The 57,671-nt window shown below is 60.4% G+C and carries 40 protein-coding genes (2 of these 40 running past the window's edge); 22 read left to right on the forward strand and 18 right to left on the reverse strand.

Translation table 11 applies throughout. The annotated features are described in order from the left end of the window. A protein-coding gene (rnt, locus tag M5G18_RS04830) for a ribonuclease T (RefSeq protein WP_007953196.1) crosses the window boundary here: on the forward strand, positions 1–640 show its 3' portion. Its footprint begins 35 nt before the window's first position; only the last 640 of its 675 coding nucleotides appear in the window; its start codon lies beyond the left edge, outside the window; the stop codon is at positions 638–640. 73 nt (positions 641–713) lie between these two features. Here rnt and M5G18_RS04835 read toward each other — a convergent pair whose 3' ends face one another. Beyond that, on the reverse strand, positions 714–1,316 hold the full coding sequence (locus M5G18_RS04835; protein WP_007953195.1) for a peroxiredoxin: 603 nt from the start codon (positions 1,314–1,316) through the stop codon (positions 714–716). Between the two features lie 291 nt (positions 1,317–1,607). Here M5G18_RS04835 and M5G18_RS04840 point away from each other — a divergent pair, with 291 nt between their 5' ends. Both M5G18_RS04840 and bfr read left to right on the forward strand, forming a co-directional pair. Next, the gene (locus M5G18_RS04840; protein ID WP_007953193.1) at positions 1,608–1,826 is read left to right on the forward strand and encodes a bacterioferritin-associated ferredoxin; all 219 of its coding nucleotides are present in this window, start codon (positions 1,608–1,610) and stop codon (positions 1,824–1,826) included. A 199-nt stretch (positions 1,827–2,025) separates the two neighbouring features. After that, complete coding sequence (gene bfr, locus M5G18_RS04845; RefSeq protein WP_007953192.1) at positions 2,026–2,502, forward strand: bacterioferritin; 477 nt, start codon at positions 2,026–2,028, stop codon at positions 2,500–2,502. Between the two features lie 106 nt (positions 2,503–2,608). Here the strand turns inward: bfr and grxD are convergent, their stop codons facing one another. The 3 genes from grxD to M5G18_RS04860 form a co-directional block, all read right to left on the reverse strand. Beyond that, positions 2,609–2,950 carry a Grx4 family monothiol glutaredoxin gene (gene grxD, locus M5G18_RS04850; RefSeq protein WP_003227729.1) on the reverse strand — a complete coding sequence of 114 codons (342 nt, stop codon included), beginning with the start codon at positions 2,948–2,950 and terminating at the stop codon, positions 2,609–2,611. Between the two features lie 97 nt (positions 2,951–3,047). Then, positions 3,048–5,153 carry a molybdopterin oxidoreductase family protein gene (locus M5G18_RS04855; RefSeq protein WP_273899180.1) on the reverse strand — a complete coding sequence of 702 codons (2,106 nt, stop codon included), beginning with the start codon at positions 5,151–5,153 and terminating at the stop codon, positions 3,048–3,050. A 129-nt stretch (positions 5,154–5,282) separates the two neighbouring features. Beyond that, positions 5,283–5,573 carry a hypothetical protein gene (locus tag M5G18_RS04860; RefSeq protein ID WP_007953190.1) on the reverse strand — a complete coding sequence of 97 codons (291 nt, stop codon included), beginning with the start codon at positions 5,571–5,573 and terminating at the stop codon, positions 5,283–5,285. 406 nt (positions 5,574–5,979) lie between these two features. Here M5G18_RS04860 and argF point away from each other — a divergent pair, with 406 nt between their 5' ends. Continuing rightward, complete coding sequence (gene argF, locus M5G18_RS04865; RefSeq protein WP_115079058.1) at positions 5,980–6,900, forward strand: ornithine carbamoyltransferase; 921 nt, start codon at positions 5,980–5,982, stop codon at positions 6,898–6,900. Further along, a complete protein-coding gene (locus M5G18_RS04870) occupies positions 6,897–8,006 on the forward strand; it encodes an ABC transporter ATP-binding protein (protein WP_179693896.1) in 1,110 nt (369 codons plus the stop codon). The genes argF and M5G18_RS04870 overlap by 4 nt, the downstream gene beginning before the upstream one ends. Before the next feature lie 47 nt (positions 8,007–8,053). On the opposite strand, the gene M5G18_RS04875 is transcribed toward M5G18_RS04870, so the two are convergent. Beyond that, on the reverse strand, positions 8,054–8,836 hold the full coding sequence (locus M5G18_RS04875) for a PhzF family phenazine biosynthesis protein (RefSeq protein WP_273899179.1): 783 nt from the start codon (positions 8,834–8,836) through the stop codon (positions 8,054–8,056). An 89-nt stretch (positions 8,837–8,925) separates the two neighbouring features. After that, positions 8,926–9,396, reverse strand: a complete 471-nt coding sequence (gene ybaK / locus M5G18_RS04880; RefSeq protein ID WP_007953184.1) for a Cys-tRNA(Pro) deacylase — start codon at positions 9,394–9,396, stop codon at positions 8,926–8,928. A 360-nt stretch (positions 9,397–9,756) separates the two neighbouring features. On the opposite strand from ybaK, the gene M5G18_RS04885 reads away from it, so the two are divergent. From M5G18_RS04885 to M5G18_RS04935, 11 genes are all read left to right on the forward strand, one after another. Then, positions 9,757–10,608 carry an MIP/aquaporin family protein gene (locus M5G18_RS04885; RefSeq protein ID WP_007953183.1) on the forward strand — a complete coding sequence of 284 codons (852 nt, stop codon included), beginning with the start codon at positions 9,757–9,759 and terminating at the stop codon, positions 10,606–10,608. Between the two features lie 77 nt (positions 10,609–10,685). Continuing rightward, positions 10,686–12,188, forward strand: coding sequence for a glycerol kinase GlpK (glpK, locus tag M5G18_RS04890; RefSeq protein WP_007953181.1), 1,503 nt, complete (start codon positions 10,686–10,688; stop codon positions 12,186–12,188). A gap of 95 nt (positions 12,189–12,283) precedes the next feature. Further along, positions 12,284–13,039 (forward strand): DeoR/GlpR family transcriptional regulator, encoded by a 756-nt coding sequence (locus M5G18_RS04895; protein ID WP_007953179.1) that lies wholly within the window; start codon positions 12,284–12,286, stop codon positions 13,037–13,039. A 198-nt stretch (positions 13,040–13,237) separates the two neighbouring features. After that, on the forward strand, positions 13,238–14,776 hold the full coding sequence (gene glpD / locus M5G18_RS04900; protein WP_273899175.1) for a glycerol-3-phosphate dehydrogenase: 1,539 nt from the start codon (positions 13,238–13,240) through the stop codon (positions 14,774–14,776). Between the two features lie 339 nt (positions 14,777–15,115). Further along, entirely contained in the window at positions 15,116–16,030 is a 915-nt protein-coding gene (locus tag M5G18_RS04905; protein ID WP_007953175.1) for a glutamate/aspartate ABC transporter substrate-binding protein, read from the forward strand. Positions 16,031–16,224: 194 nt separating this feature from the next. Beyond that, a complete protein-coding gene (locus M5G18_RS04910; RefSeq protein ID WP_085745278.1) occupies positions 16,225–16,971 on the forward strand; it encodes an amino acid ABC transporter permease in 747 nt (248 codons plus the stop codon). Further along, positions 16,971–17,642 (forward strand): amino acid ABC transporter permease, encoded by a 672-nt coding sequence (locus M5G18_RS04915; RefSeq protein WP_273899170.1) that lies wholly within the window; start codon positions 16,971–16,973, stop codon positions 17,640–17,642. Before M5G18_RS04910 ends, M5G18_RS04915 begins: the two co-directional genes overlap by 1 nt. After that, positions 17,639–18,373, forward strand: coding sequence for an amino acid ABC transporter ATP-binding protein (locus M5G18_RS04920; protein WP_007953170.1), 735 nt, complete (start codon positions 17,639–17,641; stop codon positions 18,371–18,373). The genes M5G18_RS04915 and M5G18_RS04920 overlap by 4 nt, the downstream gene beginning before the upstream one ends. Before the next feature lie 63 nt (positions 18,374–18,436). Then, a complete protein-coding gene (aauS, locus tag M5G18_RS04925; RefSeq protein WP_273899168.1) occupies positions 18,437–20,350 on the forward strand; it encodes a two-component sensor histidine kinase AauS in 1,914 nt (637 codons plus the stop codon). Then, complete coding sequence (aauR, locus tag M5G18_RS04930) at positions 20,347–21,675, forward strand: two-component response regulator AauR (protein WP_085606770.1); 1,329 nt, start codon at positions 20,347–20,349, stop codon at positions 21,673–21,675. The genes aauS and aauR overlap by 4 nt, the downstream gene beginning before the upstream one ends. 20 nt (positions 21,676–21,695) lie before the next feature. Further along, positions 21,696–22,025, forward strand: coding sequence for a GlpM family protein (locus tag M5G18_RS04935; RefSeq protein WP_162831789.1), 330 nt, complete (start codon positions 21,696–21,698; stop codon positions 22,023–22,025). 208 nt (positions 22,026–22,233) lie between these two features. Here the strand turns inward: M5G18_RS04935 and M5G18_RS04940 are convergent, their stop codons facing one another. Next, entirely contained in the window at positions 22,234–23,268 is a 1,035-nt protein-coding gene (locus M5G18_RS04940) for an alpha/beta fold hydrolase (RefSeq protein ID WP_273899166.1), read from the reverse strand. 207 nt (positions 23,269–23,475) lie between these two features. Between M5G18_RS04940 and M5G18_RS04945 the strand changes: the two genes are divergently transcribed. Next, a complete protein-coding gene (locus M5G18_RS04945) occupies positions 23,476–29,004 on the forward strand; it encodes a dermonecrotic toxin domain-containing protein (protein WP_273899164.1) in 5,529 nt (1,842 codons plus the stop codon). Between the two features lie 46 nt (positions 29,005–29,050). Here the strand turns inward: M5G18_RS04945 and metE are convergent, their stop codons facing one another. Continuing rightward, positions 29,051–31,363 carry a 5-methyltetrahydropteroyltriglutamate--homocysteine S-methyltransferase gene (gene metE, locus M5G18_RS04950; protein ID WP_273899162.1) on the reverse strand — a complete coding sequence of 771 codons (2,313 nt, stop codon included), beginning with the start codon at positions 31,361–31,363 and terminating at the stop codon, positions 29,051–29,053. 111 nt (positions 31,364–31,474) lie between these two features. Between metE and metR the strand changes: the two genes are divergently transcribed. Next, positions 31,475–32,392, forward strand: coding sequence for a transcriptional regulator MetR (metR, locus tag M5G18_RS04955; protein WP_273899160.1), 918 nt, complete (start codon positions 31,475–31,477; stop codon positions 32,390–32,392). Here the strand turns inward: metR and M5G18_RS04960 are convergent. From M5G18_RS04960 to M5G18_RS04985, 6 genes are all read right to left on the reverse strand, one after another. Continuing rightward, the gene (locus M5G18_RS04960) at positions 32,376–32,906 is read right to left on the reverse strand and encodes a GNAT family N-acetyltransferase (RefSeq protein ID WP_179693877.1); all 531 of its coding nucleotides are present in this window, start codon (positions 32,904–32,906) and stop codon (positions 32,376–32,378) included. The genes metR and M5G18_RS04960 overlap by 17 nt on opposite strands. A 2-nt stretch (positions 32,907–32,908) precedes the next feature. After that, positions 32,909–33,547, reverse strand: a complete 639-nt coding sequence (locus tag M5G18_RS04965; RefSeq protein ID WP_179693875.1) for a LysE family translocator — start codon at positions 33,545–33,547, stop codon at positions 32,909–32,911. A 23-nt stretch (positions 33,548–33,570) separates the two neighbouring features. Beyond that, on the reverse strand, positions 33,571–34,005 hold the full coding sequence (locus M5G18_RS04970) for an NUDIX hydrolase (RefSeq protein ID WP_273899411.1): 435 nt from the start codon (positions 34,003–34,005) through the stop codon (positions 33,571–33,573). A 70-nt stretch (positions 34,006–34,075) separates the two neighbouring features. Further along, positions 34,076–36,232, reverse strand: a complete 2,157-nt coding sequence (locus tag M5G18_RS04975; RefSeq protein ID WP_273899159.1) for a hypothetical protein — start codon at positions 36,230–36,232, stop codon at positions 34,076–34,078. 152 nt (positions 36,233–36,384) lie between these two features. After that, on the reverse strand, positions 36,385–37,710 hold the full coding sequence (locus M5G18_RS04980; protein WP_273899158.1) for an APC family permease: 1,326 nt from the start codon (positions 37,708–37,710) through the stop codon (positions 36,385–36,387). A 264-nt stretch (positions 37,711–37,974) separates the two neighbouring features. Continuing rightward, the gene (locus M5G18_RS04985) at positions 37,975–38,796 is read right to left on the reverse strand and encodes a carbon-nitrogen hydrolase family protein (RefSeq protein ID WP_273899156.1); all 822 of its coding nucleotides are present in this window, start codon (positions 38,794–38,796) and stop codon (positions 37,975–37,977) included. Positions 38,797–38,921: 125 nt separating this feature from the next. Here M5G18_RS04985 and M5G18_RS04990 point away from each other — a divergent pair, with 125 nt between their 5' ends. Both M5G18_RS04990 and M5G18_RS04995 read left to right on the forward strand, forming a co-directional pair. Beyond that, entirely contained in the window at positions 38,922–39,722 is an 801-nt protein-coding gene (locus M5G18_RS04990) for a helix-turn-helix transcriptional regulator (protein WP_011335770.1), read from the forward strand. A gap of 36 nt (positions 39,723–39,758) precedes the next feature. Then, a complete protein-coding gene (locus M5G18_RS04995) occupies positions 39,759–41,378 on the forward strand; it encodes an FMN-binding glutamate synthase family protein (RefSeq protein WP_273899155.1) in 1,620 nt (539 codons plus the stop codon). An 11-nt stretch (positions 41,379–41,389) separates the two neighbouring features. Here the strand turns inward: M5G18_RS04995 and M5G18_RS05000 are convergent, their stop codons facing one another. The 3 genes from M5G18_RS05000 to M5G18_RS05010 all read right to left on the reverse strand — a co-directional run bounded on the left by M5G18_RS05000 (position 41,390) and on the right by M5G18_RS05010 (position 47,872). After that, entirely contained in the window at positions 41,390–42,895 is a 1,506-nt protein-coding gene (locus M5G18_RS05000; RefSeq protein WP_273899154.1) for a glucosyltransferase domain-containing protein, read from the reverse strand. A gap of 171 nt (positions 42,896–43,066) precedes the next feature. Continuing rightward, positions 43,067–44,488: an amino acid permease gene (locus M5G18_RS05005; RefSeq protein WP_115079077.1), complete on the reverse strand. Its 1,422-nt coding sequence runs from the start codon at positions 44,486–44,488 to the stop codon at positions 43,067–43,069. A 300-nt stretch (positions 44,489–44,788) separates the two neighbouring features. Continuing rightward, positions 44,789–47,872 (reverse strand): dermonecrotic toxin domain-containing protein, encoded by a 3,084-nt coding sequence (locus tag M5G18_RS05010; RefSeq protein ID WP_273899152.1) that lies wholly within the window; start codon positions 47,870–47,872, stop codon positions 44,789–44,791. Between the two features lie 302 nt (positions 47,873–48,174). Between M5G18_RS05010 and M5G18_RS05015 the strand changes: the two genes are divergently transcribed. Then, positions 48,175–51,300, forward strand: a complete 3,126-nt coding sequence (locus M5G18_RS05015; RefSeq protein ID WP_273899150.1) for a transglycosylase domain-containing protein — start codon at positions 48,175–48,177, stop codon at positions 51,298–51,300. 227 nt (positions 51,301–51,527) lie between these two features. Then, the gene (locus M5G18_RS05020) at positions 51,528–56,501 is read left to right on the forward strand and encodes an NEL-type E3 ubiquitin ligase domain-containing protein (protein ID WP_273899148.1); all 4,974 of its coding nucleotides are present in this window, start codon (positions 51,528–51,530) and stop codon (positions 56,499–56,501) included. 44 nt (positions 56,502–56,545) lie between these two features. Here the strand turns inward: M5G18_RS05020 and M5G18_RS05025 are convergent, their stop codons facing one another. After that, on the reverse strand, positions 56,546–57,671 hold the 3' portion of the coding sequence (locus tag M5G18_RS05025; RefSeq protein ID WP_273899146.1) for a hypothetical protein. The gene runs 125 nt beyond the window's last position; only the last 1,126 of its 1,251 coding nucleotides appear in the window; its start codon lies off the right edge, out of view; its stop codon occupies positions 56,546–56,548.

Raw genomic sequence — 57,671 nt, forward strand, 5'->3', positions numbered from 1 at the left:
TCAAGGTGGCGGCGGTTCGCGCCATCCAATGGCAGCACGCTTTCGCGGCTACCTGCCGGTTGTCGTCGACGTAGAAACCGGTGGCTTCAACTCGGCCACCGACGCTCTGCTGGAAATTGCCGCGACCACCATCGCCATGGATGAAAAGGGTTTCGTCTACCCGGATCACACCTACTTCTTCCGCGTCGAGCCGTTCGAAGGCGCCAACGTTGAAGCCGCGGCGCTGGAGTTCACCGGGATCAAGCTCGATCACCCGTTGCGCATGGCCGTCAGCGAAGAAACGGCGCTGACCGACATCTTCCGTGGCGTGCGCAAGGCCTTGAAAGCCAACGGCTGCAAACGGGCGATTCTGGTCGGCCACAACAGCAGCTTCGACCTGGGCTTCCTCAACGCCGCCGTCGCACGGCTGGACATGAAGCGCAATCCGTTCCACCCGTTCTCCAGCTTCGATACCGCGACCCTCGCCGGTCTGGCTTACGGCCAAACCGTATTGGCCAAGGCCTGTCAGGCAGCCGACATCGACTTCGACGGCCGTGAAGCGCATTCGGCGCGTTACGACACCGAGAAGACGGCCGAGCTGTTCTGCGGCATCGTCAACCGCTGGAAACAGATGGGCGGCTGGGAAGACTTCGACGACTGATCCTCGTCGATTTTTTCCGAGCATGAAAAAACCGGCCACGTGGGCCGGTTTTTTTGTACCTCGACGATGCGCCTTACAGGGCAGCAGCGTTCTCGGTCAGGTAAGCCGCGACGCCTTCTGGCGAAGCGTTCATGCCTTTGTCGCCTTTTTTCCAGTTGGCAGGGCAGACTTCGCCGTGCTCTTCGTGGAATTGCAGAGCGTCGACCAGACGGATCAGCTCTTCCATGTTACGGCCCAGCGGCAGGTCGTTGACGATCTGCGAGCGGACAACGCCTTTGTCGTCGATCAGGAACGCGCCACGGAAAGCCACGCCGCCTTCGGACTCAACGTCGTAGGCCTTGGCGATGTCGTGCTTCATGTCGGCAGCCATGGTGTATTTCACCTGACCGATGCCGCCATTGTTGACCGGGGTGTTGCGCCAGGCGTTGTGGGTGAAGTGCGAGTCGATCGACACGGCGATCACTTCTACGTTGCGTGCCTTGAAGTCGGCCATGCGGTTGTCCAGAGCGATCAGCTCGGACGGGCAGACGAAGGTGAAGTCCAGCGGGTAGAAGAACACCAGGCCGTATTTGCCTTTGATGGCCGAGGACAGGGTGAAGCTGTCAACGATCTCGCCATTGCCGAGTACGGCCGGGACGGTGAAGTCAGGGGCTTGTTTGCCTACGAGTACGCTCATTGATATCTCCTGGTGTAAAAACTTGAAGTTCAGGGTTCGGGCCAGCCTGCCACCCTCAGGCGACAGCCCTGTGACACGAACCCCCTTCGCAAGGGCCGACCATCATACACTGCGTTTTTCGACTGTCCTTAAAGGTTTTTCGCGAAATCCCGGCTGGCATTCAGCCATGCACCACCGTTCGTCAGTCACAGGCGTTGGCGATGAAAACCACTGGGAAAGCACTTTGACAATCATTCTCGTTAACATTAAGATCCATCGCAATTGAGTCACAACCAGCGACGGTTCTCACTTATGTATGTTTGCCTCTGCACTGGCGTCACCGACGGACAGATCCGCGAAGCGATCTATGAAGGTTGCTGCAGCTATAAAGAAGTCCGTCAGGCCACCGGCGTAGCCAGCCAATGCGGCAAATGTGCGTGCCTGGCGAAGGAAGTGGTTCGCGAAACCCTGACCAAGCTGCAAACCGCCCAGGCTGCGATCCCCTACCCGGCAGAATTTACCGCCGCGTAATTATCCCGAATTCGAAGAACCGGACTTATGTCCGGTTTTTTTATGCCTGAAAATCAACTGCTTAGCGTCTAGACGCGGAACACAAACATTCTTATTCCGATTAATTTTCATTTATTATTCAATAACTTAGGTTTGACACTTATAAATACCAAGCTCAAACTCTGCCTTATATACCGCTACTTAGGGCAGGACTCCCATCATGAAAGGCGACGTAACAGTCATCCAGCATCTCAACAAGATCCTTGCCAATGAGCTGGTCGCGATCAATCAGTACTTCCTGCATGCACGCATGTATGAAGATTGGGGCCTGAACAAGCTCGGCAAGCACGAGTACAAAGAATCCATTGACGAGATGAAGCACGCGGACAAGCTGATCAAGCGCATCCTGTTCCTCGAAGGCCTGCCGAACGTGCAGGATCTGGGCAAGCTGCACATCGGCGAGCACACCAAGGAAATGCTGGAGTGCGACCTGCGTATCGAGAAGACCGGCCATGCCGACCTGAAAGTCGCCATCGCCCACTGCGAATCCGTCGGTGACTTCGGCAGCCGCGAACTGCTCGAAGACATCCTGGAATCCGAAGAAGAACATATCGACTGGCTGGAAACCCAACTGGGCCTGATCGATAAAGTCGGTCTTGAGAACTATCTGCAATCGCAGATGGGCGAAGACGAGTAATTAGCCAGCGCTAAACTCGAGACACTAAAAAGCCCCGCCCTCTTTCGAGAGGCGGGGCTTTTTATTGCCCGGACTTCAGACTGGCTGAAGTCCGGGCAGAAGCCAATCAGGCTTCGGACTTGGCCGCAGCAGCCTTGGCGGATGCTTCCTTGACCAGAGTCTGCAGCTCACCGTTGGCGAACATTTCAGCCATGATGTCGCTGCCGCCGACCAGTTCACCGCCGACCCACAGTTGCGGGAAAGTCGGCCAGTTGGCGTACTTCGGCAGGTTGGCACGGATTTCCGGGTTCTGCAGGATGTCGACGTAGGCGAACTTCTCGCCACAGCCCATCACGGCCTGCGCAGCTTTCGCGGAGAAGCCACACTGCGGGGCATTCGGCGAGCCTTTCATGTAAAGCAGAATGGTGTTGTTGGCAATCTGCTCTTTAATCGTTTCGATGATATCCATGGAGCACCTCGGCTGAACTTTCCGACTCATGGGTCGGCACGGTGGCGCATTGTAACGGAATCCCGAGCGCCCTGCTCGGTCTCCCCGACAGACTTGCTCAAGCCGCCGCCACCGTCACCGGCACGCCATTGAGCGCCGCATTGCCCGACAGCTCGTCGAGCTGGCATTCATCGGTCAGGTCATTGGCGCTCGAACCCGGCTGACCGCTGGCGATCGCCATCTGCACGCCCGGCCGGGCATGGCCCCATCCGTGCGGCAGGCTGACCACGCCCTTCATCATGTCCGCACTGCCCAGCACTTCGACCTCGATTTGCCCGACCCGTGAACTGACCCGTACAAGCTGGCCATCACTGAGACCACGACTGGCGAGATCGTCCGGGTTCATCAGCAACTGATGACGCGGTTTGCCCTTCACCAGTCGATGGTAATTGTGCATCCACGAATTGTTGCTGCGCACATGACGGCGGCCGATCATCAAGAGCTCATCGGCAGCCGGCGCCTGCAACGCGGCGAAACGCGCCAGGTCAGCGAGGATTTCCGGCGGCGCTGCCTGAACTCGTTGATTGGCGCTCTTCAATCGCGATGTGAGGTTAGGTTTGAGCGCCCCGAGATCGACCCCGTGCGGATGATCGAACAGTGTTGCCAGCGACAACTTGTGCTCGGACGTATCGCCATACAAACCCATGCGCAACCCCATGTCGATCATCTTCGCCGGCGGCATCGTCGGCTTCAGCTCCTTGCCGGTCTTCGCGGCAAAGGCCTTGGCCAGGCCGACAAAGATCTCCCAGTCGTGCAGCGCACCTTCGGGTTTGGCGAGGATCGCCCGGTTGAACCGGGTGACGTTGCGCACCGCGAACAGGTTGAAGGTGGTGTCGTAGTGATCGTTTTCCAGCGCCGAGGTCGACGGCAGGATCAGGTCGGCATAGCGCGTGGTTTCGTTGATGTACAGATCGACGCTGACCATGAACTCCAGCCCGTCCAGCGCCTGCTCCAGTTGCCGGCCGTTGGGCGTGGACAGGACCGGATTGCCAGCCACGGTAATCAGCGCGCGGATCTGGCCCTCGCCTTCAGTGAGCATTTCTTCGGCCAGCGCCGAGACCGGCAGCTCACCGCCGTACTCGGGACGTCCAGACACGCGGCTCTGCCATTTATTGAAGTGCCCGCCCGAAGTCGAGGCCACAAGATCCACCGCAGGCTCGGTGCACAGTGCACCACCGACGCGATCGAGATTGCCGGTCACCAGATTGATCAACTGCACAACCCAATGGCACAGCGTGCCGAAGGCCTGAGTGGAAACGCCCATCCGGCCGTAGCAAACGGCACTTGGTGCAGCGGCGAAGTCCCGGGCCAACTGGCGGATCTGTTCGGCAGGAACCGCGCACAACGGGCTCATGGCTTCGGCAGTGAACCCCGCCACCGCCGCGCGAACCTCATCCAGACCGTCCACCGGCAAATGACTGTCAGACGTCAGCCCTTCGCTGAACAGCGTGTTGAGCACACCAAACAACAACGCCGCATCGCCACCGGGACGCACGAACAAATGCTGGTCGGCCATCGCCGCCGTCTCGCTGCGCCGTGGATCGACCACCACCACTTTGCCCCCTCGGGCCTGGATCGCCTTCAGACGCTTCTCCACATCCGGCACGGTCATGATGCTGCCATTGGACGCCAGCGGATTACCGCCCAGGATCAGCATGAAATCGGTGTGATCGATATCCGGGATCGGCAGCAGCAGGCCGTGGCCGTACATCAGGTAGCTGGTCAGGTGATGGGGCAGTTGATCGACCGACGTCGCCGAATAGCGGTTGCGGGTTTTCAACAGGCCGAGGAAGTAATTGCTGTGGGTCATCAGCCCGTAGTTATGCACGCTGGGGTTGCCCTGATACACGGCGACCGCGTTCTGCCCATGACGCTCCTGAATCGCCGAGAGTTTTTCGGCGACCAGCTCGAACGCCTCGTCCCACCCGATCGGCAGCCATTCGCTGCCGACCCGGCGCATGGGTTGGCGCAGGCGATCCGGATCGTTCTGGATGTCTTGCAGCGCCACGGCCTTGGGGCAGATGTGCCCACGACTGAACGTGTCCAGGGCATCGCCCTTGATCGAGGTGATCTGCACCTGGCCGTCGGTCTCGGTGGTTTCGATGGTCAGGCCGCAGATGGCTTCACACAGGTGGCAGGCACGGTGATGGAGAGTCTTGGTCATGGCCAGTCTCTGTCTTGTTCTGGGCAGGCAATCACGCCTGCGGGAACAAAACTATGGCCCGCGACCCGGTGCAGCGCCAGCGACGTTCGTCTTGTGAATCGGCGGCCATCAGGCCCGCCGATAGACGCGTCAGTTCGCCGGAAGCTGGGGCGGTGCGGCCAGCTGGATTTCCTGGATGGTCTCGATCTGCTCGTGGGCGACGTGGACGCCGGTGAGTTCGCCGATCAGTCGCCAGTGCTCGTCGAGCCCGGCGCTGATGGTCGCCATGCGGTCGATCATCTGCCGGCTGGCGGCCTTGACCACGTCGTCATCGCTGCGCAGCAGTTCGAAGGACATCGAGGTCATCGAGGCGGTGAGGTGGGTCAATGAGCGTGCCGTGTGGCCCAGCAGTTCCATTAACAGTTTTTCTTTCGATTCCATGCGGAGGCTTCCTGCGTCGCTCGTGATTTATTTATAACCCAGCACTTTGCTTTAGCAAATGTTTCAACCTGCGCATCCGACCAAGCGAACCGGTGGCTCACGGGTCGCAAACCGACCAGGGCTGTGCCATCCCCGCCGCGCCGGATTGCCAAGCCCGGTGGGGCCAGTGTACAAATGCCTCGCTGCCCTCTCGAAAACTGACCGGAAATCACAGTGTTCGCACTGTTATCACCCCGGCGCATTTCTGCAAAAACCGTAGCCTATTGGAAAAACGCGACATTTAGTGTCAATATCGCGCCTTCCCCTATTTCGTCGCCCCCGTGCGGCTTACGCCGCAGGTCTCGCCCGTTGTTCCGATAAACAAGGCTTTGAGCATCTGCGGTTTGTAGCAAAAAGGTAGTCAATGATGAGCGCAAGGCACTTTCTCTCCCTGATGGATTGCACGCCCGAAGAGCTGGTCAGCGTGATCCGTCGAGGCGTTGAGCTCAAGGACCTGCGTAACCGCGGCGTACTGTTCGAGCCTCTGAAAAACCGCGTCCTGGGGATGATCTTCGAGAAATCCTCGACCCGTACCCGGATCTCCTTCGAGGCCGGCATGATCCAGCTCGGCGGCCAGGCGATCTTCCTGTCGCCGCGCGACACCCAGCTGGGCCGTGGCGAGCCGATCGGCGACTGCGCCATCGTCATGTCGAGCATGCTCGACGCAGTGATGATCCGTACCTTTGCCCACAGCACCCTGACCGAATTTGCCGCCAACTCCCGCGTGCCAGTGATCAACGGCCTGTCCGATGACCTGCACCCGTGCCAGTTACTGGCCGACATGCAGACCTTCCTCGAACACCGCGGCTCGATCCAGGGCAAGACCGTGGCCTGGATCGGCGACGGCAACAACATGTGCAACAGCTATATAGAAGCGGCGATCCAGTTCGACTTCCAGTTGCGCGTGGCCTGCCCGGAAGGTTACGAGCCAAACCCTGAGTTCGTGGCCAAGGCCGGTGACCGCGTGACCATCGTCCGCGACCCGCAAGATGCAGTGCGCGGCGCGCATCTGGTGAGCACCGACGTCTGGACCTCCATGGGCCAGGAAGAGGAAACCGCCAAGCGCCTCAAGCTGTTCGCGCCGTACCAGGTCACCCGTGCCCTGCTCGACCTGGCGGCCGAGGACGTGTTATTCCTGCACTGTCTGCCCGCCCACCGCGGCGAAGAAATCAGCCTCGACCTGCTTGATGACCCGCGTTCCGTCGCCTGGGATCAGGCAGAAAACCGTCTCCACGCACAGAAGGCCCTGCTCGAGTTCCTCGTCGAACCGGCATATCACCACGCATGAGCCATGAATTACTGCTGAACCTGCGCAACCTCGCTTGCGGTTATCAAGATCAACGTGTGGTGCAGAACCTCAATCTGCACCTCAACGCCGGCGACATCGGTTGCCTGCTCGGCTCCTCGGGCTGCGGCAAGACCACCACCCTGCGTGCGATTGCCGGTTTCGAACCGGTGCACGAAGGGGAAATTTCTCTCGGCGGTGAAGTGATCTCCAGCGCCGGTTTCACCCTCGCCCCGGAAAAACGCCGGATCGGCATGGTGTTCCAGGACTACGCGCTGTTCCCGCACCTGAGTGTCGCGGACAACATCGCCTTCGGCATCCGCAAGCACCCGAACAAGGAGCGCGTCACCGAAGAGTTGCTGGAACTGGTCAACCTGAAGAACCTCGGCAAACGCTTCCCCCACGAGTTGTCCGGCGGCCAGCAACAACGTGTCGCCCTCGCCCGCGCCCTGGCGCCGGAGCCGCAGTTGTTGCTGCTCGACGAGCCGTTCTCCAACCTCGATGGCGAGTTGCGCCGCAAGCTCAGCCACGAAGTGCGCGACATCCTCAAGGCCCGTGGCACCAGCGCGATTCTGGTGACTCACGACCAGGAAGAAGCCTTCGCCGTGAGCGATCACGTCGGCGTGTTCAAGGAAGGCCGGCTGGAGCAGTGGGATACGCCCTACAACCTCTATCACGAACCGGCGACGCCGTTTGTGGCCAGCTTCATCGGTCAGGGTTACTTCATTCGCGGCCAGCTCGGCAGCCCGGAATCGGTGCAGACCGAACTCGGTGAACTGCGCGGCAATCGCGCCTACACCTGGCCGATCGGTGGCGCAGTGGATGTGCTGCTGCGTCCGGACGACATCGTTTATGCGCCGGACAGTGGGTTGAAAGCGCGGATCGTCGGCAAGACCTTCCTCGGCGCCTCGACCCTGTATCGCCTGCAACTGCCGACCGGCGCACAGCTGGAGTCGATCTTCCCGAGCCATGCCGACCATCAAGTGGGTGCGGATGTCGGGATTCGTGTGGCGGCGGAACATCTGGTGCTGTTCCAGGCCTCCGGCAGCACCGCAGCGCAGATTCCGGCGGTGGAAAACGGCGTTCGCCGTTACAGCACCGCGCACTGATCTGCACACAAACAATGAGGGAGCCTGATGGCTCCCTTTTTTTGCTCTCAGCCCAGCATCAATGTGCCGCTGGCCACCAGCGTCGCATTCCCGCCGATCTTCACCCGCTCACCTTCCAGCCGACAGAACAGCTCGCCGCCCCGCGCCGAACGCTGGCATGCAGTGAGGCTGGATTTGCCCAGACGTTTCGACCAGTACGGAATCAGGCTGCAATGGGTCGAGCCGGTCACCGGGTCTTCATTGATGCCGATGGCGGGGGCGAAATAGCGCGAGACGAAGTCATGCTGATTGCCCCGAGCCGTGACGATGGCGCCCAACCACGGCAACTTGGCGAGGGCGACCATGTCCGGCTGGCAATCGAGCACCGCCTGCTCGGACTCCAGCACCACAAACAGCTCGTTGGAACTCAGGACATCCACCGCCTGAACATTCAGCGCCCGTTCGATCTCCAAGGTAACGCCTTTCTCCACCGCTTCGATGGCCGGGAAATCCAGCCACAACCGGCCGCCTTCGCGGCTGACGCTCAACGGCCCGGACTTGCAGGTGAAATCCAGACGCTCGGCGCTTTCCTTATAGATCTCGAACAGTACAAAGGCGCTGGCCAGGGTCGCGTGACCACACAGCGGCACTTCGGTGGTCGGCGTGAACCAGCGGATGTGCCACGCCTGCCCCTCGCGCACCAGAAACGCGGTTTCCGCCAGATTGTGCTCGGCGGCGATCTTCTGCATCAGCTCATCCGCGAGCCACGCGTCGAGCCGATAGACCATTGCCGGATTGCCACTGAACGGCCGATCACTGAACGCGTCGACCTGATGAAACTCGAGCTGCATAACCTTCTCCCTGTGTCAGTCGAACGAGCATGCAGCGCCTGCCGGATCAGCGCCAGTGACAGTGCTGGCCAATTTTCTTCATACAGACGTCATGGGCGACCGATGTCGGCAAATTTCGCCTGGGTGTGCTCTGCCAAAACCGCCGGCGCCAGTTCCACTTCCAGCCCGCGCCGACCGGCGCTGACATAAATGGTCGCAAAAGGCTGGGCCGAGTTATCGATGAAGGTACGCAGGCGTTTTTTCTGCCCCAGCGGGCTGATGCCACCCAGCAGGTAACCGGTGGAACGTTGCGCGGCGGCCGGGTCGGCCATTTCGACTTTTTTCACGCCGGCGGCGTGGGCAAGCCCCTTGAGGTCGAGACTTCCGACGACCGGCACCACCGCCACCAGCAACTCACCCTTCTCACTGGCCGCCAGCAGCGTCTTGAACACCTGCGCCGGATCGAGCCCCAGTTTTTCCGCGGCCTCCAGGCCATACGACGCGGCCTTCGGGTCATGTTCGTAACTGTGCACGCGATGTTCGGCACGAACTTTTTTCAGCAAGTCCAACGCAGGGGTCATGGCAGCTCCGGGCTCGGCAGTGGCAAAAAAACCTGCGGCGGATTTTAGGCCATCGCTGTGCAAAAGGCTCTACCACGCGCCACGTTTCCTGGGGTTTGCAGGCCGATAACAATCGCGCAGGACGGGTGACCCGCAGGATCATTCACATGACTGATAGTTTATTTGTGACTGACGGTTCACTTTCGACCTTTGACAGGTTTGTTTCTTGTCTATATTTTTTCGAATCTGAATAATGTAAGAATTATCGTCATCGCAGCACCCAGCAGTAAACCGGGAACAGGATGGGGATCCTGCCTCGGCGAAAATCGCGCCTTGCCCTGTCGGCAATGCGCCAGACAACAACAAAAACCGAGGTTTTCAATGACAACTGCGTTACAGCAACCTTCGCTCTCGAGCCAGTGCCTGGCCGAGTTTCTGGGTACTGCACTTCTGATCTTTTTTGGTACGGGTTGTGTCGCCGCGCTCAAGGTCGCGGGCGCCAGCTTCGGTCTGTGGGAAATCAGCATCATCTGGGGCGTCGGCGTGAGCATGGCGATCTACCTCACCGCCGGTGTCTCCGGCGCGCACCTGAACCCTGCCGTCAGTATTGCCCTGAGCATTTTCGCCGACTTCGAAAAGCGTAAACTGCCGTTCTACATTCTGGCCCAGGTCGCCGGCGCCTTCTGCGGCGCGCTGTTGGTTTACACGCTGTACAGCAACCTGTTCTTCGATTTCGAACAAACTCACCATATGGTTCGTGGCACTGAAGCCAGCCTCGAACTGGCGTCGGTGTTCTCCACCTTCCCGAACCCTGCGCTGTCGACTGCACAGGCGTTTCTGGTCGAGGTGATCATCACCGCGATCCTGATGGGCGTGATCATGTCCCTGACCGACGACAACAACGGCCTGCCGAAAGGCCCGCTGGCGCCGCTGCTGATCGGTCTGCTGATTGCCGTGATCGGCAGCTCGATGGGCCCGCTGACCGGTTTCGCGATGAACCCGGCCCGGGACTTCGGTCCGAAACTGATGACTTTCTTCGCCGGCTGGGGTGAAATTTCCTTCACCGGCGCACGTGAAATCCCGTACTTCCTGATTCCGATTTTTGCACCGATTGTCGGTGCCTGCCTCGGCGCTGCCGGGTATCGCGGGCTGATTGCCCGTCACCTGACCGGCGCCACACCTGCTACAAAGGATGCAGAACCGGCCATTGACGGCAAACCAAGAACTTCTTGAAACAGTCGGCGCGGGCTCCTGCCCTTTAGAGCCCGCGCCACGGCCCACTCTCCCTTATTTCGTCCAAGGCAATCGACATGACCGACATTCAGAATAAGAACTACATCATTGCCCTCGATCAGGGTACGACCAGCTCCCGCGCGATCATTTTCGACCGCGACGCGAACGTGGTCTGCACCGCACAACGCGAATTCGCTCAGCATTACCCGCAAGCCGGCTGGGTCGAACACGACCCGATGGAAATCTTCGCCACCCAGAGCGCGGTGATGGTCGAAGCGCTGGCCCAGGCCGGTCTGCACCACGATCAGGTCGCCGCCATCGGCATCACCAACCAGCGTGAAACCACCGTGGTCTGGGACAAGACCACCGGCCGCCCGGTGTACAACGCGATCGTCTGGCAATGCCGCCGCAGCACCGAGATCTGCCAGCAGCTCAAGCGCGACGGGCATGAAGACTACATCCGCGACACCACCGGCCTGGTCACCGACCCGTACTTCTCCGGCACCAAACTGAAGTGGATCCTCGACAACGTCGAAGGCAGCCGCGAGCGCGCGCGCAACGGCGAACTGCTGTTCGGCACCGTCGACAGCTGGCTGATCTGGAAATTCACCGGCGGCAAGGTGCACGTCACCGACTACACCAACGCCTCGCGCACCATGCTCTTCAACATCCACACGCTGGAGTGGGACGCGAAGATGCTGGAGATCCTCGACATCCCGCGCGAGATGCTGCCGGAAGTCAAAGCCTCTTCGGAAATCTACGGTCGCACCAAGAGCGGCATCGCCATCGGCGGTATCGCCGGCGACCAGCAGGCTGCACTGTTCGGCCAGATGTGCGTCGAGCCGGGCCAGGCAAAAAACACCTACGGCACCGGCTGCTTCCTGCTGATGAACACCGGCGACAAAGCGGTGAAATCCCAGCACGGCATGCTCACCACCATCGCTTGCGGCCCACGCGGCGAAGTGGCTTACGCACTGGAAGGCGCAGTGTTCAACGGCGGTTCGACCGTGCAGTGGCTGCGCGATGAACTGAAGATCATCAACGACGCCCACGACACCGAATACTTCGCCAATAAAGTGAAGGACAGCAACGGCGTCTATCTGGTGCCGGCCTTCACCGGCCTCGGCGCTCCCTACTGGGACCCGTATGCCCGTGGCGCCCTGTTCGGCCTGACCCGTGGCGTGCGCGTGGATCACATCATCCGCGCCGCACTGGAATCGATCGCCTACCAGACCCGCGACGTCCTCGACGCCATGCAGCAGGACTCCGGCGAACGTCTCAAGGCCCTGCGTGTGGACGGCGGCGCGGTGGCGAACAACTTCCTCATGCAGTTCCAGGCCGACATCCTCGGCACTCAGGTCGAGCGTCCAAAGATGCGCGAAACCACGGCGCTCGGTGCAGCTTATCTGGCAGGCCTGGCGTGCGGTTTCTGGGGCAGCCTGGAAGAACTACGCGGCAAGGCCGTGATCGAACGTGAGTTCGAACCGAGCCTGGACGAAGCGGCAAAAGAAAAGCTCTATAAAGGCTGGAAAAAAGCCGTCAGCCGTACCCGTGACTGGGAACGTGAAGACGCTGAATAAGCCAGTCTGAGGACTGACTAAGGCTGGAAACTGGTCGGGAGCGGATTCCTGCGGCATCATGGGCAAATTTTGCACGGCAGCCCAAAGGAAGCCCCATGAATCTGCCTCCCCGTCAGCAGCAAATCCTCGAGCTGGTCCGCGAACGCGGCTATGTGAGCATCGAGGAAATGGCCACGCTGTTCGTTGTTACCCCGCAAACCATCCGCCGCGATATCAATCAGCTGGCGGAAGCCAATCTGCTGCGTCGCTACCACGGCGGCGCCGCCTATGATTCCAGTGTCGAAAACACCGCCTACGCGATGCGCGCCGATCAGATGCGCGATGAAAAGCAACGCATCGGTGAAGCCATCGCTGCGCAGATTCCCGATCACGCCTCGCTGTTCATCAATATCGGTACCACCACCGAATCGATTGCCCGCGCCCTGCTCAATCACAGCCACCTGAAGATCATCACCAACAACCTGCACGTCGCTTCAATGCTTAGTGCCAAGGATGATTTCGATGTGCTGCTCACCGGCGGCAACGTGCGTCGCGACGGCGGCGTGGTGGGTCAGGCGAGCGTGGACTTCATCAACCAGTTCAAGGTCGACTTTGCACTGGTGGGCATCAGCGGCATCGACGAAGACGGCAGCCTGCTCGACTTCGATTACCAGGAAGTCCGGGTGTCCCAGGCGATCATCGCCAATGCCCGGCAGGTGATCCTGGCGGCGGACTCCAGCAAATTCGGCCGTAACGCGATGATCCGCCTCGGCCCGATCAGTCTGATCGATTGCCTGGTCACCGATCAGCAGCCGGTGCCAGCCCTGGCGCAACTGCTGAGTCAGCACAAGATTCGCCTGGAAGTCGTTTAACCCTCCTCCCGCATAAGGCGCCCGCACCGGCGCCTTATGCGCATCCGATGTTCGAATATTTTCCTTTCTCGGCCCTTCAATGAGTTTTTTCAATCGAAGTCGACTGGCTGCGCGCGTCTTTATGGGCTACCATTTTCGCAAATGAACATTCATGTTCGATTTCCAAGACAGAAAATCAAAAGAGCCCGAGGCCAGCCGATGTCCACATCTACCTTGCGTACGCCCCCTATCTCCGAGATCTACGACATCGCCGTCATCGGCGGCGGGATCAATGGCGTGGGGATCGCAGCGGATGCCGCCGGTCGCGGTCTTTCGGTGTTCCTTTGCGAAAAGGACGATCTGGCCAGCCACACCTCGTCGGCCAGCAGCAAGCTGATCCACGGTGGCCTGCGCTATCTCGAACATTACGAATTCCGTCTAGTACGTGAAGCGCTGGCCGAACGCGAAGTGCTGCTGGCCAAGGCCCCGCACATCGTCAAGCCGATGCGTTTCGTGCTGCCGCACCGCCCGCACCTGCGTCCGGCGTGGATGATCCGCGCGGGTCTGTTCCTTTATGACCACCTCGGCAAGCGCGAAAAACTGGCGGGCTCCCGGAGTCTGAAGTTCGGTGCCGACAGCGCACTGAAAAGCGAAATCAGCAAAGGCTTCGAATACTCCGACTGCTGGGTCGACGACGCCCGCCTCGTGGTACTGAACGCCATGGCCGCCCGTGAAAAAGGCGCGCACATTCACACCCAGACCCGTTGCGTCAGCGCCCGCCGCGCCAAGGGCCTGTGGCACCTGAACCTGGAACGCGCCGACGGCAGCCTGTTTTCGATCACCGCCAAAGCGCTGGTGAACGCCGCTGGCCCGTGGGTCGCCAAGTTCATCCGTGACGACCTGAAGATGGAATCGCCGTACGGCATCCGTCTGATCCAGGGCAGCCACATCATCGTGCCGAAACTGTACGAAGGCGATCACGCGCACATCCTGCAAAACGAAGATCAGCGCATCGTTTTCACCATTCCGTACCTGAACAACCTGACCCTGATCGGTACCACCGACCGCGAGTACACCGGCGATCCGGCCAAAGTGGCGATCACCGACGGCGAAACCGATTACCTGCTGAAAGTGGTCAACGCCCACTTCAAGAAGCAAATCGGCCGTGACGACATCCTGCACACCTACTCGGGCGTGCGTCCGCTGTGCAACGACGAATCCGACAACCCGTCGGCCGTGACCCGCGACTACACCCTGGCGCTGTCCGGCAGCACCGAGGAAGCACCGCTGCTGTCGGTATTCGGCGGCAAGCTGACCACCTACCGCAAGCTCGCCGAGTCGGCGATGGCGCAGCTGATGCCGTACTTCACCCAGATGCGCCCGAGCTGGACGGCCACCGCCACCCTGCCCGGCGGCGAGGACATGACCACGCCACAGGCCCTGAGCGCGCTGATCCGCGACAAGTTCGACTGGGTGCCGACCGAAATCGCCCGCCGCTGGGCCACCACCTACGGCAGCCGCACCTGGCGCATGCTCGAAGGCGTCGACACCCTGGCCGACATGGGCGAACACATCGGCGGCGGGCTCTACACCCGTGAAGTCGATTACCTGTGCAGCGAAGAGTGGGCCACCACGGCACACGACATTCTGTGGCGTCGCAGCAAACTGGGCCTGTTCACCACGCCGGCCGAGCAAGAGCGACTGGCGGCGTACCTGAACAAGGTCGAGCAGAACCGCAGCAAGATCGAAGCGGCCTGATTCGTTCGTCGCCGAACAAAAAGCCCCTGAATCGAAAGATTCAGGGGCTTTTTGCATTCAGGCTGAAACAAGGCGCAATGAGGACGTTCGGTTTTCCGAACGCGACCTGACGGTCAATTCGGTTAACCGGATCAGATTGACGAAAAAACACCATCACAAAACTTTAATAACGTTATAAATCAATGAATTAACCTGTACCGACTGGTCTGGCACGACTCATGCTCTACACTCCTTCGACGAATGCCTGTTGCGCCAACACAACAGGAGCCGTCAGGCATTCGAAGTACAAAGGGCCCGCTCAACCGGCTCCATAAAAAAAACAATGTCGAGGAAAATTTGATGCGCATCGTTCCCCATATCCTGGGCGCAGCCATTGCTGCCGCTCTGATCAGCACACCAGTTTTCGCTGCCGAACTCACCGGCACCCTTAAAAAAATCAAAGAGTCCGGCGTCATCACCCTGGGCCACCGTGACGCTTCCATTCCCTTCTCCTACATCGCTGACGCTTCCGGCAAGCCGGTCGGCTACTCCCACGATATCCAGCTGGCCATCGTCGAAGCGATCAAGAAAGACCTCGACCTGCCAAACCTGCAGGTCAAATACAACCTCGTCACCTCGCAAACCCGTATCCCGCTGGTGCAGAACGGCACCGTGGACGTCGAGTGCGGCTCCACCACCAACAACGTCGAGCGTCAGCAACAGGTCGACTTCTCCGTCGGCATCTTCGAAATCGGTACCCGTCTGCTGTCCAAGGCTGACTCCAAGTACAAGGATTTCGACGATCTGAAAGGCAAGAACGTCGTGACCACCGCCGGCACCACTTCCGAGCGCATCCTCAAGGCGATGAACGCCGACAAGCAGATGGGCATGAACGTGATCTCCGCCAAGGACCACGGTGAATCCTTCCAGATGCTGGAATCGGGTCGTGCCGTGGCGTTCATGATGGACGACGCCCTGCTGGCCGGCGAAGCCGCCAAAGCCAAGAAAGCCTCCGACTGGGCCGTGACCGGCACTCCGCAGTCGTACGAAATCTATGGCTGCATGATGCGCAAAGGCGACGAGCCGTTCAAAAAGGCTGTCGACGACGCCATCAAGGCGACCTACGCCTCGGGCGCGATCAACAAGATCTACGACAAGTGGTTCATGCAGCCGATTCCGCCAAAAGGCCTGAACCTGAACTTCCCGATGAGCGACGAACTCAAGGCCCTGATCGCCAATCCGACCGACAAAGCGGCTGACGACAAGAAATCCTGATTTCTGACTAACCTTATCCCCTGAGGAGGCGCCTGCCTTTTCAGGGGATGGTCACTCCCTGCTGGCATTTTCTGGAAACACTCGAACCGGTGGCTGTCGAGCCGATCGCGTGTGCCTGATTTTCACAATCAGGGCGGGAACGGAGCTTCCCCAGGCGGGCACTTGTACATCGATCGAATCGAGGGGAGACCCTAATGAATTACAACTGGGACTGGGGCGTGTTCTTCAAGTCCACCGGCGTGGGCAGCGAGACCTATCTCGACTGGTTCATCTCCGGTCTGGGCTGGACCATCGCCATCGCCATCGTGGCCTGGATCATCGCCCTGATACTCGGCTCGCTGCTGGGCATCATGCGCACCGTGCCGAACCGCATCGTGTCGGGCATCGCGACCTGCTACGTCGAACTGTTCCGTAACGTGCCGCTGCTGGTTCAGCTGTTCATCTGGTACTTCCTGGTGCCCGATCTGCTGCCGCCGGATCTGCAGGAGTGGTACAAGCAGGACCTGAACCCGACCACCTCGGCCTACCTGAGCGTTGTCGTCTGCCTGGGCCTGTTCACCGCCGCCCGTGTCTGCGAACAGGTTCGCACCGGTATCCAGGCGCTGCCACGTGGTCAGGAATCCGCCGCCCGCGCCATGGGTTTCAAGCTGCCGCAGATCTACTGGAACGTGCTGCTGCCCCAGGCCTACCGGATCATCATTCCGCCGCTCACCTCGGAATTTTTGAACGTGTTCAAGAACTCCTCCGTGGCGTCCTTGATCGGTTTGATGGAACTGCTGGCGCAAACCAAACAGACCGCCGAATTCTCGGCCAACCTGTTTGAAGCCTTCACCCTGGCGACCCTGATCTACTTCACCCTCAACATGAGCCTGATGCTGCTGATGCGCATGGTCGAGAAGAAAGTCGCCGTGCCCGGCCTGATCTCCGTGGGGGGTAAATAATGGAATTCGATTTCAGTGGCATCGTTCCGGCCATTCCCGGCCTGTGGAACGGCATGCTGATGACCCTCAAGCTGATGGCGCTGGGCGTGGTCGGCGGGATCATCCTCGGCACCATCCTCGCACTGATGCGCCTGTCCCACAGCAAACTGCTGTCGAGGGTTGCAGGCGCGTACGTCAACTACTTCCGCTCGATCCCGCTGCTGCTGGTGATCACCTGGTTCTACCTGGCAGTGCCGTTCGTGCTGCGCTGGATCACCGGCGAAGACACCCCGATCGGCGCGTTCACCTCGTGCATCGTGGCGTTCATGATGTTCGAAGCCGCGTACTTCTGCGAAATCGTCCGGGCCGGCGTGCAGTCGATTCCGAAGGGCCAGATGGGCGCGGCGCAGGCACTGGGCATGACCTACGGCCAGATGATGCGCCTGATCATCCTGCCTCAGGCGTTCCGCAAGATGACCCCGCTGCTGCTGCAGCAGAGCATCATCCTGTTCCAGGACACCTCGCTGGTCTACACCGTGGGCCTGGTGGACTTCCTCAACGCCTCGCGCGCCAGTGGCGACATCATTGGCCGCTCGAATGAGTTCCTGATCTTCGCAGGTCTCGTGTACTTCACCATCAGCTTTGCCGCCTCGGTGCTGGTCAAGCGTCTGCAAAAAAGGTTCGCCGTATGATCTCTATCAAGAACATCAACAAGTGGTATGGGGACTTCCAGGTGCTGACCGATTGCAGCACCGAGGTCAAAAAAGGTGAAGTGATCGTGGTCTGCGGTCCGTCCGGTTCGGGCAAGTCGACCCTGATCAAGTGCGTCAACGCACTGGAGCCGTTCCAGAAAGGCGACATCGTGGTCGACGGCACATCGATTGCCGATCCGAAGACCAACCTGCCGAAACTGCGCTCGCGCGTCGGCATGGTGTTCCAGCATTTCGAACTGTTCCCGCACCTGACCATCACCGAAAACCTGACCATCGCGCAGATCAAGGTGCTGGGCCGCAGCAAGGAAGAAGCGACCAAGAAGGGCCTGCAACTGCTCGAGCGCGTCGGCCTGTCGGCTCACGCCCACAAACATCCGGGCCAGTTGTCCGGTGGTCAGCAACAGCGTGTGGCGATCGCCCGTGCGCTGGCGATGGACCCGATCGTCATGCTGTTCGACGAACCGACCTCGGCGCTGGACCCGGAAATGGTCAACGAAGTGCTCGACGTGATGGTGCAACTGGCCCACGAAGGCATGACCATGATGTGCGTGACCCACGAAATGGGCTTCGCCCGTAAAGTGGCCGACCGCGTAATCTTCATGGACGCCGGCAAGATCATCGAAGACTGCAAGAAAGAAGAGTTCTTTGGCGACATCAGCCAACGCTCCGAACGCGCGCAGCATTTCCTCGAGAAAATCCTGCAGCACTAAAACTGCTGCATTCCCCGACATCCTCTGTCGGGGAATGCAGGTGGTTGACCCAAGGCATCTGTGATGAAATGCGACCCCACTCTCTATCGCGCCACGCCGCCATCACTTGCCGTGAAACCCCGTCTGATCCGCCACCTGTTCCTGCCGCCGCTGGTCATCGCCCTGATGATCGGACTGGGTTACATCGGCTTCTGGACCAGTGAACATTTCGGCATCCGCAGCCTCGGCGAAAACGGCCAGCGTCAGCTGGAACTGCACGCCCGCGCGGTCGAAAGCGAGATCAGCAAATACACCTACCTGCCCAGCCTGCTGGAGCTCGAATCGAGCGTTTCGCAGTTGCTGGACGACCCGACCCCGGAACACCGGCAAACGGTCAACGATTACCTTGAAGGCCTGAACCGGCGCAGCCGCAGTCGGGCCATCTACGTCATGGACACCACCGGCCGCGTCATGGCCACCAGCAACTGGCGCGACGTCGACAGTTATCTCGGTGAAGACCTGTCGTTCCGCGCCTACTTCCAGAATGCCATTCGCGGCCAGCCCGGACGTTTCTACGGGATCGGCAGCACCAACGGCGAACCCGGTTATTACCTGGCCCACGGCCTCGAAGAACACGGCAAGATCATCGGCGTCGCAGTGGTCAAGGTACGCCTGGAAGCCATGGAAGAACGCTGGCAACGGGCGCGTCTCGAAGCCTTCGTCAGCGATGAAAACGGCATCATCATTCTCTCCAGCGATCCAGCCCGGCGCCTGAAATCGGTGATACCGCTGAGCGACGAGACCAAGGAAAAACTCGCCCGCAGCCTGCAGTACTACTGGTTCCCGCTGAACGAACTGCAACCGCTGGCCCGGGAAACCCTGTCCGAAGGCGTGGAGAAACTCACCTTCCCGGCAAACAGCGAAGTGCCGAGCCAGCAGGATGGCGATGAGGAAAACATCAGCTACCTGGCACAAACCCGACCGCTGAGCGATACCCCGTGGAATTTCACCCTGCTCACGCCGTTGCAGGATCTGCGGCGCGAGGCGATCAATCAAGGGATTCTGGTGGCCGTGGCGTTTGCCTTGGTCGCGTTCCTGCTGATTGCCTGGAACGAACGGCGCAAGGTCATCGCCACCCGCCTCGCTGCCCGCGAAGCCTTGCAGGAAGCCAACAATCAGCTTGAGCGTCGGATTACCGAACGCACCGCCGACCTGCGCGCCAGCAACGACCGGCTCAAGAGCCAGATCCGCGAACGGCGTCAGGCCGAAGAGACTTTGCGCCGCGCCCAGGACGAACTGGTGCAGGCCGGCAAACTCGCGGCCATCGGCCAGATGTCCACCAGCATCGCCCACGAACTGAACCAGCCGCTGGCAGCGATGCGCACCTTGTCCGGCAATACGATTCGCTTTCTGGAACGTGGTCAGCTCGACGTCGCCAGCACCAACCTCAAGACCATCAACGACCTGATCGACCGCATGGGCCGGATCACCGCCAGCCTGCGTTCCTTCGCCCGGCGCGGTGACGACAAGGGCCGCGCCAGCCTCGGCAAAGCGGTGGATGCCGCGCTGCAAGTGCTCGGTGCTCGTGTCGAAAGTGCGTCCCTGCAACTGCATCGCCAGTTCGACGATGTGCAGGTGCAGATCGACCAGACGCGTCTGGAGCAGATTCTGGTCAACCTGATCGGCAACGCCCTCGACGCCATGCAGGCGCAACCGCTGCCGGAGCTGTGGCTGGAAGGCGAAGAATTCAACGGCAAATATCGCCTGCGGGTGCGCGACAACGGTCACGGCATCGACGCGGAAGCACGCAAGCACCTGTTCGAACCGTTCTTCACCACCAAGCCCGGCGAACAGGGCCTGGGCCTCGGCCTGACCCTCTCGGCCAGCCTCGCCGCCGCCACCGGCGGCCATTTGGGTGTCGAGCACCCGGCCAGCGGTGGTACCACCTTCGTCCTCAGTTTACCGTTGGTAAGCCCTATTCCTGCCGAGCCAATATGAACAACGACCTTAGTGTGCTGATCGTCGAAGACGATCCCCATGTGCTGCTCGGCTGCCAGCAGGCGCTGACGCTGGAAGACATCCCGTGCATCGGCGTGGGCAGTGCCGAAGAGGCGCTGGAGCAGGTCGGCGACAACTTCGCCGGGATCGTCATCAGCGACATTCGCCTGCCCGGCATCGACGGCCTGGAACTGTTGACCCGGCTCAAGCAACGCGACCGCAGCCTGCCGGTGGTGCTGATCACCGGCCACGGCGACATTTCCATGGCGGTCGGCGCGATGCAGAAAGGCGCCTACGATTTCATGGAAAAACCGTTCTCCCCTGAGCGTTTGGTCGATGTGGCCCGCCGCGCGCTGGAGCAACGCAGCCTGAATCGCGAAGTCTCCTCCCTGCGCCGGCAACTGGCCGAACGCGATTCCCTTGAAGGACGGATCATCGGCCGCTCGCCGGCCATGCAGAATCTGCGCGAACTGATCGCCAACGTCGCCGACACCTCGGCCAACGTGCTGATCGAAGGCGAAACCGGCACCGGCAAGGAACTGGTCGCCCGTTGTCTGCACGATTTCAGCCGGCGTCACACCAAACAATTCGTCGCGCTGAACTGCGGCGGGCTGCCGGAAAACCTGTTTGAAAGCGAAATCTTCGGCCACGAAGCCAACGCCTTCACCGGCGCCGGCAAGCGGCGGATCGGCAAGATCGAACACGCCGACGGCGGCACGCTGTTCCTCGACGAAGTGGAAAGCATGCCGCTGCCATTGCAGATCAAACTGCTGCGGGTATTGCAAGAACGCACCCTCGAACGTCTCGGTTCGAACCAGAGCGTGGCGGTGGATTGCCGGGTGATTGCGGCGACCAAATCCGACCTCGACGAATCGAGCAAGGCCGGGGAGTTCCGCAGCGACTTGTACTACCGCCTCAACGTGGTGACGCTGGAACTGCCGCCCCTGCGCGAGCGCCGCGAAGACATCCTGCAACTGTTCGAACACTTCACCCAGCAGTCGGCCCTGCGTTTCGACCGCGCGCTGCCGGAGCTGGACAACCAGACGCTGTCGAGCCTGATGAGCCACGACTGGCCGGGCAACGTGCGCGAACTGCGCAACGTCGCCGAGCGTTTTGCCCTCGGTTTGCCGGCGTTCAAGAAAACCGGCGCGGGTAGCGCAGGCCAGGGCCTGGCGTTCGCCGAAGCGGTGGAGGCGTTCGAACGCAACCTGCTCAGCGACGCCCTGCAACGCAGCGGCGGCAACCTGACCCAGGCCAGCCTGGAACTGGGGATGGCCAAGACCACGCTGTTCGACAAAGTGAAAAAGTACGGCCTGAGCCATTAAGCGAGAACGACGTGGATCTGATTTTCAAGGCAATGCTCGGCGCGGCCGTGGTGGTGATCCTCGCCATGCTGGCCAAGACCAAAAACTACTACATCGCAGGGCTAGTGCCGCTGTTCCCGACCTTCGCCCTGATCGCCCATTACATCGTCGGCAAGGGCCGCTCGATCGACGACCTGAAGACCACCATCGTCTTCGGCATGTGGTCGATCATTCCGTACTTCGTCTATCTGGCAACGCTGTACGTGATGGTCGACCGCATGCGCCTCGAAGCTTCGCTGGCGGTCGCGGCGGTGGCGTGGCTGATGGCAGCGACGGTGCTGGTGTCGGTGTGGGTGCGGCTTCACGCCTGAGCCCGATGTAGATCAAAAGCCACCCTCACCCCAGCCCTCTCCCATAGGGAGAGGGGGCCGATTGGGGCAGATTGGAGAAACACGCCGACCTGAAAGTGCTTTACCGAATCCACAATCGACTTGGTATTTCAGGTCAATGTCGAACGCGAGACGCCTCGGTCGGCTCCCTCTCCCTTGGGAGAGGGCTGGGGTGAGGGGCTCTTCCGGCTCACAACAAATTACGCTCAGCCACCGGCTCAATCTGCGCCCAGTGCGACGTGTCTTCGCGATGCTCGCGCAGATACGGCAACACCGCCGCCAGCAACGGCTCCTTGAACGCTTCCTGAAAGCGGTGCGCCAGTCCCGGAATCAGCCGCAGCTGACTGCCGCGAATATGCGCCGCCAGATGAACGCCGTGCATCACCGGCAGCAACGGATCCGCCGTACCGTGCACCACCAGCGTCGGGACGCGCAATTGATTGAGCAACGCCACCCGGCTCGGTTCGGCGAGGATCGCCATGATCTGGCGCTTCACGCCTTCGGGATTGAACGCCCGGTCATAGGACAGCGCCGCCTGATGCAGCAATGCCTGGCGATCATCGCTGACTGAAGGGCTGCCCAGCGCGGCCAGCAGATCGGCCTGTTGCTCAAGCGCGATCTGGCGATTGGGTGCGCCACGTCGAGCCAGCAACTGCACCAGCGCCGCGCTCGGCGCCGGCAACCCTTCGGCGCCGGAGCTGGTCATGATCAGCGTCAGGCTCTCGACCCGTTGCGGCGCCATCGCCGCCATGTGCTGGGCGATCATCCCGCCCATGCTCGCGCCGAGCACGTGGAACTGCTCGACGTGCAACGCGTCCATCAGGCCCAGTGCATCGTCGGCCATATCGGTCAGGCTGTAAGGCGCCGCCACCGGCAGGCCGAGCTTGTAGCGCAGCACCTCAAAGGTCAGGTTGGCTTCCACCGGCGTCTGGCGCCAGGTCGACAGGCCGACATCACGGTTGTCATAACGAATCACCCGAAAACCCTGCTGACACAGCGCGACCACCACTTCGTCCGGCCAGTGAATCAACTGCCCGCCCAGGCCCATCACCAGCAACAGCGCCGGATCCGACGCACGGCCGATGCTCTGGTACGCCAGGCTCACCTGCTTCAGATCGACCCGTTCGGTCGGTACATTGACGTCGCAACGCGACGCCGCATAGGACGCCGGAACGAAAAAAACCGCGGCCAACAACGCCGCGATTGCAAAAAATCCCTTGAACATGAAAAACACCGAAACACAGAACCCCAGTAGAGCGCGAGTCTGATGAAGTTTGTTCAAGCGCGCTGCCACAGTTCGATGACAGTTTGATGAAGAGTGCCGAGCGGTCGAATCCACAATAACTATGTAGCACCCTCTCCCGTGGCAACTTTCCTTGAATGGCTGGCGAATCGAGCGGAGCCGCCGCTCTCACCATCGAGCTTTGCTGCCATGACTGAATCTTTGCTTTTCGATCTGCCGCCGCCTCAGGCGAATCCCTTGTCCGATCGGCTCGGACTTTCCACACTGCCGAAATCCGTCGATGAAAGTTTGCTGCACGTTGCGACGATCAGCCGGCGCAACAGCAGCGAGGGCCTGCGCCAGCTGTGTGCGGGCGTATCGTCGGTCCGTGACACCCTCAGCCGATTGCTTCATCGACAGTTCGATCTGGACGGCCAACAGGCGGGTTTGCTGTTTCATCCCGTCAGCGGGCATGCACAGCGATTCGTCAGCCTGACCGAGGCCTGCGCCTTCGTGTTTCAGCAGCCGTGGATCGAGGAATGGCTGGACCGCCAATGCCGGGTGACGGGAGTCAGTCCATCTCACGCCCTTTACCCCCTCACCCCGTCGCAACTGCTCGAACGCCTCAAAGGCCTCGATCCGGCCAAGGCGCTCGAACAGCACTGGAACGCTTACTGGAATGCCCGGGCACCCGGCACGCCCGTGTCGAGACATGAACGCGCCAGGCAGTTGTATGGCGAGCATATCGAGGCGGTCGCGCAGATGGCGTTCGCCCGGCGCCAGCTCACGGCGCAGCAATTACAACCGTTATGGTCGCTGCTGAGCCCGTCGGACAGTGCGTCAGGCACTGGCGAAACGCTGAAGGTCGAACTGCCGAACCTGCTGCTCGACAACGGGGTACGAGCGAGACTTCCGGCGGCGTGGGTCATCAGCCACGCAGACGACGGCGCTCAGTTGTTGTACCTGCCGAACCGGCCGGATGCGCTGCACGCCTTCGCCCGGCGTGATGACCTGCACGGCTGGCTGGCCAGTCAGCCGCCGATGCCGACAGGGCTGGCCGGCAAAAACGTAAAGGTGGAATTCGGCGGGGCTGGCCGTTTGACGACCGCCTTCGATGAATGGCTGTGGCAACAACAGATGGCCCAGGCATCAGCGCTGCGCAGTGGCTCAAATGCCAAACGGACACTGTTCGAACACGGCGCACTGGCCCTCAACGTCGCCGATCTGGTTGACCGGCAGTTGGGGATGGCCGTGTTCTCCACGGGCCCCGGTCTGAATACAGATCACGCCTCAGCGCTTTCAGCGGACGAAACGCCCCCTCGTCTGTTCGACAGCCTGAGCGCCGATCTTCCGTGGTCATGGCGTCAGGCCGCGGTGCGCCGTCAGCGCGAAGCGCTTGAAGCCTGGCTGGACGAAGCGGGCCGCTCGGCGGATTCGATCAATGATCTGCACAGTGCACTGGAAGGTGCCGAGCAAGCGGCAAACACCGCCGCGCAAAGTCTGATGGTTCAGAACCCAACGGTTTTCGACCGCCAATTCATGGCGCTGCATCTGGCACACAAGACCGGCCTGTACGCCGAAGCCGGATTGCAACACGCGCTCGGGCAACTCAGCGATGAGGACATCGCCCTGCTGAAGGCGCTGCTCGATACGCCCGATACACCGGGCGCAAATCGGGTGGCTGCCAGCCTCACGTTGCAAATGAGCGAAACGACTGGCGATGTCACTCAAACCCTCAACGGCCCGTTTGTGATGACCCATCCGCTTGCGCTTCTGGACGTCGACTCAGCGCACAGCGTGCTGCTTTACTGGCCCGGTTGCGGCGCAGGCCTGCAACGTTTCGCCAACCGCCGGGCGCTGGCGCGTGAAGTTTTCCGGATGGCCGACAGCGACAGCACAGTGAGCCTGCAACTCAGACCGATCACCGGCGATCCATTGCGTTATTCACTGGAGCGGCTGACCGACGAATTCAAGGAACGGGCCGCCAGCATCCGCCAGAGCCACAGCGGGACGGCTCAGGCCGAACGACTGGAGATCCTGCGCCAGCGCTCGCTCGCCGACTGGCAGGTCCCGGTGAACCCTGCCCGGGCGCTGGTCATCGCGCAGTTGCAGGAGCAGGCACACAGCGCCACCCTCAGCACCCGACTGCCGGACTGGCTGAAACGTCTGCCCGATGCCGAACGCAGCCGCCTCAAGTCATTGATCGAAGCCTTCATCGTCGCGATGCGCCGCAGTCATGAGCTGATGACCATCCACCTGATCCCCCGCGATGACTTCACCCGCCAACACCTGCACACGCGGCTGCGCAGAGACTTTGCGCTCAAGGGTGACTTCACGATTGCCCTGACCCTGCCCGACTCGGTCACACAGCAGACCCGATATTCCGCAGGCCCGGCCGGAACCCAGAGAACCACGGAGATGGTGCCGAGCACTGCCCGCAGCAGGATGTCACTGGAAGAACTGGCGCAACTCAACATCGACCCTCAGCACAAGGTTCAAGATGATGCCTTGTCGCAGCGACTGATCTTCATGCGCCTGGAAGTCAGCGCCACGAGGGCGCAGGATCGCATCACCCTGCTCAACGGCATCAATCTGACGTATCTGCGCAAGACCTTGCCGGATCTGGATCTGCCCAAGGCCTACGAAAAACTGATTGTCGACACGTTCAGAGGCGCGGCCGACGAAAGCGCTTTCACCAGGGAACATCGGCGCGAATGCCTGCTCGAACCCTGGCGGCTGATGCTCCGGCTGCAGGGACAGTGTGCCCGTCTGCAAAACGAACTGAGCGATGACGACTTGCAGTTTTTCGACACGGCCATCGACGCTGACTCGGCCCAAGCCTGGACTTCGCAGGGCAAGCGCGTTGTCCTGTTGCCGGCGTACCTGAGTGCGGGAGGCAAAGACACCGAGGGCGAAGGCCCGAGTACCTTGTCCGGCGTGATGTTCATAGAAGAGCAGATCAGCGGCGTGACCTTGCTGTATCTGCCGGACACCCCGGACGAACGTTTCCTGCGCCGTTACGCCAGCCTTGAACAGGCACGCCGGGCACTGTTCAACCTGTGTCGGCAAGACACGATAAGTCGCTACCTGGCCCGTCGGGCTCTGCAGGGCGATGCGCGGGCCCATGAGCACCGCCTCAACCGCGCCGTTGAGCACGACTTCACCGGCATGATCGGGATCGGCGCGCGCTGGCCGGTCACCACATCGCTGGCCGCGCACCTGCTCGATGCGCACATGGGGCGCCTGATCGAAGCACATCGTGGCAGCTCGCGCTCCAACGCTGCCTTGTACACGGAACGTTATGCACTCCAGGGGCCGCGCGCTTTCAATTACATCAAAATGGCCATGGGCTTTTTGCCGTTCGTGGGCACCGCCGTTGCGCTTTACGATGCCTGGGCGTCTGCCAATCAGGCGGTGGCTGCCTTTCTGCGCGGGCAGGTCGGGGATGGCGTTGCAGAGCTGGGCTCGGTGCTGCTGTCGTTGATCGACGCTGCCCTGGATCTGATTCCCGGACACACGGCAAGCCGTTCGCTGCCCCAGGCTGCCCGTGCCTTGACCCGCACACGCCAGTTGACGGCCCTGGCCGCCAGCGCGGCCACGCTGCAAACGGCTTCACGACGCCAGGCCGCACATGTCGTCGCCCGTTTCTCGGGTTACGAGTACACCCGCCCTCTTTCCCTGGCCGGGCTGCAACCGGCAACCCACGGGATTTATCGCAACGTCTATCGACATCCCGACGGCGATTTCATCGTCCGACAGGGTCGTGTGTTCCAGGTGGAGTGGAGCAAGGACTCGCGCAACTGGCGCCTCAGCGCAACACCGGGCAAAACCTACAAGCAACCCGTCGCGCTGGACGAAACGGGCCAGTGGGACACCTGGTTCGGCGTCTACGGCACCACGTTCGAAGGCGGTGGCCTCGGCGGCGGCGGAGTGCTCGGGCATCTGGCCGACACTCTGGAACCGATCTGGCCCCAAGCGATCCGTGCTCGACTGCCGCACTGGTGGATCGATCGTGCCCTGCGGCGTCACGTCCAGCTGACCGATACTGCCGACGATTTGATTGCGCAAATCCGGGTACAGATCTCCCGCCACGATGCCGCGATTGCCAGCTTCATCAATGACACCAGCAATGCACGGCTGCGGGAGCTGGCTGACCTTTGCTGTATCAGCGACATTGCCCTGGCCCGTCGACGCTTTCAGGCACTGACCGAACTGCAGCCACTGACCCACGGCAACAAACATCGCGAGACGATCCGGTTCCTCAGTGACACCGCGCGGATTGTCGCGGACCGTTTCCGGCACCGCATTTATTATTCGAGTGACCGAGCCACTCGATTGCAAGACCGGATTGACGCGCTGACCCGTGAGCTCGATGCATTGCCCAAGGATGCCGTCAGCCAGCGCCTGAGTCATCTGGAGGCAACGCGCAAGCTGCGTGGCGAATTCGTCCGGGAACTGGAACAGACCGAGACCCTGATGGCCGAACTCAATCAATGGTACGCACGCATCACCAATGCTTCGCAAAGGGCTGAAATCCGCCTGAAGACAGATGTCGACCACTTCAACCGGCGCCTGAACGACAGCAACCTGCAGTTTCTGAAAACCGGCAACAGAATGGAAACCGTCAAGAACTACTCCCGGGGCGAGGAGCTGTCCTGGATCTATCTGCAACAGCAGGCCTACCCTGCGCGCCTCGCGGTAAACCGGGCGCTGTATGTTCAATACAACCTTGCACAAACGGTCGTCACCCGCCAACAACGCAATCAGATGCTGGGCGAGTGTCTGGAGGCCTACGCGACCTTCCGGCAAAAAATGAAAGCGTGGACCACCCGCCATCCCGACTATTTCCACCAGGAGGAGGTCGAGCCGTTACTGGCCGGTATCGAAGCCTTCGCCGAAAGAGCACGTGCCACTCTCGCCCAACCAGCCGTCAGCAAGCCCGTCGGGAGGTCGACAACGAAGGTGTTCGTGACCGAGGACAACCGAACACTGGTCGGCGTCGAACAGTGGGAGCCGAGAACCCGCAAGCGACAGTTCGTGCTCAGTGAAGAGGGCAAGAACGGTGAAGTCTGGGAACAGGCCGACAGCGGAAGATTTCGCCTGCGCGATGCCTCGTCACCGCAACCGGTCCCCAGAGATCCCGCCCGGCTGGTGGCCGATGCGCGCAAGCGACTGGATGCTCAAGGCGCCTATCTGGCAAAAGTGCGGACCTACGCCGAACAGAACATGCTGCCGGTCGATCTGGAACACATGATGGTCATCGAGGCGGATGATCTGCTGCGCCGTGCACAGGATATCGAAGCCCTGACGAGTCGCGATCCGGTCATCCGGTCATTGCGCGACAAGGCCGCCGAACTGAAAACCATCGGCCGGCAGTTACGCACCCGACAAGCCTTGAGAACCCGCAACCCCAACGACGGCATGCTGGTCGACTTGCTCGATCAGCAGGCGGTGGACATTCGCAAACCTGCGTTGCTCAAACCGCTGGATCAACGCCCCGACGGCAGAACCGACTATCTGCAGGAATACGAAATCCGGGACCTGACCCAGAAACCACCCTCCTTGCTGTGGTACGCCCACTTTCACTACACGAAAGCGGCACCCGTATTCGGCGAGTTCGAGAAAGCCCACCTGAAACTGCCGGAACATCGCTTCCTGACACACGCCGACAACCCCGACCTGCCCTACGCCGACATCGGTAAACGGTCGGCGGTGTTGCCGTATTTCGAGAACGTCTGATATCCGCAAACAGTGTGGGAGCGAGCTCGCTCTCACACTGTTTGCCTTACGCCAACTGACTGCGCAACTGTCGCGCCGCCGCCACCATATTCACCAGCGCTGCTTCGGTCTCAGGCCAGGCGCGGGTCTTCAGGCCGCAATCGGGGTTGACCCACAGGCGCTGCGCCGGGATGCGCTTCACGGCTTTGCTCATCAGTTTCACCATCTCGACGGTGTCCGGCACGCGCGGCGAGTGGATGTCGTAGACGCCCGGGCCGATGTCGTTCGGGTAGTCGAACGCTTCGAAGGCTTCCAGCAATTCCATGTCCGAGCGCGAGGTTTCGATGGTGATGACGTCGGCGTCCATGTCGGCGATCGCCTTGATCACGTCATTGAATTCGCTGTAGCACATGTGAGTGTGGATCTGGGTTTCATCCTTCACGCCCGAGGCTGTCAGACGGAACGCTTCCACCGCCCAGTCGAGGTATTCCTGCCATTGCTCACGGCGCAGCGGCAAGCCTTCGCGGAACGCCGCTTCGTCGATCTGCACGATCTTGATTCCGGCGTTTTCCAGATCGACCACTTCGTCACGCAGGGCCAGCGCCAGTTGTTGCGCCTGGACTTTGCGCGACACGTCTTCGCGCGGGAACGACCACATCAGCATGGTCACGGGACCTGTCAGCATGCCTTTCATGACCTTGTCGGTCAGGCTCTGGGCGTAGGTGATCCAGTCCACGGTCATGGCGTTCGGACGGCTGAGGTCACCATAAATCACCGCCGGTTTCACACAACGGGAACCGTAGCTCTGGACCCAGCCGAAGCGGGTGAACAGGTAACCGTCGAGCTGCTCGGCGAAGTACTCGACCATGTCGTTGCGCTCGGCTTCACCGTGCACCAGCACATCGAGACCCAGACGTTCCTGCACCTGTACCGCGTGGCGGATTTCGCTGCGCATGGCGTCGTGGTAATCGTTGGCCGACAGCTTGCCCTGCTTGAACGCCTGACGGGCCAGACGGATCGAACCGGTCTGCGGGAACGAACCGATCGTGGTGGTCGGGAACGTCGGCAACTTCAAACGCGACTGCTGCGCGGCGATGCGTTTGGCAAACGGCGAATGGCGCTGGCTGTCGCTGGCGTTGATCGCTTCAATCCGGGCCTGCACGGCGGCCTTGTGAATGCGCGGCGAGCGGGCGCGGCTCTCTTGAATAGCGCGGCTTTCGGCCAGCGCGCTTTGCACTTTCGGCGCTTGCGGGTCGTTCAGCGCATCACGCAAAACCGAGATTTCGCTGCACTTCTGCACGGCGAATGCCAGCCAGCTTTTCAGTTCCGGATCGAGCTTGTCTTCACGCTCGACATCTACCGGGCTGTGCAACAACGAGCAGGAACTGCTGACCCACAGGTTGTCGCCGAAACGCTCCTGGGCCGGTTGCAGTTGTGCCAGCGCCTGCTCCAGTTCGCAGCGCCAGACGTTGCGACCGTTGACCAGACCGACCGAAAGAATCTTGTAGGTCGGCAGGCGATCAAGTACCTGACCGAGCTGATCCGGCGCACGCACGGCATCGATGTGCAGGCCTTGCACCGGCAGGCCGACGGCCAGGCCGAGGTTGTCTTGCAGACCGCTGAAATAGGTCGCCACCAGTTTCTTCAGCGGCGAGTACTGAAGGATGTGATAGGCGCGTTCGAACGCGCTTTTCCAGGCTTGCGGCAGGTCGAGGGTGAGGATCGGCTCGTCGATCTGCACCCACTCCACGCCTTGTTCGGCGAGGCGACCGAGAATTTCGTTGTACACCGGCAGCAGACGTTCAAGCAGATCGAGCTTGTCGAAATCGTTGCCTTTCGCCTTGCCCAGCCACAGGTAAGTCAGCGGGCCGATGATCACCGGTTTGACGTTGTGACCGAGGGCTTTGGCTTCTTCGACTTCATCGAACAGCTGTTCCCAGCTCAGCTTGAATTGCTGGTTGGCGGTGAATTCCGGGACCAGGTAGTGGTAGTTGGTGTCGAACCACTTGGTCAGTTCCTGGGCGTATTGAGTCTTGCCGTGCTCACCGCCGCAGCAGGAAGACGTGGCGCCACGGGCCATGGCGAACAGGGTGTCGAGGGTCGGCAGGCCGCGCTCGTCACGCACACCGTCGAAGCGCTCGGGGATCACACCGAAGGTCAGCGAGTGGGTCAGCACCTGGTCGTACCAGGCGAAGTCGCCGACCGGCAGCAAATCGATGCCGGCGTCCTTCTGCAGTTGCCAGTGTTTGGCGCGCAGTTCGCGGCCGACCTGATTCAGAGCGGCCTGATCGAGATCGCCTTTCCAACAGGCTTCAAGGGCTTTTTTCAGTTCGCGGTCGGCGCCGATGCGCGGGAAACCAAGGGTGTGGGCCACGGCCATGTCGAGTGTTCTCCATTGCGTAAAAGATGGCGCCATTGTCGACAGCCAGGGCAACATGAGACAAACTCAACCTTTTCGTGTTGATCACAAATTTTCCTCATGGAGCCTGCGGTGCTTGAGATCCGTCACCTGAAAACCCTGCATGCCCTGCGCGAAGCCGACAGCCTGGTCGATGCAGCCGACCGCCTGCACCTGACCCAGTCGGCGCTGTCCCACCAGTTCAAGGAACTGGAAGAACGCATGGGCATGCCGTTGTTCGTGCGCAAGACCAAACCGGTGCGCTTCACCAGCGCCGGCCTGCGCCTGCTGCAACTGGCCGACGCGACCCTGCCGCTGCTGCGCGCCGCCGAACGCGACATCGGGCGTCTGGCCGGCGGCACCGCCGGGCGTTTGCACATGGCGATCGAATGCCACAGCTGCTTCCAATGGCTGATGCCAACCATCGACCAGTTCCGCGATGCGTGGCCGGAAGTCGAACTCGACCTCGCTTCGGGTTTCTCGTTTGCCCCGCTACCGGCGCTGGCCCGGGGTGATCTGGATCTGGTGGTGACGTCCGACCCGCTGGAAATCGCCGGCATCACTTATGTGCCGCTGTTCACCTACGAAGCCATGCTCGCAGTCGCCAACCAGCACGCGCTGGCAAGCAAACCGTTCATCGTTCCCGAAGACCTGTTGACCGAAACCCTGATCACCTACCCGGTCGAACGTGATCGACTGGACATCTTCACCCGCTTCCTCGAACCGGCCGACATCGAACCGGCGCAGGTACGCACCTCGGAGCTGACGGTGATGATGATGCAACTGGTGGCCAGCGGGCGTGGCGTGTGCGGCATGCCGCACTGGGCGCTGCATGAATACAGCTCGCGCGGTTACGTGAAGGCCAAGCGACTGGGCGAGAAAGGTCTGTTTGCCACGCTGTACGCGGCGATCCGCGCCGACATGCTGGACGCGCCGTACATGCGCGATTTCCTGCTGACGGCCAAGGACACCTCGTTCTCGACGCTGGATGGGGTCAGCGCGGTTCGTTGAGGCTGGCGGTTGGCACGAAAGGCGCGCACCACATGTGGATCTTGTCGAAGTAGTCCTCGCCGACCCGCACCGCCATCGGCTCCAGGCCAAACTGGATGAAGCCGCAGCGCTGGTACAGATGAAACGCCGCGTCGTTGCCGGCGGTGACGGTCAATTGAATGACTTTCAGCGCCGGATGCTGCTGCGCTTCACCCAGTACCGCCTCCATCAATTTCAGCCCCAACCCGCGCTGACGAAATTCAGCCGACACATACATGCCGAAGACCGTTGCCTTGTGCCGGGCCTTTTCCCGAGGCTCGAACGCCAGGCCGACGATGCCCGCCAAGCGGCCGTCTTCGAATGCGCCGAACACCGCGTCGAGCTTGCTGGTCAGGCGTGATTCCCACCAGCTCAGCGGCATAACCGCGCGCTCGCGCACGCTGGAGGTGAACGCCTGCGGATGCCGGTCATAGGCTTCCAGCATCAATTCGCGATAGGCCAGCGCATGACTGGCGTCCAGCCGTTCGATCCACATGTTCAGGCTGCCTTGCGCTGTTCAAGCATCAGCCGCACGGCCAGACCGCCCAGCACGAAGCCCATGAAATAACGTTGCGCTGCCAGCCAGGTCGGGTTGTTGACGAACCACGACGCGATGCCCGCCGCGAACAGCGCGATCAACAGGTTGACGCAGAAGCTGACGCTGATCTGGGTCAGGCCGAGGATGATGCTCTGGGTGAACACCGAGCCGTGCTCTGGCGAAATGAACTGCGGAAATACCGAGAGGTAAAACACAGCGATTTTCGGGTTCAGCGCGCTGGTGAGAAAACCCATGGTGACCAGTTTACGCGAGGAGTCCGCCGGCAATTGCTGCGCCTCGAACGGTGAGCGCGCACCGGGTTTCACCGCCTGCCAGGCCAGCCAGAGCAGGTACAGCGCACCGGCCCACTTCAACACTTCATAGGCCATCGGCACCGCGAGAAACACCGCGGTCAAACCGGCGGCCGCCGCGAACAGGTGCACGAAGAACCCCGCCACCACGCCGAGCAGCGAGGTCACCCCGGCGCGGCGTCCCTGGCAGATCGACCGCGAGATCAGGTAGATCATGTTCGGCCCCGGCGTCAGCACCATCAGCAGTGCGGCGGCGGCAAAAATCAGCAGGTCTTGAAGCGGGATCATGACGAAGTCCTTTGCACGAATGATCAGGCGATCGCGGTCAGCGAGGCTCGATAAAACGGCAGGATCAGGTCACGTGTCAATGGGGCGAGAACCACATCGCCGTCAGTGGCCGGGTCGATCCAGATCACCTCTTCGATCTCGGCAGCCGGAGACACTTTGGCGTCGATGGTCAGCTGAAAGATCTCGGCCTGCACGACGAATCCCGGCTCATTGGCGGCGGGTGCCGAGAACTGGCCGAGAAAGCTCGCCTGCGCCGGATCGATCACCAGCCCCAGCTCTTCCTCCAGCTCACGGGCCAGTGCATGCACCGGCAGTTCATGGGCCTCGATCTTGCCACCCGGCTGCATGAACGCCGTAGTGCCACGCTTGCGCACCAGCAGGGTCTGGCCGTCGGGGTTGAGCAGCAGCGCGGCGGCGATGCGGATGATGGAAGTCTTTTCAGAAGAAAGCATCGACATGAACGGAAAGCCTTTGACCAAAAAAACGGCAAGCATCACATGCTTGCCGTTTGTGAGCAAAGGCCAGGGTTTAAAGGTCTTTGCAACTCAGGTACTGCGCCTGTGGCAGGGTTTGAGAAAACCGGAGCCGACCGTCCGTGCTCTTGAGCACAGCCTGGAAAGACATGCTGGTATAGCCGTTGAATACGACCGTTACCGTCAGGTCATCCAGTGCAGAGTCGCCTGAAGGCTTTTTCGAAACGATCGTCTGGCTCATTTTCCAGCGTCTGAACAGTTCATTTACACCGCGCCCCTCTGTGACAGGCGTCAACGCAGTTGCAGAACGCTCACCTTCCGCTCGATTGGCGTTTTGTCTCACAGGTTTGGCATTGTCGGAATACAGTTGCTGCTTGAGATCCAGCGTACAACTGATCGCCCCCAATCGAGTCAGTGCGGATTTGTGGTTCACATCCGGCGTCGAGTCCAGCGAGTTGAAAACGACATCGAACGACGCTTGCGTGACAGGCAACTTCGTTTCCGCCGCCATTCGCGTCCATACGACAATCGGAGCAGCAAAACCGGGTGCGTTGATAACCACTGGAGGTCGATCTATGAAGTCATTCTTCAACGCAGGATCCAGAGGAATTCTTTCCGACTGAACCACAGCCTGAACGGAAGGCTGAACGTCCTGAGGCAAACGCCAAAGTGACAGAAAAGGCGAATGGGCCGCAGGCTCCGCGTCTTCCAGCCGCTCCAGATCCTCGCGCGACCAACTCAATCCGGCCAATGCGACTCCGCTACCTTCCTGCAAATGAATCAAAGACAGGGGATCATCGACCTCTTTGGCATCGACGACAAACCGTTGGGTATTACCCGCCTGCCCATCCGCCAGTGGCTGGCGAATCACCAGTAATCGATCTTCATATCCTTTAGCGTCGGGGTTATCAACGATCAGCCCTGACGCTGGATCCAGCTTCATTCCACGCACGAGAATCCAGGCATGCGTATCACGGCCCTGTGCGTCTTTCTCAAGAAGCAATTCGTTTTGCAAAAAACGATATCGATCCCTGATCCCGAGTTGAGCATTGAGCGTGTAGTCGTCAATGATTGGATCACCGGCAAGATCACTGCGCACCAGTTTGACCGTATGAACGCGACTCGAGGAATCAGAGGCTTTGAAACCGGCCCAGTGCGCCAGCGAAACGAGCATCGGTCGCCCGTCAACATTGGCCAGTCTGGCGATTGAGGAGCCCAGGTCAGGTGAACACTTCGCGGCAACCCAAGGCTGCGGGCAGGGTTTGAGAGAAAGAGAAATCTTGTTGTTTTCAAGTAAAGGGGAAAACTGCACCAGCCCTACTCGGGTATCGCTGAAAGAATTACGCGCCACGGCAATCATTGAAGACTGGCCGTTACCCAGCCATTCGGTGGTGGGCGCCGTAGCGATCAACTGCCCGGGATAGGGAGCCGGATCGCTTAGCACTTCCAACAAGCGTCGAGGGTCGCCGGGATCGACCCTCAACATTTTTGCTCGGACCGAGTTGCGAAGAAAGTGGTAGGCAATAACCCCCAGCTCACCCGAAGCGGCTTGCGCCTGATTGATGGCAAAGGCTCGGGCAACCACATAGTTGTCTGCTTTTTCAGGCATCGGGTCGTATTCGAAATACGTTGATTTGCCCGAGGCCCTGAAAGAGCCTGCGCCACCAAGAGAAACACCTAACAGCACCTTTTTCGCTTCAGTCTGGCAGTCGTCGTAGATCGGCTTCTCATTGCCGAGCGACTTGTTGATCTGGCGACACATACGAAATGCTGACGTCTGCAACGCGCGATCGCAGTCTGCCTGTGCATATCCGTAAGTGGCGTACCCATGGCGATAACACAGATCATGCATGACGCACGAAGGGCGAAAATGCAGACTGACGCTCGCAGTCTGCTCCGGTGTTTCAAAAAGACTTTTGCCAATTTCGGGAATCGAGCAGTTCAATCCGCGACCCCGCCCCCCAAGAATGGCCTGACTGATCGGGGACGACAGATATTGCTTGAAGGTCGGCGGTGCTTCTCGCTCAGGAGGGGGATCGAGATCGGGAAAGACTTTTTCCGCGACGTAATTCCCGATAGGTGCCGCGAACCAGCTGCAGCTTTGCACTAAAACGATAATGATCAAAAGAGCCAGCAAGAGCGCAACGCGCAGAGGCCGACGAAAGAGAGAGGCGACAAGTCCGCCCGAACCAGCCTGGTTTTTGGCAGTCATGGAAATGCTCCGAGTAAGTCAATCCCTCTGCCGCAACGACTTACCAGACTTCACACATGGCCATATGGCAGTACTTCAGAAACAGCGTAGATCAAAGATTCAAGAGGTGCTGCGGGCCGATCAACGGCCCGCCCCCATGAACCCGTCGTCCTTCAAGCCGCTTCCTGAAAATCCATCTCCGGCGGCTGGCGACGGAAGCCCCCGGTCAGCACCGCCAGGTACACCACGCCAATCGCCAGCCAGCTCAAACCCAGGTACACCGCCAGGTGATCGAGGCTGACCATCAGCCACAAGTCCGCCGCCAGGCCGATGAACGGGAAGATCAGGAACAGGACCAGCTCGCGCAGGCCTTTTTTCTCGCCGCCGATCCAGTAGTGAAAAATCACCGACAGATTGACCAGGCTGAACGCCAGGAACGCGCCGAAGTTGATGAAGGAGGTCGAGGTGGTCACGTCGAGTTTCAGCGCCAGCAAAGCCACCACTGCACACAGCAGGATGCTGTTGACCGGCGTACCGAAGCGCTCGTGCAAGGTGCCGAAAAACGACTTGGGCAGGACACCGTCGCGGCCCATCGCAAACAACAGCCGCGAACCGCTGGCCTGGGCGGACAGACCCGAGGCGAACTGACCGACGATCAGGCCGATCAGGAAGATCGACACGAACAGATCACCGCCGATGTTGCGCGCAATTTCGTAGGCCGCCGAGTCTACGCTGTCGAACTGGAACGACGGATGGGCGATCTGTACGAAGTACGAGACACCGACAAAAATCAGCCCGCCGATCAGGGTGATCAACATGATTGCCCGAGGGATGGTGCGACGTGGATCGCGGGTTTCTTCGGTGAGGGTGCTGACCGCATCGAAACCGAGGAACGAATAGCAGGCAATCGCGGCGCCACTCATGATCAGCGGCATCTGCATGTCGCCATTGAAGAACGGTTTGATCGACCACAGCGGCGTGCTGGCATCGCCGCCAACGTAATGCACGCACAGCGCGACGAAGGCGATCAGCACCAGGAACTGCACCAGCATCAGCAAGGCGTTGATGCCATTGGCCAGTTTCAGACCGATGATGTTGATCGCGCTGGTCATGCCGATGAACGCCAGCACCCAGATCCACTGCGGGATCGACGGGAACGCCGACGCCAGATACGCGGCACCGATCAGCCAGATCGCCATCGGCAGAAACAGATAATCGAGCAGCACCGCCCAACCGGCGATGAAGCCGAGTTTCGGGCTGATGGCCTTGCGCACGTAGCTGTAGGCCGAGCCGGCCACCGGGAACGCGGCGGCCATGCGGCCATAACTCATGGCGGTGAAAAACATCGCCACCAGCGCTGCCAGATACGCAGCGGGCACCATGCCGGCGGTGGACTGGGCGAGGATGCCGAACGTGCCGAGAACAATGATCGGCGTCATGTAGGCGATGCCGAACAGCACCACCGACCCTAGCGAAAGGGTGCGTTGCAAACGAGCCATGGGCGACTTACTCCGGATTTTATTGGATTTATGGCAGAGGCCGAGTTCGGCGAGTGTTTTGGGTGTTGCTTGTTTTTTTGTTCGACTGGAGATCCTTACCCTCTCACCCCAACCCTCTCCCCCAAGGGGGCGAGGGGGAAGGGAGCTGATCTCCATGAGTTTCAGATCCTGAGTTCGACTGGGTATTTCAGGTCGGCGTAACTTGAATGAGCGACCCGGTCAGTCCCCTCTCCCCCCGGGAGAGGGTTAGGGTGAGGGCAGCGGTCAACGGGCAGGAATCAAAAGCTCCCGAACACCACCATCCCGCTCCACCACCTCCCCTGGCAACCTCAACCGCTGATCATCCAGATACCGATAATCCTTGCGCGCCAGTTCCAGCTGAGCGAAATCCAGCTCGACACTGAACCGCCCTTCCTCACGCCCGGCCTCGAACAGCACCGTGCCCAGCGGATCCACCAGCGCACTGCCGCCGGCAAACATCAACCCGTCATCCCCGGCTTCCACGCGATTGACCATCAGCGCAAACGCCTGGTTTTCCTGGGCCCGGGCCATGATCGCGGTGCGGTGGGTCGGGCCGTACGGGTCCATGTTGCCGTTGGTCACGATCAACAACTCCGCACCCAGTTGCGCCAAAGCACGGGCCGATTCCGGAAACTCGATGTCGTAGCAGATCAGCAGACCGACCCGCACGCCGTTCCACAGGCACGTGGCGTAACGGTCACCGGCCTCGAACACACCGCGATCCGAAGCCCAGAGGTGGGTCTTGCGGTATTTCAGGGCGATGCCTTCTGGGGTAATCAGCAGCGTGGTGTTGTAGAAGCGGCCGTTGTCGTTCTCGGCCATGCCGATCACCACGGCGAGGTTGCGTTCGCGGGCGGCGGCCTGCACGGCGCTGACGGTGGGGCCGTCTACCGGCTCGGCGATCTGCGCCACGGTGTCGGCGGTCGGGAAGCCCATCAGGTGGGTCTCGGGGAACACGATCAGTTGCGTGTCGGCCGGGCATGCAGCGATTGCCGCCAGAGCACGTTCGAGGTTGTACGCCGTGTCTTTGTCACGGCCCGCCAGTTGGGCGAGTTCGACTTTCATGGGTAGTCCTTGTTATGAGCGCCGGGCGCCGAAAGATTGCCCGGCGGCTGTCTGTGGGCCAGTATGCTTCGCATTCGACCGGCCAGGGAATTACGCGGCCGGGGTAACCCGATAGGGGTAGAGGCATGACTCTTTCGTTTGACGACATCACCTGGCACCGCGCCGTCGGGCAGTTGATCGACGCCCTCGACAAGCCGAATTTCTGGGCGCAACTGGTGCGTCTGCTCGACCAGTACGTGCCGTTCGATAGCTGGGTGGCGCTGCTGTTCAGCGCCGACCGCCACCCGCAGGTGTTCGCCGAATGCCCCGGCGCGGACGGCAGTCCCGACCAACTGTTCCAGGATTATCTGCGCGGCCTGTACCTGCTCGACCCGTTCTACATCGCCTGCCGCGAGCAGTCGCGCACCGGTTTGTATCGCCTGTCGGAGGTCGCGCCGGAGCACTTCGAGCTGACCGAGTATTACCAGCGATACTTTCGTCTGAATGTGGTGGCCGACGAAATCCAGTTCAATTGCCAGCTCGAAGGCGACCGCACGCTGTGCCTGTCGCTGGGCAGCCAGCAACGCTTCACCGGCGAGCAGATTGCCCTGCTGTCGCTGATCCAGCCGTGGGTCCTCGGCCTGTTGCGCCAGCGCCTGCCCTATGAAATCAACGAAACCGTGGCCCTCGCCCCGGCGCCTGCGCAACCGGACTGGCGGGTGCAGCTCGAAGCGTCTGTGCAGCAACTCAAGGGCGCGCAACTGACCGCCCGGGAACTGGACGTCGGGCGCCTGATGCTCAGCGGTTGCTCCAGTAAAGAAATCGCCCGTAAGCTGGAAATCTCTGTTGAAACCGTGAAAGTCCATAAGAAACACATGTACAGCAAGCTGGGGATCAAATCCCAGTCGGAGCTGTTTTCGATCTTTCTGCAGGCGCAGAACGCCTGACTGCCGCAAAAAAACCGTCCGAACCAAGGAAACCGTATGAGCCTGTCACTCCTGAGCCGCTACGCCTTCTTTGCCGTCTGCGTGATTTTCACCCTCGCCAGCCTGCCCTTTCTCGAACACGACTGGCTGTGGCCGATCACCGCCGTCACCGGCGTATTGAGTCTGATCGGTGTGTTCGACCTGATGCAGAGCCCGCACGCGGTGCGCCGCAATTATCCGATCCTGGGCAACATCCGTTATCTGGTCGAGGGTATCCGCCCCGAAATCCGCCAGTACCTGCTGGAATCCGACAGCGACGCCCTGCCCTTCTCCCGCGCCCAGCGTTCGCTGGTGTACTCGCGGGCCAAGAATGAAACCGCAGACAAGCCGTTCGGCACCCTGATCGACTTGTATCAATCCGGTTTCGAATTCATCGGCCACTCGATGCGCCCGGCGCCGTTGAGTGATCCGAACAGCTTTCGCGTCACGGTCGGTGGCCCGCAATGCTCCCAGCCGTACTCGGCGTCGGTGTTCAACATCTCGGCCATGAGCTTCGGCTCCCTCAGCGCCAACGCAATCCGCGCGCTGAACCAGGGTGCGAAACTCGGCAACTTCGCCCACGACACCGGTGAAGGCAGCATCAGCCCCTATCACCGTGAACACGGCGGCGATCTGACCTGGGAACTGGGCAGCGGCTACTTCGGCTGCCGCACCAGCGACGGCCGTTTCGACCCGGAACGCTTCGCCGCCCAAGCGCAGACCCCGCAAGTACGGATGATCGAAATCAAGATGAGCCAGGGCGCCAAACCCGGCCATGGCGGGATTCTGCCAAAGCACAAGGTGACCCAGGAAATTGCCGACACCCGCGGCATCCTGATGGGCGAAGACTGCATCTCGCCGTCGCGACACAGCGCGTTCTCCACGCCGATCGAGATGATGCATTTCATCCAGCAGCTGCGTGAACTGTCCGGCGGCAAACCGGTGGGCTTCAAGTTCTGCCTCGGTCACCCGTGGGAGTTCATGGGCATCGCCAAGGCCATGCTGGAAACCGGCATCCTGCCGGACTTCATCGTGGTCGACGGCAAGGAAGGCGGCACCGGCGCCGCGCCGGTGGAATTCACCGACCACATCGGCGTGCCGATGCGCGAAGGTCTGTTGTTCGTGCACAACACCCTGGTCGGCCTGAATCTGCGGGACAAGATCAAGCTCGGCGCCAGCGGCAAGATCGTCAGTGCGTTCGACATCGCCAGCGTGCTGGCCATCGGTGCTGACTGGGCCAACTCGGCGCGTGGTTTCATGTTCGCCATCGGCTGTATCCAGTCGCAAAGCTGCCACACCAATAAATGCCCGACCGGCGTCGCCACCCAGGACACCCTGCGCCAGCGCGCACTAGTGGTGCCGGACAAGGCCCAGCGGGTCTACAACTTCCACCGCAATACGCTCAAGGCGCTGGCGGAAATGCTCGCCGCCGCCGGCCTCGATCATCCGTCGCAACTGTCGGCCAAGCATCTGGTGCGGCGCATGTCAGCGACCGAAATCAAACTGTTCTCGCAGCTGCACGTGTTCCTGAAGCCAGGGGAATTGCTCACCGGGGAAGTGAACGGCGAGTTCTATTCGCGGATGTGGCAGATGGCGCGGGCGGACAGTTTCGAGCCGCAGGAAATCGCGGCGGCCTAGACTCTGAACGGTCACCATTGCAGCAAGCGACCGTGGGGCGGCTCCTTCATCACGATGAATCCGTAATCACCGATCAGGTAGAGACGGTAATAGAGGCTGTCCACCAAGGGTGGATAGCCCATCAGACCGACGTGGGTCGCGTTGCGCCGTTCGCGCTCGGCGACCACGTTGGTGATGCCGGCCGAGGGCAGATTTTCGGCGAGCATGAAATAGTCGACGTTCAGCAGATAGTGCAGCACCGGCAACTGTTTGAACGTACCCACCGCCCCCGCCAGCCAGCGGTCGGAGTACGTCACCGAGATATAAATCCGTTTGGCTTCGCGCAGTTCGCGACGGGATGAAATGTCGTGGCTCAGGCTGTAGAGCGCACTGCTGGCGAAGGTTTTCTCCATCGTCAGCACCCGGCCATAAGCGAAAGACAGCGACAGCGTGGCCAGAAGCGGAATCGCCAACACCAGAGGCAACCGTTGATGCAGCGGCATCAACCCCAGCCAGGCCAGATAGAACAGCAACATCAACAGCACGCCGAACCCCATCAGGGTCCTCGCGCCCTCGTTGAAGTCGCGAAACAACAGCGTCATGCCCGGCACCAGCAGCACGATCAGCAGCAGTGCCAGCAAGCAGCTGAAGCTCAGGAACAAGCCCCTGGCGCGCGACAATTTGCGCTCGCCAATCTGCCGCCCCAATTGCACGCCGCCGAACACGGCGCACAGCACCAGCACAATAAAAATCGCCGTGTAGCCGCCGTGAAACAGCAGCGCAACTTTCTCTATCACCCGACCGATATTGATGCCGATCTGCAGCAACGGATCAGCACTCATGTTCAGCAATTGCGTGCGTCCGTGGTCAGTGAACGGATAGGCCGTGACGCTGTAGATCATCACGGTCAGCAGCAGTTGCGCCAACCGCCAGCCCGACCGGTGCCAGAGTTCATCCCAAGGCACTCGCCGATGAACGTTGCGCAGCAATTCCAGGCAGCACAGCCCGAGAAACACATTGAGGCTGATCTGATACAGCCCGATCGCCAGCGCCAGCAACGCCGACGGCACCAGCCAGCGCTGAATGCGTGAAGCGCCGCAAAACGTGATCGCGTAAATCACCGCGACCAGACTCAACGCCATACCCGGCCCGTCGTATTGATAGGACAGGTTCTGCAACAGGAACGGGTTGTACCAGAGCGGCAATGGCACCAGACAACAGGCCAGGGTCGGTTCGGGGAAATAGTGAAAGGTCAGCCGGGTCAACGCGAACGATATGGCCACCGTGGCGAGTAACAGCGGCAGTGGAAAAACGTTCGGCGCAGCGCCGGTGAAAGTCAGCGCCTGATACAGCCAGTCCATGAACAACCGCCCCTGCCCGGCCCAGGCGTTGCCGGCGGCCAGGGTGCGCCAGTTGTCGTCGATGTAGGGGAAGTCGGAGAGGATCAGCGGCAGGATGTACAGCAGCGTGGCGAGCAGGAAGAACAGCACGACCTGACGGCGGCCGAGTTCTCGTACGAGAAAATCGCGGATCCTCATACCTGCGCCTCTGTTCACGGCTGCGCTGGAAACAACGTAGATAAACCTTCGAACATGACTCTGGATCAGAAGTCGTTTTTTGCGGCGCTTTCAGACCAGCGGCATCAACCTCGCACCCACGAAAAAGCCCCGGACTTTCGACCGGGGCTTTCGAGTTTCAGCGACAACGAATTACGAAGCCGAACGCACCGCGCCCTGGGACGCATCACTTGGTTGCAGCTTGAACACGTAGAACAAAACGGTCAGCAGCACCAGGAACGCCGGGCCTACATACAGCGCCACGCGAGTGTCCGGGAAGTACGCCATCAGGCCGACCACCAGCACCAGGAACGCCAACGCCAGATACGAGCTGACCGGGAACAGCCACATCTTGTACTTCAGGCCGGCCCGTTCGCTGGCGCTCAGGCCTTTGCGGAATTTCAGCTGGGCCAGCAGAATCATCACCCAGGTCCAGATCGCGCCGAAGGTGGCAATCGAGGTCACCCAGACGAAGACTTTTTCCGGCACCAGATAGTTGAGCAGCACGCCCAGCAGCAGCGCGAAGATCGACAGCAGCAATGCGCGACGCGGTACACCGTTGCTCGAGGTGCGAGCAAAACCGGCCGGTGCCTGGCCATTCTGCGCCAGGCTGTAAAGCATGCGCCCGGTGCTGAAGATGCCGCCGTTGCACGACGACAGCGCTGCAGTGATCACCACGAAGTTGATGATGCCGGCGGCGGTCTTGATGCCCAGACGTTCAAAGGTCATCACGAACGGGCTGCCCTGGGTGCCGATTTCATTCCACGGGTAGATCGACAGGATCACGAACAGCGCGCCGACGTAGAACAGCAGGATCCGCCAGAACACCGAGCCGATCGCATTCGGGATGGTCTTCTGCGGGTTCTTCGCTTCACCGGCGGTCAGGCCGATCATTTCCACGCCGAGGTAGGCGAACATCACCATTTGCAGGGACATCAACACGCCTGTCACGCCGTTGGGCATGAAGCCGCCGTGGGCCCACAGGTTGGAAATCCCCAACGCCACGCCGTCGTTGCCGAAACCGAAGGCAATGATGCCGATGCCGCCGAGCACCATGGCGATGATGGTGACGATCTTGATCAGCGCGAACCAGAATTCGAATTCACCGAAGGCCTTGACCGCGATCAGGTTGATCGAGCCCATGCTGACCAGCGCCGCCAACGCCCAGATCCAGCGCGGGACATCGGGGAACCAGATGCCCATGTACACCGCCACCGCCGTGATTTCGGCGACGCAGGTCACCAGCCACAGGAACCAGTAGTTCCAGCCGGTGAGAAAGCCCGCCAGCGGGCCGAGGTAATCCTGTGCGTAACGGCTGAAGGAGCCGGCGACCGGGTTGTGTACGGCCATTTCGCCGAGGGCGCGCATGATCACCAGGATCGCCAGACCGCCGATGATGTAAGACAGCATGATCGCCGGGCCGGCCATTTCGATGGCCTTGGCCGAACCGAGAAACAGACCGACACCGATGCAGGCGCCGAGCGCCATCAGGCGAATATGCCGTTCACCGAGTTCGCGTTTGAGCGGGCCGCCTTGAGCGGTTTCGCCATGGGGCGGGTGATTGCCGACTGGCATGGGGGACTTCCTCGTCTTGTTATTGGATGTGACCACCGAGTGTTCGAGCGTCGGCCGATAAGCCTGCGCCTGGGTAAAACCGGCCCTGCTTCGTGGGCAGGACCGTCCCGCAGAAGCAACCTGCGGGATCAGCGGGGCGTGCAGTATAAAAAGCTTGCGACAGGTTTTTTCACTCTATAAGGCATCTGATTCAGACGTAAACCTCGTCAAATACAAGGTTTACGAGACAAACCATCCTGCATTTCGAGGATTATTCACCGCACAAATGGGCGCCGAGTATTGCACAGCAATGGTGCAACGTCACAGGCCGGCCGGTGCGACAAACCTTTCGACAGTCGTCACTGGCCGGGTCTCGACCTTCCAGACTTTCGTCCGGCTAAAGACTCGTGCCAGCGTATCGGGGCGGGAAAACCAGCCCGGTTTCTCCGTCGAATAGCGGGCAATGGCGGTCGCACCCTGATTGGATTGATAGTGCAGTTTCCAGACTCGAGCCGTTCGGTCGTATCTCATGAAGGCAAAGCCCGTCAGCACCGAGTCGGGATTGCCGTTCTGGTCCAGACGGAGTCCGTAGTCCGGATACTCCATGGCGGCACTCAGTCCCCATCCATGTTCCTCCCGGGCCAGATCATTGTATTGAGCAGCTTCCTTGCCGCCCTCGACATGCCGGACCCGAAGCAGGTTTTCATCCATCTGATCCACTACCAGAGAGCAACCGCTGAAACCAGGCGTGAAGACATGATCCGGCTGCGCCCATTCAGGGTGGACGGGGATATCGACGTAGCCTCCCTGCGGCGACCAGTACGCGGAAATCGCATTCGCCTGTTCGGGGAGGTCGCCCGCCTCAAGGTCGATGACTTTGAGCGCATTGAACTGCCCTTCCACGGCACCGGAATACTTCATGCGCTGCATGGTAAACAGGAAGCTGCCCCCACCCTTTCGCATGTCGAGCTGCGACGCGATCCCCTGCGACAACCCCGTCTTGCTACCTTCCATCAAGTCGGTGGCGATGGGCAGCAGGCCCAACTCGGGCATATCGAGTGCCTGGTGAATGCTGGTTGGCTCGATGGAAAAGGGAAGCTCATGCATATCCCCCCAATCAAACGGCACGTGCCTCACGTCGGACCTGGGCACCACTTCGAGTTCCGGCTCCCACAAACCGTTGGGCAGTCGCTTGCGCACAAAAGCAGGTCTGTCAGCCAGAGAGTTTCCGGGCCTGGCACCTCCTCTCAACGCCAGAGGTTGCCATTGGTCGGGCGCTACTTCCCGCACGCGCAGCTCCGTCGCCCGATTACTCTGCGGATCAACAATGTTGACGTCCAGGATCTCGGCGTTGAGATTGAACGAATCACGGATCCGATACACCGAGACGACACCGGCATCGTCGATGTTACGGATGTAACACCACTGGCTGTCGATACTGCGGTAGATGCCTCTGGATGGTTTCAAGCCGAGAATCAACGCCTCATCAACGGCATAGCGGCCAATAATGGCGTTGTCGATACCCTCCCCCTTGATAGGTGCGATCTTCAGTGGATGGGGCGTCGGCCGCTCCAGGGTGTGGTACCAGCCGTCGGGGTTTTCCGCGAGTACCGGCTGATACGCTTCCGGATTCGTCGGATGAACGATTCGCCAGGTGTCGGTCAACGGATCGAAGCGTTTTTCGAATGCGTTCCCGTCAAAGCGCACATACCACTTATTGCCGATCCGGTACTGCTCGCGGAAATTGGGTTCGACATCTTTGAGTGACACTCTGGAACGATAGGCGCTGAGATCGGGTTTCCAGAGACGTTTCTGCCCACTGGCCAGTTCGATCGGGGTGAACTCGGCAGAAGCGACACCTGCCAGCGGCAGCAATGCGGCGCCGACAGCGAGGTTGCCCAGCACATCGTTGATGTGTTGCCAGCCAGCTTCCTTATCCCCGATGCTCAATTCATCCAGCCCTTCGAGCACTTCGTACATCATTTGTAGAGCATTGACCCCTAACATCACTGCCCCGAGGGGAGGCACGGCGAGGGAAAAAACATTCAACGCCATCAGCCCGAACTGGACCAGCATCGTGATCGTTACGTGACGTGCATTGGCATCGACGTCCGCAGTAGGTACGGCCTGGTGACGCGCATCGCGCAGGATCCGTTGCCTGAATTGCTGATGGAGCATCGTCCAGAGATCAAATCGCTGTTCCCAGAGCTCTCCCGACGGATCCAGAACCGTGAACTGCAGTAAAAAATCCGGAGCCGCTTTTTGTCGACGCTCAATGTAGTGAATACCTCGCTGGCGCTCCAGGAAAGGGGTCGGCACCTCTTCGGTAAAGCTCCCAAGGAATCTCGCCCGATCCTCATACCGGGTGAAACGGCTGAAGAACTGTTGGTAAGGCGTCGGTGCATCAGCGGTGGCGCCCTTTGTAAATTGTTGGATCAGCCGTGCCTTGAATGCCTCGATCGAGGAATAGTGCTTCACGGGATGGTCGGGATCATCGGGAATGTAGACGATGAAATCGCGCTGAATCTCGCTACCGAGCGTTGACGCCAGATCGTCCCAGACGGAATTGCTGTCCGCGTCGGCTATTTCAAGAACGAGACAGCTGTGCAGGGGCATCTCCATGAAACTCAAACCTCGGTACCACACCGGTCTGCCATCCATGTGCACCGATCTGTCACCGTTCACGACGGCCATGATTGCCTGGTGATGCCTTTCCTCGATATCACCTTTGCGCCAGGCAATCAGGCTGGCCGCTTTCAGCGCCGCTTTGTGATAACCGATAAAGGCGTCGCTCAACCGGCCTTGGGCGGCCGGGTCATCCCAGTTCAATTGGCTTTTGATGTGTTGCTGATAGTGTGTTCCGAGGTCCAGCTCCCGACACAGCGTGACAAACTTGCTGACATCAAACGGGACTCTTTCATACCTGCCTCTGGCAACTTCCTCAGAGCATTCGATACTTCGGAATTCATCCTCATCGCTGAAATTCTGAAGAGCCGCCTGAATCAAAGTGGCACCGTGGTGGTCACCGTACACGGACCAGTCCAGACTCTTTTCAAAATCGAATTCCAAAGAAAATACTTCATTGAATTTGTTCTTCAGTAAAGCGCTGGAAAACGCGTGGGCAGATTTCACCCCCGCCATCTCCCGACTCAAGACCGTATGCGCCGCCAGGCTCTGCTCAACCAGCCCCCGTATCTCGGCACGTTGCTGCGCAGAGGTCTTGACCAGCCAGTCCGGCGTTGAAGGCGTAAAACTTTTCAACATGCTCCGATTGGACTCAGACATATCAAGAAGTGCGGGAGATGCCGCTGACTTCACGATTTCATAATGCTCGTCAAACCGATTGGTTTGTTGGCCAAACGCTGTTGGTGCATATCGCACAGCGGACGAAAATTTATTAAACATGATTCGACTCCATTTCCTGTAAAAGAACTGAAATTAGGAACTGCAGCTGTAAAAATTAAAACTTCAAGAACACTGCAAGCCTTTACCAAATCAAACTAAAAATGACTGCACGCAAATCGGTTACCCACTGCAACAAGTTGCTCGCGCATCCATTCATCAGACGCTGCCACGCTTCGACCATGAGCTCGTCACACCCACCGACGTTCGGCCGAGCCCTCACCTTCACATTTTTTTCACCGACGCCAACCACCGACTAAGCTTCAGTCAAGTCCGATCAATCTGCGTGAATGGATCAATCGACTATGGGCGCTTTGTGGCAAACCGATTCGAGTGAAAAAGTGGTTCCGACTGAACGTGTGGATGAAGCGCCTGTACCTGAAAAACCCCGTCGTAACCGGCATGGGTGGAAGGCTTTCTGGCTCCTGTTGGTGATCATTGCGATTGTCGTGGGCCTGGCTGCGATGAAGGAAATGCGCACCTCGCGTTTTCAGTCCCGCGAGGTCAGCCAGTACGCCGCCAAACTCAAATACGAGTTGCAACCGGGGCCCAGCGAAGCGATCCGCTATCCAGGCAACGGGCCATTCGACCTGCGCCTGGGCTACAGCTCGCTGGACGAGTTCCTGCCACGGCTGATCAAGCGCAACTACGTAATCACCGAGCAGACGCGCTTCTCCCCGGCCCTGCTCAACTACACCGACAAGGGCCTGTTCGTGCCCTACTCCGAAAAGATCCAGGCCGGGCTGTCGATCACCGATTGCCGCGCCGCGCCGCTGTATCAGTACAACTATCCGCAGCAGCTGTACGCGAGCTTCGATTCGATCCCGCCGGTGGTGGTCAACAGCCTGCTGTTCATCGAAAACCGCTTTCTGCTCGACCCCAAGCAACCGATGGCCAACCCGGCGGTGGACTGGCCGCGCTTCGGCATGGCCGCGTGGTCGCAGGTCGCCAAGTTGCTGCACTTGCCGGGGCAGTCGGCCGGCGGCAGTACCCTGGCCACCCAGCTTGAGAAATACCGTCATTCGCCCGATGGCCTGACGGTGTCCGGCGCGGAGAAGATCCGCCAGATGATTTCCGCCAGCGTGCGCGCCTATCAGGGCGGCCCGGACACCTTGCCGGCGCGGCAGAACATCATTCGTGACTACCTCAACAGCGTGCCGCTGTCGGCCGTGCCGGGGCATGGCGAAGTGCACGGCATGGCCGAGGGCTTGCGGGTCTGGTATGGCGCCGACTTCAACGAGGCCAACCGCAAACTCGCGAGTACCGAAACCGATCCGAAGACCATGGCGGACAAGGGCCTGGCCCTGCGCGAAATGCTGTCGTTGATGATCGCCCAGCGCCGTCCATCGCATTACCTGACCAAGGGCCGCGAAGAACTGGTCGAACTGACCAACAGCCATTTGCGCCTGCTGAAACAGAACGGCGTGATCGACGCCGCCCTGGCCGATGCCGCGCTGGCCAGCACCATCAGCTATCGCGACTGGCAGACCCAGCCGACGATTCAGCCGATCGAAACCAACAAGGGCATCAGTGTCGCCCGCAGCCGGCTGGCATCGATGCTCAACCGTCCGCTGTACGACCTCGACCGTCTCGACCTGTCCGCCACCAGCACCTTGCAAGGCGAGCTGCAAACCCAGGCCACCGCCTACCTGAAACGGCTGGCCGACCCGGCCTACGCGACCGAAGTCGGTCTGATGGGCGAACGCCTGCTGACGCCCACCAGCACCACTCAGGTGCGCTACAGCTTCACCCTGTTCGAACTGACCCCGGACGGTTCGCGCGTGCGAGTGCAGACCGACAGCACCGACCAGCCGTTCGACATCAACGAAGGCAGCAAACTGGAACTGGGCTCCACGGCGAAGATGCGGGTGCTGACTACCTACCTGCAAATCATCGCGGAGCTGCATGACAAGTACGGCGCCATGACCGTGCCGGAACTGAAGAAAGTCGACGTGCCGGATCAGGATCGCCTGAGCCAGTGGGTGATCGATTACCTGATCCAGAACAAGGATCACGACTTGTCGAAAATGCTCTCCGCCGCCCTCGACCGCAAATACTCGGCCAGCCCCGGCGAAGCGTTTTTCACCGGTGGCGGCTTGCACGTGTTCCATAACTTTCGCAAGGAAGACAACGGCCGCTTGCCGACCCTGCGCGATGCCCTGCGCGAGTCGATCAACCTGCCGTTCATTCGCTTGATGCGCGATCTGGTGCGCTACACCACCTACTCAGGTCCCAACAACAGCGCCGAATTGCTCAAGGACGACCGCGACCCGCGCCGTCAGGAATACCTCGCCTCGTTTGCCGACCGCGAAGGTACTTCGTTCCTGCTCAAGTTCTGGAAGAAGTACCGGAACAAAGACACCCAGGCCCGGCTCGACACCTTCCTCGACAGCATGCGTCCGACCCCGATCCGCATGGCCGCCGTGCACCGTTACCTGCTGCCCAACGCCAGCCAGGAGGACTTCAACACCTTTGTGCGCTCGCACCTCAAGGGCGTAAAAATTACCGAGAAACTCACCGACGAACGCCTCGAACGCCTGTATCTGGCTTATGGCCCCGGCACCTACGACCTGCCGGATCAGGGCTTCATCGCCAAGGTTCACCCGCTGGACCTGTGGATGATCGGCTACCTGCTCAACCACCCCGACGCGACGTTCAAGGACATCGTCAAGGCCAGCCAGTTCGAGCGTCAGGAAGTCTACAGCTGGCTGTTCAAAAGCAAGCACAAGGGCGCCCGCGACAGCCGGATCCGCACGATGCTGGAGATCGAGGCATTTCTCGACATCCATCAGCGCTGGCAGAAAGTCGGCTATCCGTTCGATCACCTGGTGCCGTCGCTGGCCACCGCCATCGGCAGCTCCGGCGACCGCCCCGCTGCGCTGGCCGAGTTGATCGGCACCATCCTCAACGACGGTGTGCGCATGCCAACCCTGCGCATCGACAGCCTGCACTTCGCCGCCGGCACGCCTTACGAAACCAAGCTGGTCAATGACCCTCACGTCGGCAAACGGGTGATGCCGTCAGAAGTCGCCACCGCAATGCGCGAAGCGCTGTCGCAAGTGGTGGACTCGGGGACGGCCAAACGTGTTTCCGGCAGTTTCAAACTTAACGATGGAACACCACTGACCATGGGCGGCAAGACCGGTACTGGCGATAACCGCATCGAGGCGATCGGCTCCGGCGGGCGGATTCTCAGCTCGAAGTCGATCAACCGCACGGCGACTTTCGTGTTTTACATCGGCGACCACCATTTCGGCACCCTCACCGCGTTCGTGCCGGGGCGCTCGGCGGAGAACTTCAAGTTCACTTCCGCCCTGCCGGTACAGGTGCTCAAAGGCATGGCGCCGATTCTGATGCCGTATCTGCAACCGGGCAGTGATTCACAATGCCTTGCTCCACAGACGCCCGTCGTAGCATCCGTGGCTGATTGATTCGAATGAGAGGTAGTAGGTATGTGTTTTATGCATTTCAATATTCAATCGGAAACCAAGTAACCAACTACCAAGACAGCAGGCTTTTAAACTAATTAATCCGCTCATTGAACGTTAGGCTGAGAATTCTTCACTTATTCAAGGCCTGCACAATGACTGCAACATCCATATATAAAGGGCAACATTACGACTTAATTAAATCGCATATCGATCCGGTGTTCAGCGATATGCAGTTGCATCGTGTCCGTGCGCTCGGGAATACACCAGTCACCCGCGATCCATGGATTACGCAGGCTCCGGCCGTCGAGCTGGAACGTCTGTTCGCCGATAACCGTCGTGCCTGGGGAGCGCAGAATCGCATCGATCGCTTGCTCGGACGCCTCAAGGATGTTTATGCCTTTGCCGAACCCTTGCTCAAGGCAAAACTGTTCGAACAGTTCAATATCGACGTCGACGTCAGGAATACTTATGTAAGGCTCTACGCGGCGGCGACAACCCCTTGGTATTCGATTGACATTCTCCAGGGTTCCAGAGCCCGAACCGTTTCCATGCTCGACGCCGCATTGCACAACTTTGCACGCGACGAAACTTATCAGCACTATTCCACATTCATTATCAAAACCGATGCCGCCCGCGAGTTGTTCGATATCTCGCCCATCGGCAAAACCATCAGCGTGAGCCAGTTCCAGACCCTGTGCCGCGAACTGGACATCGGTGCGCAGTACAAAGCCCATCTCGAGACGATCCTGCTGGATCCGGAGCCGGTTGCCAAAACCTACCTGCACACTCGGGTCGAGCAAAGTCAGCAAGCGGCATTGAAAGCGGCGGCGCGCATTGCGCTGCTCAAAAAGGACATTGGCCAGAGCGCCTACGCACTGATTCGCGAAGTGTTGCTGGGCCGGCAGAATCTCTGGCTGGACGGGCAGGCCATGGCGGTCTGTGATCTGGGCATGATGGATCTCACCTTCACCGGGATCCTGATCATTCGCCCTGATCCTGCGCAGGCGCAGCACTCGCAAAAGATGATTGCCTACGTACCGCACGACCCTGATCATCCGCTCAAGGAATATCCCTCTAACCTCGCGTTCATGGACGAATTGACTCGCCAGTTGCGGGAAAACAAAACGCTACCGTCGTCCGGCATCAGCTACCGGCAGTTCTTCAGCCAGTTTGTCGATCACGAACAGCGCGGGCATTTTTTCACCGGGCTTGAACAACGCCTGAGCTACGTTAAATGGTACGCGAAGGAGCCCGGCGACCCGCGCCCGTCCTGGCGGGAAACCCCGGTCGATCATCCGCAGTTGCAATTCAGCGCCCCGCCGATCACGAGCGCGCTGTGGACGCACCTTTACCAGCAAAAACTGAACAAGATTCTCAACGATGCCCGGGGCATTGCGGTGTCCACCGCCGACGCCGACAGCAACGCGCGCTGGGCCTGGTGGGAGAACTTCAAGAAGATCGTGTCCGACATTTTCAATGTCGCGTTGCTGGTGATGACGCCGTTCGTGCCGGGATTGGGAGAGCTGATGCTGGCCTTCACCGCGTATCAGTTGACCCATGAGGTGGTCGAGGGTGCGCTGGATCTGGCCCTGGGTCATTTGACCGAGGTGGCGGAGCATGTGGTCGGGGTGGTCACTGATGTGATTCAACTGGCGGCATTCGGCGCCGGTGCGGCCATCGGCAATGAATTTCGTCTGAAAGTCTCGTCCTTCGTCGAAGGCATGAAACCGGTGCCGTCATCCGACAGCAAAACCCGTCTGTGGAACCCCGACCTGACGCCTTACCAACAATCGCAGCTGGCGCCGCCCAGCGCCTCGCAGCCGGACGCAACAGGACTGCACACAAACGCCGGCAAAAGCGTCCTGCCGCTCGACGGCCGGCATTACGAAGTGAAATACGATCGTGCCAGCGGCCGCCATCGGGTTGAGCACCCTACCCGCCCAGAGGCCTACAAACCTCAGTTGCGTCACAACGGACACGGTGCCTGGACGCACGAAGGCGAAACACCACAAGACTGGGAAGGCCCGATTCTGATGCGCCGCCTCGGGCACGCCGCCGACGGCTACAGCGATGGCGAACTGGAAGACCTGCGCAGCATCAGCGGCACATCGCCCGACTCCCTGCGCCGGATGTACGTCGACAATACGCCGCCGCCACCGTTGCTCGTCGACACCCTCAGTCGCTTCAAGACCTGGGAAGAAACCCGCAACCTCGGCCAGTTGATTCGTAGCGGCCGGCCCCTGGATCCGACGTCGTACTGGTTCGCGCGCATGGTGCCGGACATGCCCGGCTGGCCGGTCGACAAGGCCGTGAAGGTGTTCCAGAACGCTGACCTGACCGGCGATTTTCACAAGTATGGCAACCCGCAGGCGCCAAGCGACAAAACCCTGAGCATCAGCCTGCAAGACATCATGGCCGGCAAACTGCCGGAACGGCTGCAGGACTTTCTGGACGATGCCGACATGCAAACCCTGCTCGGCAATCACTACCCCAAAGACCATCGGGCGCAGGTATTGCGCAACCAGCTGGCGGATATCGTGGAAACCCGCACGCCGGATATCTTCGATTACCAGTATCGGGTCAAGGACCACATCGGCGATGCGCGAGTACAGCTGCTGCAACAGCAGTATCCACAGTTGCCTTCCCGGATTGCCGAAACGCTGCTGAACAAAGCGACGCCTGCGGAACAGGTCATCATCGGCAACGAAAAACGCATTCCTCTGCGCCTGAAAGACCAGGCCCGGGAAAGCGCGTTCGAAGTACGCGCCGCCCGCGCCACCGAGGGCTTGTTCGAGCCCGCGTTGCTGATGCCCGACACCGAGCGGCTGGCCCTCAATGCCTTGCGGATCAACACCGACAGCTTAGCCGACTTGCGCGTGGAGGTCCGTGATCACGACTACGACGGCATGCTGCGCTGCAGCGTGGGTCGCGAGGACGCCGGTACCGTACGCGTACTGGTCAGGGATGATCGGGGTCGCTACGAGGTCCATGAAAAACCTGGCACCCCCTCCCACCCCGCAGCTGACTTGTATGAAGCGATCCTGCTGGCCCTGCCCTCAGACAAGCGCACCGCACTGGGCTATCAGCCGGGGCAAGGGCAACTGTTCAAGCAGTGGCTGCGGACAATGACCGACACGCCCGCCGAGCGCAGAACCGTGCTCGCTGAACCACCGATCCGTCGGTTCGTGCCGCTGGAAACCGAATTGCTGTTACGTGGGCCGCTATGGTCTAAAAACGCGAGAACCCTGGAACAGAAAATCAAAAAACTGTATCCGCACTTCGATGAAGCCGAAGTCGCCGCCTTCAACCGTTCGCTGCTGGTCAACGGCGCTGCCGATGAGCAAATCCAGTCCCTGGATCGGCAACTCCAGAAACTCAGGAAAAGGCTGGAAGACTGGCAATCAGGTTTCTTGTCCGCAGGGGATCCCGAGTATCCGGATGCGGATCGCATTCGTTGGGACTTTCAGCGCAACGGCGGGCGCTTTCTGGCCGAGCGATTACTGGAGTGTTTTGATAGGAAAAGCGAAATCTTCGGTGAGCGCAGTCTCAGTGTTCAGGAGGGCTACCGGCTGGATCTGTCCAGCGAATGGCTGCCCCATAATACCGAGCGCTGGTGGCGGCAATTGCCGGATGAGCTGAAACCCTGGCTGGAACAGGTCACGACCCTGAACCTGGATGGTTCGACGTTCTCAACAGGGCCGAACGGCCTGCTGAAGGACTTCCGCCATCTTCGCCAGTTCAGCGCCCGCAACTGTGGACTGAGTGCGCTGCCGGACGCCGTCGGAAAAATGCAGCAACTGGAAACCCTGCGCCTGAACGACAACCAGATCCGACTGACACCGGACACCGTTGAACAGCTGCGCAACATGACCCGCATGGAAGTCCTCAGGCTGGACAACAACCCGCTGGGCCTTGCGCCGAATGTCGAGCGCATGCCACGGCTCAAGGTGTTGAGCCTGATCGACACCGGTCTTGAGGCCTGGCCACCGGGACTGTTTGAAAAAAACCGGCCGCGCGGCTTCTTTCTCGACCTGAGCGCCAATGCACTCAAGCGTATCCCGAATGTGCCACAAGGCTCCGATCAGGCACGACTGATCGCGCGCACCCGAGTGCATGCGGACAGACTCTCGGACGCTGCGCGCGTCTTGTACGAGCGCTATCGCACCTCGGTGGGAATGACGCCACGTCTTACGTATTCCCGCCCGGCAGAAGACCTGCTCGAATACTGGCCCGCGTTTGTCGACACCTCGCGACGCAACGACACTCCCGGTGTCAGCACTTATCGTCCCGAGGCCTGGCATGAACTGGCCGGCGAACCGAATTCCGACGGCTTCTTCACCGTCATCGAAGGGCTGACCCAATCGGCTGACTACACCGCAGGCGGCAAAGCCAACGATCAACTGACCGACCGCGTGTGGCGGATGATCGGTGCCATGGACCTCGACACGCCGTTACGCGAGGAGCTGTTTCTGATGTCGACCAATCCTGAAGGCTGCGAGGACGCCGGCGCGCAACTGTTCAACAACATGGGGGTCAGGACGCTGGCCTGCGAGGCTTACTTGTACTCGACCAACCGGGCCGAGCTTGAGCGCAAACTGGTCACACTGGCCAAGGGCGCCTCGCGACTGGCACAGGTCGGCGAGATCGCCCGCGCCGACATCCGGGCACGGGGGGGCAATCCCGATGAAGTCGAAGTGCATCTGGCCTATGAAACCGGGCTGGCGAAAAGTCTCGAGCTGCCCTGGCAGTCCGAAGACATGAGGTTTCGCCCCACCGCCGGCGTCGATGACCGGACGATCGCCACGGCTCGCCAGACCGTACTCGAACGCGAGGCCGGCGACGGGCTGGTCAACCAGATGATCGAGCAGCCATTCTGGGAACGTTATCTGCGCGACAACTGGCCCGGTGAAATCGAAGCCAACAAGCGCATGCACCTGGAGAAATTCGACCAGCTCGAGGATTTGCGAACCGCCCAGACGCAATGGGCACAAGCGGCGGACCTGCCAGCGCCGCAACGGGCGCTGCGCCGAAAAACCCTCGCAGACCTGGCGGACAGACTTTCGGTGGCGCACAGGGAAGTGTTTACCGGCGAGGCCATGAGTGATGCCACCTACGAGCGCCTGCTGCGAGACATTGGTGATCAGGAAAAGCAGTTGAGCCGACAGCTCACCCGCGACGCCATGCGCAGGGCCGGGATCTGAACCCGACGCCCCGAGAGCGAAAGCCCTCGGGGCGTCTGGCCGTATCAGACCTCGGAATCCCAGATCACCGTGACATTGCCGAGGTAACGTTTGCCTTTCCCCGGCTGGAGCATCTGCTCGACGTAGACACTCGGGATTTCGAAATGCAAGGTCGCCGGCGCGCGCTGCATGAAGCGCGTCGGCTGGAACGCCACGCCGGAAGGATCGTTGCTCAGGGGCCGGCGCTTGACCGGTTGGCCGGCCAGGTCGGTGATGCTGTCGGGCAGGCTGACGCTCAGGAACACCTGCGCATCGGTCGCGCCGCTGACCGTGTCGCGCAAGGCACAGGCCCCCAGAGCGGCGAACTGGCATTCGAAGTGCATTTTGAAACGGGAGGACGCCGAAATGTTGAAGGTCTGGTCGCGGAACAACCGCGCCGGTTTGCTGCCCTGCTGCAGCCAGGCCTGCCAGCCCCCTTGCGGCACCAGTGCGACTTTGTTGCCGCCGGGCGGGATGTCGATCTTGAGCACATGCTGCACGTCCAGCAAAAACCTGAAGGTCAGGCTGGACGTGTCCGGCAGCAGATTGTCGCCGGTATCAATGTCTTGGCCAGGGCCAACGGCATAGACCAGTTCACCGGCGTAGATCCCCGTGGACATGCCCAGCGGGTTCGGGGTACGAAACTCGTAGGCCACATCCAGGTATTCATACGTCATCCACGGGATGACGTATGCCGCCTGTTTGCTGCACACATCTTCAGCAGGCGTAAACCAGAAAAACTGGAAGAAGTCCGGACCGGAAGAGGCCATGGCAGCGGGTCTGCACGGCAGGGGCGGGGTAATCCACCCGGTTCTGAGCCAGAGCGCATTATGCGCCTCGTAATCACCCGGAACACCGGTGAGGTTGCTCGCCGTGTCACTGAGCAAGTAGCGCGAACCAAAGCCGCCAATGCGTATCTCCACGGTTTCCGCCTCACCGGTAACAATGTTGCGGACAGTAAGACTGCGCCACTGCGCCGGCATCTTGAACATTGCACCATCGCGTTCGGCGGCGCCTGGGCGTACCGGCTGCACCGAAGTAAAACGCAATGGCAGCGAGACACCCATCAAGTTGAAACGCTTGCAATCATTGGGGTACCGCCCGCAATAACCGCTCTGCGGTGTCTGGTTGATGAACGTGTTTTTCAGCGGG

It is taken from the genome of Pseudomonas aphyarum (assembly GCF_028657055.1).
GTDB lineage: Bacteria > Pseudomonadota > Gammaproteobacteria > Pseudomonadales > Pseudomonadaceae > Aquipseudomonas > Aquipseudomonas aphyarum.

Excerpts from the sequence above, each read along its gene's own strand:
- M5G18_RS04895 (WP_007953179.1), top strand. The coding sequence starts at position 12,284 with ATGAATCTGCCTCCCCGTCAGCAGCAAATCCTCGAGCTGGTCCGCGAA.
- M5G18_RS04995 (WP_273899155.1), top strand. The coding sequence starts at position 39,759 with ATGAGCCTGTCACTCCTGAGCCGCTACGCCTTCTTTGCCGTCTGCGTG.
- M5G18_RS04910 (WP_085745278.1), top strand. The coding sequence starts at position 16,225 with ATGAATTACAACTGGGACTGGGGCGTGTTCTTCAAGTCCACCGGCGTG.
- M5G18_RS05000 (WP_273899154.1), bottom strand. The coding sequence starts at position 42,895 with ATGAGGATCCGCGATTTTCTCGTACGAGAACTCGGCCGCCGTCAGGTC.
- grxD (WP_003227729.1), bottom strand. The coding sequence starts at position 2,950 with ATGGATATCATCGAAACGATTAAAGAGCAGATTGCCAACAACACCATT.
- M5G18_RS05010 (WP_273899152.1), bottom strand. The coding sequence starts at position 47,872 with ATGTTTAATAAATTTTCGTCCGCTGTGCGATATGCACCAACAGCGTTT.
- M5G18_RS04860 (WP_007953190.1), bottom strand. The coding sequence starts at position 5,573 with ATGGAATCGAAAGAAAAACTGTTAATGGAACTGCTGGGCCACACGGCA.
- metE (WP_273899162.1), bottom strand. The coding sequence starts at position 31,363 with ATGGCCGTGGCCCACACCCTTGGTTTCCCGCGCATCGGCGCCGACCGC.
- M5G18_RS04985 (WP_273899156.1), bottom strand. The coding sequence starts at position 38,796 with ATGAAAGTCGAACTCGCCCAACTGGCGGGCCGTGACAAAGACACGGCG.
- M5G18_RS04885 (WP_007953183.1), top strand. The coding sequence starts at position 9,757 with ATGACAACTGCGTTACAGCAACCTTCGCTCTCGAGCCAGTGCCTGGCC.
- M5G18_RS04875 (WP_273899179.1), bottom strand. The coding sequence starts at position 8,836 with ATGCAGCTCGAGTTTCATCAGGTCGACGCGTTCAGTGATCGGCCGTTC.
- M5G18_RS04945 (WP_273899164.1), top strand. The coding sequence starts at position 23,476 with ATGACTGAATCTTTGCTTTTCGATCTGCCGCCGCCTCAGGCGAATCCC.
- argF (WP_115079058.1), top strand. The coding sequence starts at position 5,980 with ATGAGCGCAAGGCACTTTCTCTCCCTGATGGATTGCACGCCCGAAGAG.
- M5G18_RS04965 (WP_179693875.1), bottom strand. The coding sequence starts at position 33,547 with ATGATCCCGCTTCAAGACCTGCTGATTTTTGCCGCCGCCGCACTGCTG.
- aauS (WP_273899168.1), top strand. The coding sequence starts at position 18,437 with ATGAAATGCGACCCCACTCTCTATCGCGCCACGCCGCCATCACTTGCC.
- M5G18_RS04915 (WP_273899170.1), top strand. The coding sequence starts at position 16,971 with ATGGAATTCGATTTCAGTGGCATCGTTCCGGCCATTCCCGGCCTGTGG.
- M5G18_RS05015 (WP_273899150.1), top strand. The coding sequence starts at position 48,175 with ATGGGCGCTTTGTGGCAAACCGATTCGAGTGAAAAAGTGGTTCCGACT.
- M5G18_RS04855 (WP_273899180.1), bottom strand. The coding sequence starts at position 5,153 with ATGACCAAGACTCTCCATCACCGTGCCTGCCACCTGTGTGAAGCCATC.
- aauR (WP_085606770.1), top strand. The coding sequence starts at position 20,347 with ATGAACAACGACCTTAGTGTGCTGATCGTCGAAGACGATCCCCATGTG.
- M5G18_RS04960 (WP_179693877.1), bottom strand. The coding sequence starts at position 32,906 with ATGTGGATCGAACGGCTGGACGCCAGTCATGCGCTGGCCTATCGCGAA.
- M5G18_RS04980 (WP_273899158.1), bottom strand. The coding sequence starts at position 37,710 with ATGGCTCGTTTGCAACGCACCCTTTCGCTAGGGTCGGTGGTGCTGTTC.
- bfr (WP_007953192.1), top strand. The coding sequence starts at position 2,026 with ATGAAAGGCGACGTAACAGTCATCCAGCATCTCAACAAGATCCTTGCC.
- M5G18_RS04975 (WP_273899159.1), bottom strand. The coding sequence starts at position 36,232 with ATGACTGCCAAAAACCAGGCTGGTTCGGGCGGACTTGTCGCCTCTCTC.
- glpK (WP_007953181.1), top strand. The coding sequence starts at position 10,686 with ATGACCGACATTCAGAATAAGAACTACATCATTGCCCTCGATCAGGGT.
- M5G18_RS04905 (WP_007953175.1), top strand. The coding sequence starts at position 15,116 with ATGCGCATCGTTCCCCATATCCTGGGCGCAGCCATTGCTGCCGCTCTG.
- glpD (WP_273899175.1), top strand. The coding sequence starts at position 13,238 with ATGTCCACATCTACCTTGCGTACGCCCCCTATCTCCGAGATCTACGAC.
- M5G18_RS05020 (WP_273899148.1), top strand. The coding sequence starts at position 51,528 with ATGCAGTTGCATCGTGTCCGTGCGCTCGGGAATACACCAGTCACCCGC.
- M5G18_RS04990 (WP_011335770.1), top strand. The coding sequence starts at position 38,922 with ATGACTCTTTCGTTTGACGACATCACCTGGCACCGCGCCGTCGGGCAG.
- M5G18_RS05005 (WP_115079077.1), bottom strand. The coding sequence starts at position 44,488 with ATGCCAGTCGGCAATCACCCGCCCCATGGCGAAACCGCTCAAGGCGGC.
- ybaK (WP_007953184.1), bottom strand. The coding sequence starts at position 9,396 with ATGACCCCTGCGTTGGACTTGCTGAAAAAAGTTCGTGCCGAACATCGC.
- M5G18_RS04870 (WP_179693896.1), top strand. The coding sequence starts at position 6,897 with ATGAGCCATGAATTACTGCTGAACCTGCGCAACCTCGCTTGCGGTTAT.
- M5G18_RS04970 (WP_273899411.1), bottom strand. The coding sequence starts at position 34,005 with ATGTCGATGCTTTCTTCTGAAAAGACTTCCATCATCCGCATCGCCGCC.
- M5G18_RS04940 (WP_273899166.1), bottom strand. The coding sequence starts at position 23,268 with ATGTTCAAGGGATTTTTTGCAATCGCGGCGTTGTTGGCCGCGGTTTTT.
- M5G18_RS04840 (WP_007953193.1), top strand. The coding sequence starts at position 1,608 with ATGTATGTTTGCCTCTGCACTGGCGTCACCGACGGACAGATCCGCGAA.
- M5G18_RS04920 (WP_007953170.1), top strand. The coding sequence starts at position 17,639 with ATGATCTCTATCAAGAACATCAACAAGTGGTATGGGGACTTCCAGGTG.
- M5G18_RS04835 (WP_007953195.1), bottom strand. The coding sequence starts at position 1,316 with ATGAGCGTACTCGTAGGCAAACAAGCCCCTGACTTCACCGTCCCGGCC.